The following is a 57,671-nucleotide window of genomic DNA, read 5'->3' as shown; positions in this document are numbered from 1 at the left end:
CGCACAGTCGGTGGCTCCCTTCAGGCTCACGTAGACGTAGCCCGCCGCCGGGTTCGCCACCGTGATCGACTCGGTGTTGCCCGCGTTGGTCGACCGCAGCGTCGCCGCGGCGGTGGTGGCCCAGGTGGTCGGGCTGTAGTAGAGGTCGCAGTTGCCCGTGCCACCGGTCGCGGTGATCCGCAGCTGGGTCGTGCCGGACGGGAGCAGCAGGTACATGTGGTGGTACCAGGAGCCCGTCGCGGACCGGTTGGACCGCTGGCAGTTCTTGCCGAGCGTCCGGAGGTCGCTGCCCGTGCACTCGGTGACCCCGCCGGTGCCACCCACGACCACCGACTTGGTGACCGTGCCGGTGGCGCCCGAGTTGTCGGTCACCGTGAGCCGGACCGTGTAGGTGCCCGCCGCGGTGTAGGTCTTGCTGGGCGCGGCGGTGGTGGCCGTCGTGCCGTCGCCGAACTCCCAGCGGCGCGCGGAGATCGTGCCGTCGGAGTCGGTGGAGCGGTCGGTGAAGGTCGCGGTCAGACCGCTGACCGTCGAGGTGAAGTCCGCGGTGGGCGGTCGGTTCGTCGGCGTGCCGCCACCGCAGGACCCGGCGGCGCAGGCGTCGAGCCAGGTGTACCAGTCGCTGTCGTAGCGGGTGCCGATCGTGGTCTTGAGCAGCGTCCGCGCCGCGGTCCAGTTGCCCGAGCGGTAGTGCCCGAGCACCGTGGCCATCTCCGACGGGTGCGACTGGAGCATGTACCGCACCGCGAGGTAGCCCCACCGGTAGATGCGAGTGGTGTCGTGGTCGTAGGTGGTATCGAACAAGGTGCTCAGCGGGTAGGTGCGCTTCGCCGCCTCAGTGGTCGCGGCGGTGTAGGGGACGTTGCGGTAGGAGTAGGAGATGTACTCCGCGAAGCCCTCGATCCACCAGATGGTCGGGGTGCTGATGCCCGCGGTGAAGTCGCCGAACATGTCGAAGCGGCCGTCGAGGTAGTGGGTGTACTCGTGGTTGAGGTTCCACACCTCGAACGACGGGCGCAGCCACTCGGCCTCGTAGGCGATGAACCGCGGCTGGTTGCCCGTCGCGGCGGGATCGCCCTCGAGGTACATGCCGCCGTTGTTGGTGTCGATGCCGAACATCGAGCCCGCGTAGGTCTGGTAGTCGGTGCTCGAGTCGAACACGACCACCTCGAGCGTGGTGTTGCGGTCGTTGGCCACCGGACCGGGATCGCTCACCGCGCGGTGGAAGTACGCGTCCTGGTTGGCCAGGCTCGTGCACGACGCCGACAGCTCGGCGGCCGTCATCGCCTGGGCGCGGATGCGCAGCGAGCCGCTGCACGTGTGGGTGATCGGCAGGATCGCGGCGGCCAGGCGCGCGGCGAGGTCGCAGACGCCGTAGTAGGAGCAGTTCGCCTTGTCGTAGAAGTCGGCCATCTCGGCCACGCCGACCCACAGCCGCCCGCTGGTGCCGGTGATCGTGCTGCGGTCGAGCAGTCCCTTGGCCAGCGGCCGGACCTTGGTGAGCAGGGGCTGGTGCTGCAGGAACCGGCCCAGCTCACGGCCCGCGTTGGCGACCAGGTAGGACCGGTCGGTGGCGAGCAGGTCGAGGTGCCCGAGCGCGAACCGGCTCAGCGTGTCGGTCACGCCGGGGTCGGCTTGCACGGCGGTGACGAACTCCGGGACCTGGTGGCCGCGGAAGAGCACGGTGTAGACGTTGTTGACCGCGGCGAGCATCGACGGCGACGAGTCGTAAGCGCTGGTGTAACCGGTGAGCAGGCGCTGCACGACGGAGAGGTAGCGCGCGTTCTCCTGGGAGCTGTCGATGAGGACCACGGCCTCGGACAGCGTCAGGCCGTTGGCCTCGCTGACGGTGAACGCACGCGAGTTGGCGAAGAACCCGTCGAGGGCCGAGCGGATCGCGGTGCGCAGCGACGCGCCGTAGGGCCCGACCACGTCGGGGTTGTACCACTGCACGAAGTACCCGGCGCGCAGGTAGAGCACGAGCTGGGCGGTGCCGGTGGAGTTGTCGCCGGGGTAGGCGGCGGCGTTGTCGCGCAGACCATAGGCGACCGAGCTCATCTGCGACTCGCGGAACGCGGCCGAGGCGGCCGAGCCGGTGAGCGAGAACAACGAGTTGACGCAGTCGACGGCGGCGGTCCGGATGTACTGAACCAGCGCGGATCCCGTGCGGCTGTAGAACTGCGCGGGGTCGCACGCGGCGACGGCGAGCCGGGCCGACGGTGCCTTGTCGGGCACGTCGTAGTCGCGGCGCAGCTCGTCCTTGGCCGAGGGCAGCGGCCCGCGGTCCTTGAGCGGGGTGGCGGTCTTGGCCGCGTGCCCGCCGTGCTCGGCCTGCTGGGTGACGGGCACCGGGGCGGGCGCGGGTGCGGCCTGCCCGGTGTTGGTGGGGATGACGACGGCCGCGGCGAGCGCGGCGGCGATCAAGGACAGCCTGAGCGGCCCGCGGCGCGGGCGGATTCTGGACAAGTGTGTTCTCCGCAGGATGGGGACCCGGGCGGTGCGCCCGGTGGGGACGGCAGGGACCACCGGAGTGGGAGGCTCCGGTCGCGCCCGACATGTGAGACGGTCGCCGCACGCGGAAGGCGTTGCCCGAGAGGGGTTTCGCGGAACGGCCGTCTGGCGATCAGTCGGGAGTGGACACTCGGCGGACGTTTTCTCCTTCCGGCGGTTGATATCGCCGTGTGCCGGTGCAGCCTCACACCGTCAGGGGGTCCCGGGTAATGACTTCGCTCTATAGTCTTTGCCTATGGATCTGGAGATTCGGCACCTGAGGGCGATCTGCGCGATCGCCGAGGCGGGCAGCCTGTCCCAGGCCGCCACCGCGCTCGGGGTCTCCCAGCCGTCGCTGACGCTGCTGCTGCAGCGGGTGGAGCGCTCGGTCGGCGGGCAGCTGTTCCAGCGCAGCCGCGCGGGCACCGCCCCGACCCCACTGGGCGAGCGGGTGCTGCGCCGGGCCCGGCTCCTGCTCACCGAACTGGACGCCTTCGGCGCGGACCTGGCCCACGTCGGCGGCGACCACGCGATCCGGGTGGGCACCGTGCACATGGAGTGCGTGGGCACCCTGGTCGAGCGGCTCGACGCCGGACTGCCGGAAGCCGAGATCACCCTCCAGGTCGAACCGTCGAGCACGATGCTGGCGCACTCCCTCGCGCACGGTCGCCTGGACGCGGCGGTGCTCGGGATGAGCGACGAGCAGGACGTGCCGCAGGCCAGGAACGTGGTCCACCGGACCCTGGTGCCGAAGGTCCCGGTGTTCGTCGCGATCTCGGCCGACCACCGACTGGCCCACGCCGACGAGGTGGACCTGGCCGACCTGGCCGAGGAGGCCTGGATCTGCCCACCGGGCGCCGACGACGGTTCCCTCACCGCACTGCGCGCGGCGTGCCGAAAAGCGGGCTTCCTACCCCGCGTGCGGTTCGAGGCACCCAGCGGGGGCGGCAGGCAGCTGATCGCGGGCGGACAGGCGGTGCAACTGGTCGAGCCGACGTCGATGGGCGGCCCCGGCCTGGCGATCAAGCCGCTGACCGGGGAACCAATGCTGATCCGCCTCGTCCTGGCCTGGCGCCGAGACCGGCTGGGCGAGGACGAGGTCGACCGCACCTACCGGGCGGCGGCCGGGGCCTACACCGAGCACGCGCTGCTCAGCCCGACCTTCCGGGACTGGTGGCGGGACCACCCGGAGGTCCACCCCAGACTGGGCTGACCCCGTCGGCTGGCCGCACGGCCACACCGCCGGATGCCAATCCTGGCGCAGCCCGGCACCCCACCCGGTCGGGTGCGGCAGGTGCGGCAGGTGCGGCAGGTGCGGCAGGTCCGATGCCACTCCGCCAGGCCCACTCGGCGCGGACCCTGTGGTCCGTCGCCGAGTGGGCACCGTCGATGCCGTGGCCGGGAGCCGGACACGCCCCGGCCGGCCGCGTCAGCCCGGGGTGGGCTGACCGGCCTCACCCGCCAAGTGTGCGCGCAGCACCTCGAGCGCTCGGTGCTGCACGACCCGCACGGCCATCGGGGACATGGACAGTTCGGTGGCGACCTCTTCGGCACTGCGACCGCGAGCGACGCGCAGCAGGAGGATCCGCCGTTGGAGTGGACTGAGCGCGGCCATCGGGTCGGCCGCGTCCCACCGGGGTCGAGGGATGACGACCCGTCGGTGGTGTGGGGTCTGGGACATCCGCATGATCAGTGGACGCACGAGCCGCCACACCATGACGGTTCCCACAGTGCGATTTTTCCCAACTGGCCAAGATTTTCCCAGTTCTGACCAAGTACACGCCATGGCAACCACTCTTCGCGCCAGTAGCATTACTCACCGTGAGAGCCAGCCCGGCACCGCCAACCCGAAGCAGAGAGAAATCGCCTCACTCCCCACCCACCCAGCCAGCACAGCAGAAAGACCGCCCCCACCTAACACTCACCCACCCTCAGCGGAAAAGGCCGACCCCGCTGGAACGCAACAAGATCCCGACCCCGCCAAACCGCAGCGGCATCCCACCCCCGCTGGTACCGCAGCGGATAGGCCGACCCCGCTGGCACGCAAGTGAATCCCGTCCCCCAGCAAACCGCAGCGGAAAGGCCGGCCCGCCGGTACGCACCAACAGGATCCCGACCCCACCAGCACCCAAGCGAATCCCGTCCCCCACCAAACCGCAGCGGTGAGGCCGACCCCGCTGGAAAGCGACACCCGCTACGGATGCTCGATCTAGTGGACTCGCTTCGTGTGGGGGGAGAGTGCCGCTAAACTTGCCGTGGGTGGGGATGCCCTTACCTGCCCTTTTCTCTCCACCGCGGTGCTCTAGGGGCCCCACACGAAGCGAGTTCACTAGATCGAGCCCCCGTCTTTTCCTCGGGCAGCCCAAGCGATGAGCCGCCGCCGAGGTCGACCGTGGGTCGGTGTGCGGCACATCCCACGAGCTGCCCGAGTAAGAGCGGGGCTCGATTGGCTGGACTGCCTTCGTGCGGGGCCCCTAGAGCACCGCGGTGGGGAAAAAGCGTGGGGTGAAGGGCATCCCCACCACACGGCAAGTTTAGCGGTACTCTCCCCCCACACGAAGGCAGTCCACCCAATCGAGCACAAACGTAACGGGTCTTGCGTACCAGCGGGCTCAGCATTTAGAGATTCAGAGATTTAGAGATAAAGACAAAAGCTTCTTTCTAATCCCAGCTGTCGCCCCATTCGACATCCCTTGCTGTGCGGTAGTTCTCTGGTGTGCGTTTGGTGACCATTCGGTCTGCCAGTCCGTCCTCCGCGCACAATCGGAGTGATACCAATCCCTTCCGTTTGACCGGGTGTCTTAGGACCCTTGCCGCCGCTCGTTCCGCCGGGAACTTCGTGGCCACCACGTAGGAGAACTTCTCGTCCTCGTAGTTGAGGGTCGCGGTCTTGAGTTTGCGGTGCAGTGCCGCGCGCCCCAGGCGCGCGCTGAAGTGGCACCAGTCCTGGCCTGCGGTGATGGGGCACGGTGCGTCGTGTGGGCACGGTGCCAGCACGTGCATTCCGGCCGCGATCAATTCAGCGCGGGCGGCCAGGACTCGCTCGTAGCCGGCAGGCGTGCCCGGTTCGATCACCACCAGGCACTCCGTGGTGTCGATCAGGGAGCGCAGGAGCGCGGTGCGGGTGTGCTCGGCGAGTTCGTTGAGCACGTAGGACAGCGTCACCACGTCCGAGGTGGGGACCTCGACCGCTCCTGCGACCAATGACCGGCCCCAGTTGGCCGAGCGCAGGACCGCCGAGGCTGAGTGGTCCGCGAGCTTTCGACCCAGGGCGAGTGCGCCCGCTGACCGGTCGAGGACGGTGACCGAGGTCAAGGATGGCCAGGTCTCGACCGCTGCCCACGCGGCCGCGCCGGTGCCGCCGCCGACGTCGACGAGTCGGGTGGGGGTGAAGTCCGGTGCCAGTGCGGCGACCCTGGCCAGTACCGAGGTGGTCGCGGCGTGGGTCGCGGGCATCCGGTAGGCCGCGTAGGCCGCCACGGTGATCTCGGCGTCCAGGACCTGCTCGGTCGGGTCGACGCCGGTGCGGTAGCGCTGGATGAGGCTCTGCACCGAGTCCGCCATCCGGCTCGCTGGGAAGCGGGCCACCTCGGCGTCGAGGGCGTCGGACAGGGTGGTCATGGCCGGTCATCATGCCGGACCACTCGACGCCGTCAGAGCGCCGCCCGCACTGCGCGGGCTCGGCGTCCCGGGCCGGTGGAATGTCCGCCCCCCGGCGACCTCGGTGGGGCGATGCCACCGCAGCCACGGCGACGGGTCGCGCATCGGCGCCGAGACCGCGCACACCCCACCCGCCGCGACCGAGACCGGTTACCTACCCCGCTCGCGTCGGGGGCCATCGGATCTGCTGGGTGATCTGGACGATCGCGTCCGCCAGGTCAGGTTGGCGCGATCTACGGTCTGCCGCGTGGTGGGCCGAGCGCGAGCGCGCCGCCGACGACCACGAGGCCGAGCCCTGGCAGCAGCACGGTGAGCAGTGGGAAACCAGTACCCGCCAGACGCATCGCCAGCAGGCCCGCGAGCAGGACGACCGCGCCGAGCAGCACCGGGACTCGCGGCAGGGATCGGACGGCGCACCTCACCAGGTCGGCGACTTCACGGAATCGGCTCCGACCCGTGCATCGACGCCTCCGCCGGCCTCGCTACGCGGCCGCGGGCGATCTCACTCGTTCGAGATCAGCGTGCCATTCCTGCCGGCCCTGAGTGATCATTTTCCACTCGTTGGTGGCCGATCATCCATCGAATGCCGCAGTGCCGCGACGGCCATCGCCCTGTCGTGCCCTCCCCCGCACCCGTCCGGGGCGGACTGTCCTTCGAGGGCCTCGCCATCCGCGTCCAGGTCGACGCCTCCGGACATGGAACCGGCGAGCCGCGCTCGGACAGGCGCGGCTCGCCGGCTACATGGTCAGGCCTTGACGGACAACTCCCCCGTGCCGTGGCAGGGGGGAGACCGTCAGGGGGCGTCGAGGTCGGCGCGGTCGATCTTGCGGTGGAAGCGCATGCCGGCCAGACCACCGAGGATCGAGCCGATGAGGGCGACCGCGAGCGCGAGGACCGCGCCGACGGTGATAGCGAGCGCGCCGTCGTTGGTGGGCAGTTGTGGGAGGCCGTCGATGTCGGTCAGGGCGTCGAACTGGACCCCGGCGACAGCGGCGAGGATCGCGACCACGACGGTGATGACGATCGTCCAGACCCAGACGGCGATTCCCTGCTTCATGCCGTGGAACCGGGCCATCCGACCGGCGACGTAGCCGCCGCAGTAGTAGGCGACCAGCAGGACGGCCGCGGCGGTGATGGCGCCCGCGAGACCCGTGCCCCGCGTCGTGTCGAGGCCCTGCCGAGCCTGCTCGGCGGTGGTCATGGACAGGCCCATCGCGCCCCCGACGGCGACGACGAGCGCGGAGAGCAGCACGGCGGTGCCGATCGCGGTGAGCCAGCCGAAGAACGCCGAACCCCACTTGATGCCGCCGAACCGGGCCTTCTGCCGGTTGAGGACAGTGCCGTGCGACTCCGGGCGCTGGTCCGGCTGGAACTGCTGGTCCGGCCCGGCGTGCTGGTCGGGCCGGAGGTGCTGGTCAGGCCGGGTGTGCTCGTCGAGCTGGGCGTGCCGGTCCAGCTGAGCGCTCTGCTCGGGCCGGATGTGCTGATCGGGCCGGGCGTGCTGGTTAGGCCGGAGGTGCTGGTCAGGCCGGGTGTACTCGTCGAGCGGGGCGTGCCGGTCCAGCTGAGCGCTCTGCTCGGGCCGGGCGTACTGATCGGACCGGGCGTGCTCGTCCAGCTGACCGCGCTGCTCGGGCCGGATGTGCTGGTCGGGCCGAGCGTGCTGGTCGGGCTGGGAGTCGACGGCCGCCGGACGCTGGTCGGGGTGGTTCCGCGCCCGCTGGTCCGGGTTGAGGCTCTGGACGTGCGATTCCGGCGCGGGGGCCGTGCCATCGCGGTGGGTGCCACCGCCGGGTCTGGTGCTCATGGGTGTTTCTCCTGTGGCGGTTCCGGGGACGAGCCGGAAATGAACGAGGATCGGCTGTGGGCGAGGCGCGGGGACTTGGGTCTCCGCACACCGCGGAAACTCATACGTGGGGACCAAATCGGTTCCAGCGCGGTACCCGTGAATGCGAGAACCGCCGTCGCACCGGGGGCTCGGGCGCTGGCGGGACGAGCGACGCTCCCGCGCACAGGGAGTACCCACACTGTGACAGGCCAAACAACACACCCGCCGGTCGAGAGGTCGGCGGTCCACCGTGCCAGCCGTGGTCGACCGCCCCGTCGCCAGGGTGAGCAGGAAAGCCTGCGAACAGGGAAACCCGCGCGCGACAGAATCTCGGAAAATCGATGGTTCTCCGGTCCGGTGCGCCGCTACCTGGAATGATCACCGCGGCACACCCACAGACAGTCAGCGCACCGCAGCGAGAATTCGCTGCGCCGAGGTGGAAATATGCGATCGCGACACAGAGCGCCACGAAATCGTGGCCCCGTCGACACGATTGAGAAAAGTACCGGAATTCGTTGCTGTTTGCTGGAGGGAACGGCGTGTCGCGCCTAGGGTGATGTCGGGCCCGTGGTCCAGCGCGAGTTCAGCCCTTCCACTGGAAACCCCCCACAGACAGGATTTTCCATGCGCACTCGCACCTTCCTCGGCGTGCTCGCCTGCAGCGCGATGGCCGTCGGGCTGGCCGCGGCACCCGCCGCCGCGGACCCCACCGACGACACGGTGGTGACCTTCGAACTGCTGGCGGGCACCCTCGACATCGTCGCGCCCCCCTCCGCGGACCTGGGCACCGGCGCGCCGGGCACGGTGATCAACGGGTCGCTCGGCACGGTGGCGGTCACCGACGGCCGCGCGGCGCCCGACGCGTCGTGGCTGGCCACGGTGACCTCGACCGACTTCACCGCCGGGGCGGCGACGCCGTCGGAGACCGTGCTGGCGTCCGAAGTGGACTACTGGTCCGGGCCCGCCACCGCGACCACCGGCAACGGCACGTTCACCCCCGCGCAGACAAACCTCGCGGGGGCCCAGGCGCTGGACAACGTCGCGCCGCTGACCGCGTTCACCCACACGGGGGGCACCGGCAACAACACCGCCGGGTGGAGCGCGTCCATCTCGGTGAACGTGCCGCTGGACAGCCAGGCCGGCGACTTCACGGGCACGGTCACGCACTCCGTTGCCTGAGCACCGGAGACTGCTCGCCTCGGCGGCGCTCGCGGTGGTGGTCCTGACCTCCCTCGGGACCACCGCCGCGGGCGCGGCGCGCCAGCCGGGGACCGCGGCCGCGGGGGGCATCGGGATCCAGCTGCTCGACGCCCCGGTGAACCGCCGCGACGACCCCCGGGCCCTGCGCTACATCGTGGACCACCTGCCACCGGGCACCCTGGTGGACCGGAAGGTCCTGGTGGCGAACAAGTCCGGCGACCGGCAGGCCATCGACCTCTACCCGGCGGCCGCGACGATCGAGGACGGGCGGTTCCGCTTCGGCGAGGGCCACGCGACCAACGAGCTGGCCGACTGGATCTCCCTCGACCACACCCGGGTGGACCTCGGGCCGGGCAAGTCCGCGACGCTGAAGGTGACCATCGCGGTGCCGCCCACCGCGCCGCCCGGCGAGCGGTACGCGGTGCTCTGGGCCTCGACCGCGGTCGACCCGGACAGCGGCACCGCCATCAAGCAGGTCCACCGCGTCGGGATCCGGCTCTACCTGGACATCGGTCCCGGCGGGGAGCCGGTCTCGTCCTTCGCCATCGGTGACCTCGTCCCGATGCGCGACGACGCGGGTGTCCCCTCGGTGGCCGTGCACGTGGCCAACACCGGTGGCCGCGCGCTGGACCTGACCGGCGCGGCCGTGCTGTCCAACGGCCCGGGGATGCTGACGGCCGGACCGTTCGCGGTGAGCACGGGCACGACCCTCGGCCCGGCGCAGTCGGGCACAGTCACGGTGCGGTTCCCCGAGCAGCTGCCCAACGGCCCCTGGACGATGCGCGTCGACCTGGCGAGCGGCACCGCCAAGGACAGCGCGACCGCGCTGATCACCTTCCCGGCGGCGGGCAGCGTCGGCGAGGCGGGCAGCCCGCTGACCAACCCGTGGCTCATCGCCTCCGTCGTGGCCCTGCTCCTGGCGGGCCTCTACCTGCTGCGCAGGCACGGGAAGAAGAAGTCCGCCGAGCGGGCGGGATCGATCGAACCGGCTCAGCCGGTCCTCAATGGATAGTCAGCACGCCGGGGCCACCCGGCGCGAGGCGCAGGAGGCGACATGACGGACAAGACGACCGGACGACGCGGGACCGCCGCCCGGGCCGCGGGGCTCGGCGTGGTGATCGCGGCTTTCCTGGTCCCACTGGCCTCGGCCGCCCACGCGGCCGCGCAGACCACCACCGCACCGTCCACAGCGGACAGTGACACCACCGACGTGAGCTTCCGCATCGTCCGGCCCGCGCAACCCACGCCCACGCCCACCCCGCTGCCGCAACCACTGCCGCAACCGCTGCCGCCCGCCGCCGCGAGCCCGGTCGTCCCGACCATCGCCGCCACCGGGCTCGACCTCCCGGTCCTCGCGGTGGTCGGCTCCGCCCTGGGGATGATCGCCCTCGGCGTCCTGATGGTCGCCCGGGCCGGGCGCCGGGCGAGGCCCACCCGCTGATCACCCGCGGGTGAGCCCCCCACGACGGAGATGGCTCGATCCGTTGTCCACGTTGCTTGTCCGGTGGGACCATGCTCGGACCTCAGGTCCGTCGAGCGTGGTCCCCGGCAGGTGGGGGCGGTGTCGGATCACCCGGGAAGTGCCCTGCCAAGCCACGATCGAGCCGGCCACCCGCGGCCCCGGGAGCGCTAGGCCACCGAGTGCGTCACGGTGCCGGTGTACCCGCCCGCTGTCGCGGAGAGCGGCACGGTCACCACCAGCGTCGGGTTCCAGGTCACTGAGGTGACCGCGGATCCCGAGCGCATGGTGAACGCCGTCCGGGCGAGTCCGAGGGACTGGGCCTGCGCCGCCGTGAGCTGCCCCGGGGTGAAGGTGCCCGAGCCCACCTCCGGGTCGGCGGCCCCCGACCAGTAGCCGGCGCTCGTGTTCGGGACGGGGGCCTGGCCGCCGCCGTCGCGGGTGAAGCCGCTCAGCGACACCGTGGCCGTCCACGAGGCGAGTCCGTCGGCGTCGACGGTCACCGGACCGAGCTTGCCGCTGAGGGTCTCCCCCGGGACACCGCTGCCGAGGTCCGCCGCGGGGTCCGCCGCGATCGAGAGCTGGCCGACGGTGGTGATCGCGGCGGTGTCCAGCGTGATCGCCGCGTCGCGGGCCAGCAGCCGGCCCAGGACGGTGACCCCCGCCGAGACGGTGATCGAGGTCGAGGCGAGGACGGTGCCCCGCAGCTGGGAGTCCGCCCCCAGCGTCGCCGAACTGCCCACCAGCCAGAACACGGAGCTCGCCCGCGCGCCGCCCACCAGCGCCACGCCGCTGCCCGCCGCGGTGACCAGGGTGGACTCGGCCTTGAACAGGAACACCGCGTTCGGGTCGCCCTGGGCGTCGAGGGTCAGCGTGCCGGTGATCCCGAACGTGCCGGGCGCGGAGTCGTACACACCGGGTGTCCTGGTCGTCCCACCGAGTTCGGCGGAGATGGTGGCGGTCACCGGGCGCGCCGCGGCGTCGCCGTAGGCGGCGGCCAGGTCGGTGTGGGCCTGCGCCGCGACGCCGTCGCCCGCGTGGATGGTGCCCGCCACCTGGCCGGGCGAGACACCGGTGATCGCGGTGCCCGGGCTCACGCCGAGGTCGCCGGTCACCGTGGTCGCACCGGTGTTGGTGACGGTGGTCGCGGCCAGCACGGCGAAGTTCGCGGCACTGGCCAGGGAGACCGCAGCCGTTTGGGCTCGCGCGGACGGCGCGTGGACCACCGCGGGCACGAGCGCCGCGGCGCACAAGGCGACGAGGGTCAGGGGAAGTCGAAGGGATGTCCAGCGGCGGGGCGCTGCCCCGGACTGGGTGAACTCCGGCTCAAGAGACAGGCTCACAACTCAGCCCTTCCGCGAGCCCGGTGCGTCCGCCGATGCGGTTGACCGGCGAAGTCTTCGCACCGAACAGAATGCGTCTCCAGGCTAGCCGCCGCGGTGCCCTTTCCGGGCCGTCCGGCCTTGCTCGATCGGGTGAACGCAGGCCCGCTGACGTGGGGATTGTGACTCGCCGCGACGAGGACGACCGTGCCGGGCCGCGGCGGATCGCCGGTGGCGGGCGCGGGCGCGACCTGTGTGCCGGGACAGGGCTCCCGCACCCGATCACACCCCGGGTGGTCTACCCCCGCGCGCGAGGGCGACCACCCGTGTGGACGCTCTCCCAGCTGACCACCGAGGACGCGATCACCCTCGACGTCCGCCCGGTCGAGGGCTACCGCGGCGAGGTCGAGCGCGCGTTCGCCGACCTGCGCGCACACACCGCCGCGGGCGGTGCCGCCACGCGCGGGTGTGGTCACCGTGGTCCGCAGTGCGATCGAGGACGGTTTCGCCGCTCCGGGCTCGGCGCCGGTCGTGCTCACCGAGACCGACCTCACCGGCGGTCGGCAAGGCATGTCCACAAAGGACATATCGACCAAGGTGCCGTCCCGGCGGCGCGACGCGGTCGACCCGCTGGCGCTCAAGACCGGCGACCACGTCGTGCACGAGCAGCACGGGTCCGACCATCCCGGCGCGCTGAGTCCACTGTGGATCATCCGTTGCGGTAGTGGGTGCGGCGGGCGCGAACAGCTCGACCGGCGCCTCGGTGGGACCGGTGGGTGGGGATGGCGGCCCCCAGGAAACTTGCCCCGATTCCTGGAGGCCACCCTGGCTCACCCGCGTCGCCGCGGGCGAACGACCACGACCAGCAGCGCGCCGGTGACCAGCAGGAGCAGTCCACCGCCGAGCAACCACCCCGGCAGCACGGTGCCGGTGGCCGCCAAGGACGCGTCGCCTGCCCCCTGGGCGTCGCCGGACCCGCCGAACCAGTCGCCGGGTCGGTCCGCGGGCACCCGGGTGCGCGCGGGCGGTGAGATCACCGGCGGACCGGTGGGCGGGGTGCCGAACGCGGTGGCCACGTTGCGCACCGAGCCCGCCGCGACATCGGCCGCGGTCACCACGTACACCGGGGCGTCGCAGGTCACCGTCCGCCCCGGTGCCAGCACCGTCACGGGGCAGACCACGCCCGCCAGCCGCGGGTCGTCGACACCGACCCCGGTCAGCACCACGGTGCCGGTGTTGGTCACCACGAACGAGTAGGCAATCCGCTCGCCCTCGTCGGCGAGCCCGTCGCCGTCCTGGTCGTGCAGCGCGGCCTTCTTCACCAGGGCGAGCGCGGGCCCGGGCTGGAGCGGGGTGTCGGTGTCACCCTCGCCCTCCTCCCCCGCCTCGTTGCCCTCGCCGCCACTGGAGGACTCCTCGGCCGCGGGGATGTCCCTGGTCACCGGCGGTGTCCGGACCGGCGGTCCGGTGCCCGGCGGCGTGCCGAAACCGGTGGCCACGTTGTGCACCACACCGGCGATCACGTCCGCTTCGGTCACCGTGTAGGGCAGTGCCGAACAGGTCACGGACGCACCAGGCGCGAGTACGGTCACCGGGCAGGTCACCGGGCCCGCGGTGAGGTCGTCCACACCGACGTCGACGAGGGTCACGTTGCCGGTGTTGGTCAGCACGAACGTGTAGTCGATGAGCTCGTCGACGTTGGCGAACCCGTCGGCGTTGGTGTCGCGCAGCACGGCGAGCTTGTCCAGGTCGAGCCCCGGGTCGGCCACCGGCACGTCGACCGTGGCAGGCGGGGTCACCACCGGCGGACCGGTCGGCGGGGTCCCGGTGCCGACCGCGATGTTGCGGACCACCCCGGCCGCGATGTCCGCGGCGGTCACCACGTACGGCGCCGCCACACATACGACGGAGGCACCCGGGGCGAGAACGGTCACCGGGCAGGTCACCGGGCCCGCCTTGGGATCGTCGACGCGGACCTGGGTCAGGGTCTGGTTGCCGGTGTTGGTCAGCCGGAACGAGTACTGGACCGTCTCGCCCGCGTCGGCGAGGTCGTTGCCGTTGAGGTCGGCCAGCTCGGCCGACTTGGTCAGGGCCAGGGCGGGCGCGGGCGCGGCCGTCGGGGTGGTGGTGGAGTCCGGCGGGGACACGACCGGCGGCCCGCCCGCGTCGCCGACCGCCCGCGCGACGGCGGTGTTGTCGATCTTGCCCGCGACGATGTCCGCCTCGGTCACGGTGTGCGCCCGGTCCGCCGAGCAGGTGGTGAACTCCTGCCGCCGCAGGCTGGTGGCCAGGCAGGTGACCGGGCCGGCCAGCGGGTCGTCGACCCGCACCTGGGCCAGTGCCGTGTTGCCGTTGTTGACCACCAGGAACGTCCACTGGACGGTCTCGCCGAGGTCGGCCAGACCGTTGCCGTTGCGGTCGTCGAGCGTGGCGGTCTTGTCCAGCGCCACGGCGGGCACCGCGGCGAACGTCGGGGTGTGCGCGGAGGCCTCGGGCGAGACCACCGCGGCCGCGTCGGGAGCGGTCGCGGTGGCCGTCGCCCGCTTGACGACCTCGGCGGCGGCGAGGTCGGCGGCGGTGGTGGTGTGGCCCGCGTCGGAGGTGCAGACGACGTGCTCACCCGGTGCCAGTGCGGTCCGCGGGCAGGTGACCCCGACGCCGCTCGCGTCGTGCACCACCAGCCCGGTGACCGCGACGTTGCCCGAGTTGGTGACGGTGAAGGTGTAGTCGACCACCTCGCCGAGGTCGGCCAACCCGTTGCCGTCGAGGTCGCCGAGCAGGTCGTCGACCACCACGGCCAGCACCGGCACGGGCACGAAGACCGGGATGTTGTCGCTCACCGGCGCCGACTCGACCCGGCCGCCGTCGGGGGCGGTGCCGATCGCGGTCGCGACGCCGATCAACGCTCCCGCCAGCACATCGGCCTGGCTGATGTAATACGGGTCGCGGACGCAGGTGGCGCTCTGCCCGATGGCCAGGACAGCCTGCTGGCAGCCCGACTGCGGGATCCCGCTGAGCAGGCCCTCGACCGACACGGCGGTGAGCGCGACGTTGCCGGTGTTGGTCACGGTGACGCTGAGCCGGACCGGTTCGCCCAGGTCGCCGATCCCGTTGCCGTTCTGGTCGACCAGTTCCATGGTCGAGACCAGCCGCAGCGCCGGGCGCGCCAGGAACACGGGCGTGTTCGTGGTCGTGGGCCGGGAGGTGATCACGGTGCCGTCCGGCGCCGTGCCCACCGCGCTCGCGGTGTGGGTGACCACCCCGTTCGCCCCGTCCGCCGCGGTCACGACGTACCTGGGCGCGTGGGAGCAGTCGACGGTCTCCGCGGGCGCCAGCTCAAGACCCGTCGGGCAGCCGCCCGCGCCCGCCGGGGACTGGCGCACCACGCCGATCGCGGTGAGCCGCACGTTGCCGGTGTTGGTGATGGTGAAGCGGAAATCGATGCTCTCGCCGACCTCGACCAGCCCGTCGCCGTTCTCGTCGGCGGCTGTCGCGGTGGTCACCAGGGAGATGCCGGGCCGGGACTGGAAGCTCGGCGTGGTCGCGGTGGAGGGCTCGGCGGTGACCACGGTGCCACCCGGTGCGACACCGGAGGCGGTGGCGGTGAGCACGATCGCGCCGTTGTCCACGTCCTGCGGCGTGATCACGTACCGCGGCGCGCGGACGCACTCGGCGGTGGCGTTGGGCGCCAGCGAACCCACCGCGGCACAAGGGTTGGCTGACGGGATCTGCGTCGTGGCGACGGTGATCGCGGTCAACGGCACGTTGCCGGTGTTGCTCACCGAGAACCGGTAGTCGATCTGCTCGCCCGCCTCGCCGAGGCCGTCGCCGTTCGCGTCGACCAGGATCGCGGTGGTGACCAGGGCGATGCCGGGCGCCGAGGCGAAGGTGGGCACGTTGGTGACCACGGTGGCCGAGCGCGCGACGGCGCTGTCCGGCGCGGAGGCCGTCGCGGTGCTGCTGGTCACGACCTGGCCCACACCGATGTCGGCGACGGTGATCACGTGGTCCGGGCCCGCGCAGGTCGTGCTCTCGCCGATCGAGAGCGTGGTGTCGGCGCAGAGCACCGCGCCCGCTCCGGTGTGCTGCACGGACAGGCCGAACACGGTCACGTTGCCGGTGTTGGTCACCTGGAAGGCGTAGCTGACCCGCTCGCCGATGTCGCCGAGCCCGTTGCCGTTGACGTCGTGCGGGTCCACGGTGACCACGAGGGCCAGGCTCGGGTCGGGGGCGGCGGTGGTGGTCACCGCGGTCGCGCTGTTGTTGCCCGGGTTCACGTCGGTGTCACCGGGTCCCGCGGCCACCGAGGCGGTGTTCACCAAGGGGAACACGAACGGGACCGGGGTGACCGCGCTGATCGCGAAGGACACCGAGTCACCGGGACCGAGCGGTCCGCCCGAGCAGCTGACGGTCCGACCCGCGACCGCGCACCCGGCGCCGGTGGCGCTCACGCCGGTCACCGACGCCGGGACGGTGTCGGTGACCACGAAGGAGGTCGCGGTGCCCGGACCGGCGTTGCCGACCCGGAGCAGCCAGGTGATCGTCGCACCGGGGCCCGCCGCCTCGGGGGCGAACTTGACCAGGTTGAGGTCGACACCCGCGCGCGGTCCCGCCAGGGGCGCGGGGGGCAGGGTCGGCGCGGGGGGTACGCCGGTCGTCGCACTGGTTGTCGGGGCGGCGCTGGTCGTCGGGCCGGTGCTGGTGGGGCCGGTGCTGGTGGGTGCCCCGCTCGTCGGGGCAGGACCCGTCGGGGCAGGCCCGGTCGGTTCGCTCGTCGGCGGCGTGGTGGGGGGTGTCGCGGTGGAGGGGACCTCGGTGGGCGGTTCTCCCGCGCTGGTCGACGGTGGCGTGGACACCGGCGGCGAGGCGTCGGGCGCGCTGGTCACCTCGGGCGTGCTGGGCGGTGCCGAGGTCGAGGCGGACTCGCCGGGGTCAGTCGGTTGCGCGGTGGCGGGGGCCGCCGCGGACAGTGCCACGAGGACGAACACCAGCAGCCCCGCCGCCCCGCGCGCGAAGCGGCGGGGCGTGACCCGTCTGGCGGAGTTCTCTTCCCGAGCGGACCAGATGCGCATTTTATCCACCTTGAGTTTGCCGCGCCGCGACCGTAAACCTGCAACGACCCATGACATTAAGGTGAAATTCTCCAGTGGCGCGAAAGCTCACTCGAACGTGAAAATATGGGTAATGGTCGAGGAATTCTCATTTCTGCCGCCCGGAAAGCCGCGAAAATATCGTTGACCAGTTCTGCACGCCCACCGCTACCACCCGCCCCGCCGCCCTCGCCCGCCCGATCGCAGCCGCCCCGAAGGCGGCGCCACCACGGGTAGTGTCGAAGTGATCATCCTGACCAACCGGGGCGAAGGTCTACCCGACCGGATTGAATAGTGGGCAGATCTCGATTCGGCGAGATCAACCGGCTTTACTGGACAGCACAGTCCGAACATACTGACCAGCACGAGTTTTCGTCGAAGAATTTTTATTTTTTCGCCGCTGCGGTACGCGCCCGCGACCCGTTTCACGCGACGTTCCGGCACCCCGGGGCCTGCGGTCGGCTGCCTGGCGAGAACGCAGAGGCAGAAAAGGGCGACACCATCATGGCGAAGATTCTGGTGGTCGACGACGAGCCCGACCTCAGGTTCATCCTCCGGCACTACTTCGAGCAGGCGGGACACCAGGTGCGGGAGGCGGGCCACGGGGCCGACGCCCTCGAGCGGGTGCGCGAGTCGGCACCGGACCTGGTGGTGACCGACCTGATGATGCCCGTGATGGACGGAGTCGACCTGATGCGACACCTGCGTGCCGACCCCGCCACGGCCGGGATCCCGGTCCTCGCCGCCACCGGCGACCCCCAGCTGGCCACCCTCGCCGACCTGACCGTCACCAAGCCCTACCGGCGCCAGGCGATCATCGCCGCCGCCGAGGCCCTGCTGACCCGGCCGAGGACCCGGTGAGCCCGCCGCTCTCGACCGGGGTGAGCGGCCTGGACGAGGTGCTCGGCGGTGGCATCCGGCCCGGGGCGATGATCGTGCTGGCCGGCGCGCCCGGGACCGGGAAGACGATCCTGGGCCAGCAGATCTGCTTCGCCAACGCGACCCTCGACCGGCACGCGGTCTACTACACGACGCTGTCCGAGCCGCACACCAAGGTGGTCGAGCACCTGGAGCCGTTCGCGTTCTACGCCGCCGACAGCCTCGGCCCCCTGGTCGAGTACCTGCACCTGGGCGAGCTGATCCGGCAGGACGACGCGGGCGGGCTGGCGGCGGTCGTCAGCGAGATCGTCCGCAAGGTGGCCCTCGAGCACCCCTCGGTCGTGGTGGTCGACAGCGCCAAGGTGCTGCGCGACTTCGCGGGCGAGCACGACCTGCGCGGCGCGCTCTACGACCTGACCAGCCGGTTGGCCCACTTCGACACCGCACTGGTGCTCATCGGCGAGTACAGCGGGCCGGACATGGACACCGGGATCGAGTTCGCCCTCGCCGACGGCACGGTGGAGCTCGCCTACGAGTTCCGCGAGCCCATCGACCGCCGGTGGCTGCGGGTGCGCAAGATGCGCGGCCGCAAGCACCTGGAGGGCAAGCACACCTTCCGCATCGGCGGCCGGGGGCTCGAGGTGTTCCCGCGCATCGAGACGGTCGACCTGCCCGGACCACTGGCGATCTCCGGCCGGATCGGCAGCGGGGTCACCGGCCTGGACCCGCTGATGGGCGGCGGGATCAGCGGGGGCGAGGCGACCGTGCTGGTCGGACCGCCCGGCGTGGGCAAGACGATCTTCTGCCTCGGCTTCGTCGCCGAGGGTCTCGCCCGGGGTGAGGAGTGCCTCTACATCACCTTCCAGGACACCGGCGACCAGCTGGCCCGGATGGCCGCCGGGTTCGGCTGGGACTTCACCGGGGCGGTCGCCCGGGGGCAGCTGACCATCCACCACATCCCGCTCGGCGAGCTGGACCTGGACCTGCTGGCCGCCCACGTCCGCGACTACCTCGCGACCGGTTCGATCCGCCGCGTCGTCATCGACAGCCTGGCCGAGATGGTCGACGCGGTCCGCGAGGCGGCCCGGTTCCCGGCCTACGCGCGCGGCATGATCGGGCTGATCCGGGGTGCGGGCGCCTCGGTGATCATCACCAGCGAGACCACGACGCTCGGTCCCCCCGAGGACAAGGCCGGGTCGGTCATGTTCCTCTTCCACAACCTGGTCCTGCTGCGCTACATCGAGTCGGGCTCCTCGTTCACGCGCGCGCTGAGCGTGCTCAAGATGCGCCGGAGCAAGCACGACACCCGGGTGCACGAGCTGGCCATCGGTCCGACCGGCATGGCCGTGGTCCGACCGCTCGACGACGTGACGGGGACGCTGGGGTGGACCGCCCTGCGCACGCAGCGGCCCGCCCACCCGGAGTGAGACCGCCACGGGCTCGGGTGCGCCTGCCCGTGGCGGTCACGCCCGACCGCGGTGGCGGACACCCGCCGGCGGCGCGGGCCGGTCAGGCGGGTGCTTGTCCCTGGACCGCCGCGAACCCGCGGAAGTGCCCGTTGAGCACCCGCCCGGCCATCGCTATCAGGTCGGCCTCGGAGAACGGCTTCGCCACCAGGGCCACGCCGGGTTCGAGCCTGCCCTGGGAGGCCAGGACGGGCCGGGCGTAACCGGACATGAAGATCACCTCGATCCCCGGCCTGATCAAGCGCATCCGCTCCGCGACCTCCTTGCCCAGCAGGTGCGGCATGACCACGTCGGTGACCAGCAGGTGGATCTCGCCCGGGTGGCGGGCGGCGATGTCGAGGGCCTCCGGGCCGTTCGCGGCGGTGATCACCGTGTAGCCGTTGCGGGTGAAGATCCGCCTGGTCACCTCGCGCAGGGCCGCCTCGTCCTCGACGACCAGGACGGTCTCGCCCTTGGGCGCCCGCTGGTAGGGCACCGGTTCGACGATCGGGGCCGCCGCCGCCGCGGTGGCGGGCAGCATGATGGTGAAGGTCGTCCCGGTGCCGGGCTCGGAGTAGATCCGGATGGTCCCGTCGGCCTGGGTGAGGATGCCGTAGACGGTGGCCAGGCCGAGGCCGGTCCCGCCGTTGTCGGACTTGGTGGTGAAGAACGGCTCGAAGGCGCGCTGGGCGACCTCGGCGGGCATCCCGGTGCCGCTGTCGCTGACGCGCAACCGCACATTGCGGCCCTGCCGCGCCTTCGACCCGCCCGCGATGGTCTCGGCGTCGACGGTGACGTTGCCGGTATCGATCGTCAACGTCCCGCCCTCGGGCATGGCGTCGCGGGCGTTGACCGCGAGGTTCACCAGCACCTGCTCCAACTGACCGGGATCGGCCAGCACCGGCCACAGGTCCGGGGCCAGCGTGGTGACGAGGTGGATGTGCTCGCCCAGGGTCTGGCGCAGCATCTCCTCCACCGTGGTGATCACGGTGTCGAGGTCGAGGACCTGCGGCCGGATGACGTCGCGCCGGGCGAAGACGAGCAGTTGGTGGGTGAGCCGCACGGCCCGTTCGGCGGCCTTCTCGATCTGGGTGAGGTCGGCGCTGGCCACCGCCAGGTGCCCGGCCGGGTCCGGGCCCGCGGCGGCGACCTCCTCGGCGACGAAGGCGACGTAGTTGACGATCACGGCGAGCAGGTTGTTGAAGTCGTGCGCGACCCCACCCGCGAGCTGACCGAGGCTCTCCAACCGCTGGGCCTGCGCCTGGGACCACTCCTTGCGCTCCTGGGTCTCGCGGTCGTCGCACCGCGCGGGGTCGGAGGTCGCCTCGGCCGGTTCCCCGGCGCCGCGGGGCGCCTCGGCCGGGTCCGGGTGGTGCTGTCCCCTTGTCTCCCACGACATCGAGGTGACACCGCCACCCATCGGGTGCTTCGTGGACTCCGCGACCGACGACACCCAGACCCTGGTCCCGTCCTTGCGGACCCGCTCGGTCTCGTGCCCCTCCGCGGGCCCACCCGCGCTGATCCGCCGCCGCAACGCCGCCTCCTTGACCCGGTCCGTCGGGAGGAAGAGCACATCGATGGGCGTACCGACCACTTCCTCGGCCCGGTAGCCGTACAGGAGCGCCGCGGCCGGGTTCCACCCGCTGACGACGCCCGCGCCCGTCATCTCGATGACCGCGCACGGGGCGGGTTCCCCGGCGGCCGGACCCGCCCGTCGCCGTGCGTTCCCCGTCGAATCGACCATGAGCCATCTCCAGACGTCACCATGCGGCACCCGCCGCCTTGAAGGACGGTCAGCGCACGTCGGTATCGGCGCGCGGGATCCGCGACAGCAGTTGGCCGGTCAGCTCGGCGCCGCGTTCGGCGGCCGTGAGGACCTTCTGCACATCCGCCGGGGCGTTGTCGAGGTGGGCGCAACCGTCGCGCTGGGCCGCGCTGATCTCCTCGGCGACGAAGGTCCCGAAACTGGTGATGACGGTCAGCAGGTTGTTGAGGTCGTGGGCGACCCTGCCCGCCAGCGCGTCCAGGCTCTCCGGCTCACCAAGGTGCGACTCGCCCACCACGGTCACCGCCCATCCGCCCCGGGGCGGATCACCTGCTGGTTCACAACCCCCGGTGCAACCCTACGTCCACCGGGGCAGGCGGAGGATCCCAGCGGACAAGTGGACACTAAAGAGTCGGACGCGGCGCCCGCGCTACCAGAGCGGTGTGCCGTGGACGATCTCGCCGCCCACCGCGGTCGCCCGCACCTCGATGTCGCCGATCGCCGCGGGGTCCACGGTGTGCGGGTCGGCGCCGAGCACGACCAGGTCGGCGAGCTTGCCCGCGGTGATGGAGCCGACGCTGTCCTCCACCAGGCACGCCCGCGCCGCCGCGGTGGTGAACGCGCGCAACGCCTCGGGCACCGTGATCGCCTCGGCCGGGCCGACGACGCGGCCGGTGCTGGTGCGCCGGGTGACCATGAACTGGATCGACCGCAGCGGCGCGCCATCGGTGACCGGTCGGTCGGAGCTGCCGACCAGCGGCACCCCGTGGTCGAGGAAGCCCTTGCCGCGGTAGAGCCAGTCCGCGCGGTCCGGGCCCATGACGTCGGCGTAGTCGTCGCCGAGGTAGTAGAGGAAGTTGGGCTGCACCACCGCGGACACGCCGAGTTCGGCGAAGCGCGGCAGCTGGTCCGGCCGCACCAGGCCCGCGTGCTCGATCCGGTGGCGCGTGCCGGAACGCGGGAAGTCCCTCTGCGCCAAGGTGAACGCGTCCAGCGCGAGGTCGACGGCCCGGTCGCCGATGGCGTGCACGGCCAGCTGCCAGCCGCCCCGGTGGGCGTCGACGACCACCGCGCGGAGCCGGTCCGGATCGTCGTAGAGCTGTCCACTGTGGTCGGATCCGGCGTAGGGCGCGGTCAGCGCGGCGGTGCGGGCCATCATGCCGCCGTCGGTGAAGACCTTGAGCGCGCCGACGCCGAGCCGGTCGCCGCCGAACCCGGTGTGCAGCCCCAGGTCCATCGCCCGGGGGAGGCCGTCGCCGGGGTGCGCGCCGAGGTCGCGCAGCATCGCGGCGGCGATCATCAGCCGCACCCGCACCGGCAACCGGGCGCGCTGGTAGGCGGCGAGCTCGACCGGGCTGTGGCTGACCAGCCCGCCGCCGATCCCGGCCTCGGCGACGGTGGTGACCCCCTCGGCCAGACAGGTCCGCGCGGCCCGGATGATCGCCGCTACGAGCTCGTCGAGCGAGTACGGCTGGCGCAGCGCGCGCACCGCCGCCATGCCGCCCTCGGCGAGGAAACCGTTGTCGTGCGACACATCCGGCGGCAACCCGACCAGCACCGAGGTGCTCACGACACACGCGTGGCCCGAGTCGTGCACCACGAACACCTTGCGCCCCGGCGCCACGCGGTCGAGCTCGGCGGCGGTGAGGTGCCTGCCCAGCGGGCGCTGGTCGTAGCCGACGACGTCAAGCCACTCCCCCACACCGACGTCGCCCGCCGCGGCCGCGATGGCCGCGAGCACGTCGTCAACGCGCGCGCAGGGCGCGACCGACGCCGAGCCCGCGCGCAGACCGGCCCACGCCAGGTGCACGTGCGCGTCGACGAACCCGGGGAGCACGGTCGCCCCGCCGAGGTCCACCTCGCGCCGGGCGGGCAACCCGGCGACCGCCTCGTCGACCCCGACGATCCGCCCACCCCAGATCCCGACCTGCCCGGCGACCGGGTGCGTGGGGTCCATGGTGTGGAAGGTGGCGTTGGTCAGCCGCAGGTCCAGCATGCGCCCAGCCTAACGACCTCGTGCCTGGTTGGGTGGGGCCGCGCGACGACGTGGACTGGTTGTGGCGGTTCACCGTGGCGTTGCGCGGTCGCTGTGCTGATGGTCGGACAGAGGTGCGGCGACGGCCCGGACGGTGTGGTCGGAGGTGTCGCGGCGCACGGGGTGGCGGGTGAGGGTGACAATCGTGGTCTTGACGGCGTTCCGCCTGCTCTTGCTCGAGACGAACCGGTCTCGGTCGACGGCGTTCGCCGCGGGACGACGCACCCGTACCCCGGTGGCGCCACGGGATCGCGTCCGACCCGGTGGCGCCCAGGTGGTCGACCACCTCGGCCAAGGTCCGCGGCCGCCGGGCAGTCGCCGACCCGGCATCCGCGCTCGGCCAGGATCGGACGGATCTCGCCGACCGCCCGTGTGACGGTGGACCGACCCACCCCCAACCACACGGGCGCGGAGTCGGCCCGGGCACAGGGGACCCGGGCCGACAGCGATCCAAGACCGGCCGAGAGCCGGCGGCAGCTCAGACTGACACGGCCGCGGGCTCCAGGCGGATGTCCACCGCGGACAGGGCGGTCTCCAACGCGGCGGGCAGGTCCGCGCGGTCGGCGACGCTCACCACGACCCAGCCGAGCTTGCGGCCCGCCTCGGTGAACGGCTGCACGATGTCGCCCGGCGCGGCGAAGACGTCGACGGCGTCCACCACCGGCAACGCGGCCACCTCGGCGAGGTCGCCCAGCGACACCAGCTCCGCGGGCACGTCCAGCGGCGAGGTCAGCACGTGCAGCCGGGCGACCCTGGAGTGCTCGGGCCGCACCGAGAACGGCTCGCCGACCGCCAGGTCGACCAGGGCCCGAACGCAGTCGACCCCGGCCATCGCCCTGGCCAGCTGCGGGAAGCCGTTGCCCGACATCCGCGCGCCCACCTCGAGGGTGTAGCGGGTGCCGTCCGGGGTGATGATCACGTCGAAGTTCGCCGGGCCGTCGGTCAGCCCCATCGCCAGGCAGAGCCGCAGGGCGTCGTCGAGCAGCGCGGCCTCGACGTCGGCGGGCAGGTCCGCGGGCGCGGTGTGGCCGGCGATCAGGAACCTCGGCCCGGGCGCGATGTTCTTCTCGGTGATCACCGAGAGCGCGAGCTCGCCCGCCCGCACGAACACGTTGACGGTGTAGTCCTCGCCCGCCAGGTACTCCTCGATGATCACCTGCCCGCGCGGCGAGGACGCCGCCGCGTTGGCCAGCGCGTGGTCCAAAGTGGACATCGAGTCCACGCGCAGCACGCCGCGGCACCCGGAGGCGTCGGTCGGCTTGACCACCAGCGGGAACCGCATCCCCCGCGCGGACTCGGTCAGGCTCACCAGGTCGTCGGACTGGGCCCACCGGTAGGTCGGCACGCCGACCGAGGCGGCCAGGTCGTGGAAGGCCGACTTGTCCATCGACACCGCCGCCGCGGTCGCCGGGTAGGTCCACGGTGTTCCGAAGTGGACGGACAGCTCGTGCCAGGACGCCAGGCAGGTGTCGGCCGCGGTGGAGACCACGCCCGCCACGTCCCGACCGTCCAAAGCGGACGCGATCGCCGGGGCATCCGTTGTGGACAGCAGGAGGAACTCGTCGGCCAGCGGGATCCCCGGCCGGTCCGACCGCATGTCCACCGCCACGGTGCGCAGCCCCCGGCGCCGCGCCTCGCGGTAGAGCACCACCTGTTCCTCGCCCGCGCCGAGGACGACCAGCACCGGCTCGCTCACGAGGCCACGCCCAGCCGCGCCACCGGCGGCGGCACGGCGGCCGCGCCGCCGTCGAGCCGGTCCTCGTCGGTGACCACGATGTTGGCCTCCCTGATGTAGTAGGCCCGCCGGGGCCGGACGTCGAGCATCCGCCGGTGCAGGTACCGGCCGACCAGCGCGGTCGAGGCCAGGCCCACCGCCGCGGCGAGCAGCGTCGCCACCAGCAGCGCGGTGGCCGACACCAGCCCGAAAGCGCCGAGCAGGCCCAGCAGCACGGCGAGCGCGGAGACCACGCCCGCCACCCCGTACATGATGTTCAGCGGTCGCCAGGAGAACCCGAAGAGCAGCTCGAAGGCGTCGCCCGCGAGCCTGCCGAACCGGAACTTCGACGTCCCCGCCTCGCGTTGGGCGTGCTCGACCGGCACCGTGGTGTAGCGGGCGCCGATCTGCGGCGCCTTGGCCACGAAGTGCGAGTTGCCGGTGGGCAGGTCGACGATCGTGCGCCCCACCGCGGTGCGCACCACCCGGAACGAGCTCGCGCCCTGCGGCACCTCGATGCCCAGCAGCCCGCGGGCCACCCGGTGCGTGCCCGCCGCGCCGACCCGGCGCAGCCAGGAGTCCTTGCGGTCGCGGCGGATGCCGAACACCACGTCGTAGCCCTCGGCGGCCTTGTGCAGCAGCGGCCAGGTCTGCTCGGCCGGGAACTGCAGGTCCGCGTCCAGCTGCACCGACCACGGCCGGGCCGCGTAGCGGAACCCCGCGGTCACCGCCGCGGCCAGGCCGAAGTTGCGGGCGAACGAGACATAGTGCACCCGGCTGTCCTTTTCGGACAGCGCGCGGATGCGGTCGAGGGTGTCGTCTGCGCTGCCGTCGTCGATGAACAGCAGCTCCAGCCCGTCGATCGAGCCCAGCGCCGCGCACACCGACCGGTAGGCCACCTCGACCTGCGCGCCCTCGTTGTAGCAGGGCAGGATCGCGGTCAGCCCGGTCTGCGCGCTCACATCAACCTGCTCGACCAGGTGCGCGGGGTGAGCTCGTTGACGATCTCCAGCTCCAGGTTGTAGTTGAACTCCCGGGGCCCGACCTCGTCGATCCAGGCCACCATCTCGGTCAGCCCCTCGCGCAGGCCCACCTCGGTCCGGTACCCGAGCAGCTCGCGCGCCTTGTCCGAGCTGCAGGTGGCGTGGTGGACCTCCAGCGGCCGGGCGGGCATGAAGATCGGGTCGCAGTCGACCCCGACGACCGCGCAGATCTCCTGCGCCAGCCGCAGCACGGTGACCTCGCCCTCGTCCGGGCCGACGTTGACGATCTCGCCGCTGATGTCGGGGTCGACGCCCAGCTTGGTCAGGCAGGACACCACGTCGGAGACGAAGCTGAAGCAGCGCGTCTGGCTGCCGTCGCCGTAGATGATCGGCTGCTTGCCGCGCAGCACCCGGTTGATCATGATCGCGGCCACGTTGCGGTACGGGTCGTCGTAGCGCTGCCGGGTGCCGATGATGTTGTGCGGGACGGCGATGTTGTACTGCATGCCGTGTACGTCGGAGATCGCGCGCACCTGCAGGTCCGCGGCGTACTTGGCGATGCCGTAGGGGGTCAGCGGCACCGGGGTCATGTCCTCGGTGAACGGCGGTACCAGCGCGCCGTAGCGCGACATCGACGAGCAGTGCACGAACCGGCCGACCTTGGCCCGCGCCGCCGCCGAGAGCATGGCGACGGTGGCGCTGGTGGTGTGCTCGTGCACCAGGTACGGGGAGAACACCGACAGCCCCTCGTAGGGCGCCGCGGCGCAGTGGTAAACCAGCTCCACCCCCTCGAACAGGTGTGGGAAGCCCAGGGCGTCCCGGCAGTCGAGCTCGTGGAAGTCGACACCCGACGGGATATTCTCCTTGAATCCGTCGATCATGTTGTCGATACCGCGAACGGAGTAACCGCGGCTGAGCAAATCGTCAGCCAGGTGACTGCCCAGAAAACCCGCAACCCCGGTTATCAGGACCGGTTTCCCCATCGCAGCGATCCCTTCATCGATCCCGGACCAGCGGTTGGTCACCGCTGGTCTGCCGCGCGCGCCCGGTGTGGGCGGTGCCGCGCCCGCGGTTCTCGTCACTGAGCGCCAAGTCCAGCGTGGAGCGCGCCAGGGCATGGCTGACCACCACCGGAGCGTGTCGGTGGTGCCCTCGAGTTCGGAGTTTCCCGCGAAGTAGCGCGGACTATAACAACGACAAAGGGGCCACAAAAGGGTTCTTCACAACCACAATCACCCAGTCTGCCGCGCCGGGAGCGCCACTAGTCCGGACGGAGGACAGTGCACTGGTCGTGAATGAGTAGCCACCGCCCGGACTCGGCCACGAACGTGAGTCCCATGACGAACCGGGACGGTTCGGCCCCCGGCTCGCCCACCACGGTCACCGTCACCACCCGGGTCGCGACGGTGTCGGTGACGGTCGTGCGCACGTGCTCGGCGGCGTAAGTCCAGTCACCGTCGGTGAACCACTCCCGGTGGAACCCGACGACCTCCTCGGCGCCGCGCATGATCCGTCCGGAGGGGACGATCACGGTCACGTCGGGGTGGACGGTCGCGGCGTAGGTCTCCAGGTCCCGCCCGATCACCGCGGCCAGGTGCGCGTCGATGGTCGACTCGGCGCCGGACTGCCAGTCCTGGACATCCACGGTGATCCTCCGGGAGAGTGTGGCTCCCCCGCGGGTGTCTCCCGCGGGGCGTGGCCGGGAGCGTAGCGGGGTGGGTGTGGATGCGGACGGACTTGATCGATCCGCTGCTGGAACCGGTTCCCGCGGCGTGGGACGAGCTGGCGGTCGGCACCGGGGCACCGGTCTTCTGGCACGCGGCCCCGCTCGTCGTGGCGGCCTGGACGGCGCAGACCCCGCCGGTCATGGCGGTGGTCACCGACGGCGCGCGACCGGTCGCGCTGTTCCACGGCCGGTTCCAGGGGCCTGCGGACTTCCGCCGCTTCCACCGCCCCGGGACGGTTCCCCCACTGGGCGTGCTGGAATGCAGGCTCGCCCCCGCGTCGGTGGCGGGCCACCGCTTCGCCGCGGACCTCGACGCCACCGCGCGCGCGGAGGCGGTGGCGGCGTTCGAGCGCGCGGTGCGGCAACGGTTCCGCGTGGTCGCCTTCTGTTACCGGCACGTGGAATCCGACGCCGTGGCCGCCGTCCGCGGGCGGGGCCGCCGAGTGCTCTCGGTGTCACCGGACACGGTCCTTACGACCGAATGGTCCAGTGTGGAGGACTACCTGAGGTCGCTGCCGCCGAAGTGGCGCTCCCAGCTGAAGAAGATCCGCGCCACCGTCGCCGCCGACCCCCGCGTCCACCGCGCGGTCGTCGACGAGGTGCCGGTGGCCCAGGCGGCCCGACTGGTCAACCTGGTCCGCTCCCGCCACCAGCGGCGCGGCCTCGTCCGGGCGCCGATCCCCGAGCAGTACTTCGCGCTGCTGAACGCCGACCCGGCCACCAGCTTCGCGACGTACTCCGACAGCCGGGGCCTGCTGGCGCTGTCCACCCTGCACGACAACGGCGACGACGTGCGGATGAGCTACTGGGGCAACCGCGACCGGACCGAGGGCGGGCTGCCCAACCTCTACTTCGACCACTACGTCGACGTCGTCGCCCACACCCTGGCCCTGGGGCGGCGGACGCTGTACCCGGGCAAGGGGATGACGCAGATCAAGCAGCGCTTCGGCGCCCGGGCCGAGCCCAACCACCTGGTGATCGGCCGATGACCCCGCCACCGACCGGTCCCCGCGCGGGTGCGGCGCCCGGGGTCCGGGCGCGTGCGGCGCTGGCCGCCGTGCGCGGCACTGTCCACAACGGCCTCCGAATGGCCGCGACGGCCCTGGGCCATTCGCCGGACCGCGACGCCCTGTCCGCCCCGTGCCCCCAGTGCGGCCGGGACGACACGACGGTCGTCTACCGCCTCAGCCGCCGGTCGGCCCGGTTCTGGTGCACAGCCTGCTCAGCCGTCGTGTCCACCCGCGACCTCGGCCTGCTGCGCCCCGCACCCGCCTCCCCGCCACCACCACCCGCTTCGACCGAGCCCGTGTCGGCCCCGCCGGCCTTGTTGGCCCCGCCGGTGTTGGCGTGGGCCAAGCGGGCCGCCGCCCGAGCCCTCACAACGGACCTCGACCGGGCGGCCTATTACCAACTGCACGCCCGCTTCGACCGAGCAGTGGCCACGGCCAGGTCCACGGGCCGGGTTCCGGAGGCGTTGGCGGGCTTGGACCTGGAGGTCTTGGCGACGCTGCCACCGGTGTCGACGGTGATCGGCAAGCTCCACGACCACTGCTACCGAACGGACCTCGTGGCGGCTGAACTGCTGGCTCCCACGCTCTTGGCTGCCGACTCCGGGCTGGGTCGCGGTGATCTCCTGGCAGCCAGCGATCGCCGGGGGCAGGTGGACGAGACTGGCCGCGGTTCGGGGGATGCCAATGTCCTCACCGACACCCCTTTGGTCACTGGCTCGGGCGCCACAAGCCCTGCAGACGGCGGCACGCTCACGAGCCCGGCGGCCACGGGAGCCGCCGACCGTCCCACGCTCAGCCGCACGGGAACCTCCCCTGCAACCCTCAACCCTGCGGCAGCCGTCGACCGTGACACCCTCAGCCCCGCCGATGCCGTCGACCGTGCCACGCTCAGCTCCACGGGCGCCGACGACCGTGCCGCGCTGAGCCCCGCGGGAACCGTCGAGCCTGCCACGCTCAGCCCTTTGTCCGCCGACCGTCCCACGCTCAGCCCCACGGGAATCCTCGACCCTGCCACGCTTAGCCCCACGGTAGCCGTCGACCGTCCCACGCTCAGCCCCACGGGCGCCGACAACCGGGACCCCCGCGGCCCCGCGGATCCCGCACCAGCCCCCTCAGCCGAGTCCATCGCCGCCGCGACCACGGCCCGGATCGACCACGCCCGCCGCTGGCTGGCAGGCCCCGGCCGCGATCAGTGCTGGCCGATCAGCAGGCACGCCCCCACCGACCGCCCCCCTGCCGACGCGGTCCGAGAAGCAGGCACCCGGTACCTCAGCGGCGCCCCCCTGACCCAGGACCAAGCCCGCCACCTCCGCACCGCCCTCTTCGCCACCGACGGCGGCCCAAAACCCCAGACACTGCTGTCCGTGTTCACGAACGAGGAGATCGCCACCGCCATCACCGTATACACTGAAAACGGAACACAACCGTTGCGCGACAAGGTCATCCAAACCCTGGACGCGTAACCACCGATCACCCTATCGAGCGACAGTTTCGCGGAACTTTGAACACCTGTTCGATCGTTCGCTTAAAGTGCAGTGTCCGACCGAGCGGCCCTCGACGTCCCCCAGCCCGCCCCACCCAACACCCCCGCCCCACGCAACACCGGGGTCCCACGCAACACCGGGGTCCCGTGCACCGGACACAGTGCCACCCGCTCCACCGCCCCCCGCACCACCACCCGCACCAACGTCGGCCGCCGCCTCCGCAACGCCGTCACCTCAAGCCCACCCACCCCCACCGCGACGAAGAACCGACGCCACAGCACGTGCCACTCCCCACAGGCGGGGACCCGCGCACCGAAGTAGCCCAGCCACCGGTCGAACAACACCGCCGGCCCAGCGTCGGGCACGAGGCCAGGCTGGACACCACCGGGACCGGCACCACCAGACCCGGACTCACCGCCCTGGCTGACCCCGCCTGCTTCCAGCCCGTCGCCGAACACGTCGACGAGCTCGACGCGCGGGATCACCGTGCCGCGGTGCCCGATGCGACCCGCGACCGCCATGGCTGCGGCGGGCGGAGTGATCAAGACCGTGTCGGGCTGGGCGGCGAAGGCCCGGGCTGAGGCGTCCAAAGCGTGGCCGGGGGGCAGGGCACGGGGTGTGGCCCCAACGGACAGTTCGGCGTGGGACGTGGCGCCAGCCTGCAGTTCGGCACCGCGTGGGGCGCCAACGGTCGGTTCGGCCCGGGGCGCGGCACCGGCTGAGGGCGCGGTGCTGGACGGGGGCGTCGCGCTGGCGGAGGACACAGCGGCGGGCGGGAACTGCGCGTTGGCGAGGGGCCCATCGCCGAGCGGGGTCGCTAGGGCGGCGCGAGATGCGGCGGGGGCGGGCGGATGACCGGGTGCGTCCACGGTGGACCCAAGCTCAGCCCCACGGGTCGAAGTGGGCTCGGCGCCGGTCGAGGCGGGCACTAAGCCGCTTTTCGGGGCCGAAGGTCCCTGCTGGGACGAGGGGACAGGCCCAGCTAACCGGACTGGCTCAGCAGGCACGGATGAGACGGGCGGCGAGGCTGGGACCGGAGATCCCAGCTGAGACGAAGGGCCAGGTCCGGCTGACAAATCCGGCGCAGCAGCTGCAGTTGGCACCGCCGACGGGCCAGGCCCAGCTATCCAGTCTGGCGCAGCAGGCGCAGCAGGCGGGGTCGGTAGGAGCGAGGGGGCCAGGGCGGCGGCGTACCGAGGGCCGAGGGGGCCGAGTCGGGTCCACGGGACCAGGGCGGTCCGCACTTCGACCACCCCGGACCGCCCCAGCCCCAGCAGTCGGAGGGCTTCGGCGAGGTCTGCCGGGGTTCCGGTCCACAACGTCGGTTCGCGGGCGGCCAGGTAGGGCCGGCTCAGTGGGCACAGTGCCCACAGCCTGTCCGCCAGGTCCGCGGCCGGGACCGGTGGCAGGCCGGTTCCTCGCGCGCGGTAGAACGGGACCTCGTGGACGGCTCGCCAGGCGACCGCTGCCGCTGTCCGTTCCCAGGCCATCTGGGAAAATCGTGTCATCGCTGCCCGTTCCGAGGGTGGTCCGAATGGCCCTGCCTCTTGCTCCGTGTTGCCGATCCCCCTTCCCCGCAAGGGATTCCTGCGTATTATGCCCATTCCGGAACATCTTCTTTGGAGTCAACGCATGGCGGACATCCAGACGGGCCTGCGCACGCACAGGACGTTCATCATCTTCACCTTCGCCGCGGTCGTGGCGGCGGCGGCCGTCTGGGTCGGTTTCCCACACCAGAAATCGATTCCGAACGTGTGGGTGCTGCTGGCCAAGCTCGTCCCCTTCGTCCTCGCGGTGGAGGCCATCGCGGCCATTCGGTTCAGTCTGGCCCTGCGGCACAAGCTCGCCAGGATAGTCGTCCCGCTCTGCTTCCTGGTGTACTTCACCTTCTTCGTCCCGCAGATCTTCTTCGCCGCGGCCAACGAGCGCAGCTTCTACTACCTGGTGCTCACGCTCACGCCGTTCATCATCCTGGCGCTGACGCTGTCGCACCGGCTCGGCGGGGGCACGCCGGGCGGGGCGCGCAGGCTGGGCTACGCCATGATCGTCCTGCAGCTCTCCGGCCTGGAGGACCTGGCGTTCCTGACGATCAACCCGCACACCGACCCGGCCTGGACGCCGATCCCCGAGGTGTGGACCTGGGCCGACCACATGACCGTCCGGCTGGGACACCCGGCGACCAAGTACGAGGCGTTCACCCTGATCGCCGTGCACGTGATCGTCGCGGTGCTCATCCTGTCGCTGCCGGACCGGTTCTGGCTGCGGATCGTCGGCAAGGGCAAAAAGGACACTCCGCCCGCGCAGGACACGACGACCGCGGACAGCACCGCGCGCACGGACGACGACAAGGCCGCGACGGGTACGGAGTCCGAGCGGGTCACGCCTGCCGGCCAGCACTGACGATGGCCGCGCCCCCGGTCACCCGCGGCGCGCCGCCCAGGCGGGCCGCGCTGCGGGTGATCGCGGGGCGCGGTGTGGCACGGGCCTGCATCCAACTGTCCCTGTTGGCACTGCTCCCGGTGTGGGGCGCGGACGACTTCGGCCGTTACGTCGCCGCGACCGGGACGTTCGCCTGGCTCCAGGTGCTGGTCCTGGGGGTGGAGAAGGCCGCGCTCACCGCGATCCCGCGCACCCCGGTCCTCGGTGCCCACGTTGTCCGCATGTTGCTGGTCCGCGCCACCGCGCCGTTCGTGGTGGCGATCGCGGCCACCGCCGCGCTCGCCCCGGTCGGCGGCCGCCCGGCCCTCTACGCCGCCGCGGCGGCGAACACCGCGGGGCTCGGTCTGCTCGCCGTCCTCGCCGCCATGCACCGGCTGGCCGACCGGCCCGGCCGCGACTCCGCGGGCTACGTCACCTACGCCGCCTGGGTGTTGGCCATGGGTGGTCTGGCCGTGGCGGGCGTGTTGCGCCCCTACGGCTACCTCCTCGCGCTCACCGCCGGTCTGGCCGTGGTCTGCGCGGCCATGGCGGCGTTGATCCCCCGCCACCGTCCACTCCGGTCCCGTCCGGGCATGGCCGGCCTGCTGAACCGGCGCGTGCTGCTGCTCGGGTTCTCCGATGTGGCCGACGCCGCGGGTGTTTCAGTGCTTTACATCGTCTTGGCCGCGACCGCGCCGCCCGCGGAGAGCGCCCTGGTCTACGTCCTGATCCTGATCTCCAGCGCCCTCGGCGCGTTCGGCGTGTTGGTGCTGCGCCTGATCCAGCCGGCGACCTCGCTGCGCTTGCGCGGCACGGCCGGTGGAAGCGGTCGCGCGCTGGCCCGGCGCATCGCGGGGTGGACGGCGATCGCGGGTGGCACGGTCGTGCTCGCCACGGTGATCGCCCGCACCGTGTCCGGTCCCGCGATCGGCGAGAGCCGCGTGCTGCTCGGCGCGCTGGTCTTGGTCGAGATGACCGCCTACTGCGCCGTGGTCTACGCGGTGTTCCTGTTGGAGAACACCAACGGCGCGGTACTCGCGCTGACGACCGCCGCCGCGCTCGCCGGCCTGACCACCACGGTCGGCTCGGCGTTGGTGGCGACGGCGACGCTCGGCGCGGTCGGGGCCTTCCTCGCCCTGGTGGTGGGACTGGCCACCAAGGCCACCACGCTCCACATTAGACTGTCCACAGAAGACAGGCGGGTCACCACGGGCGGATAGGCACGGCCAGCGCGGCCTGGTCGGTCTGCTCGGCCCCCAGCGACTGCTTCTCCGGCGACTTCCCCTTGCCCAGCTCGACACCGGTCTTGCCACCGGCGATGGCCCACTCGATCTGCTTGGCCAGGTGGTAGAAGTACAGGTACTTCGCACCGCCCTGCTCGAGCGGGCGCTGCGTCCAGGACCGGACGATCGGCACGGTCGGGTGGTCGAACACCATGCCGAAGGCGATCAGCTGCCCGTTCTCGCGGTCGAGGTAGCTGTAGGAGTGCACGTCCGGCTGGGCCAGCAGCTCGCGCAGGTAGGCGCTCAAGATCCGCACCCGCGGGATGAGCTTGCCGCCGTACTTGTCGTCGTTCCAGCGCATGGCCTCGATGACGCGCACCTCGTCGACCTCGGTGGTCGCGGTGTGCCGCACGATCTCCAGCCGTTCGTTCTCGGCGACCTTGCGGTAGATCGCCCGCATGTTGCTGCGCCGACTGCGGCTCAACGACATCAGCCACTCCTCGGTGCCGCCCCAGCGGTGCACCGGCAGTGTCCACACCGGTTCGGTGGGCCGCACGACGCGAGCGCGGCCGACGGTGGCGGCCTGCGCGGCAGTGACCTGGCGCAGCACGAGGGCCAGGCAGCCCGGACCGAGCTCGCGGCGCATCGCGCGGGCGTAGGCGGTGGTGAGCACGGTGATCGGCACACCGTCGGCGAGCCACCAGCCCGGCACGGCACCGGTTCCCGGCCCGCGCACGTGCACCGCGCCCAGCCACGGCCGGGATCCGGCGGCGTTGAAGGAATACCGGTGCAACGGCGCCCCGAGCCACGCGGCGTTGACCACGCCGACCGGCTCGTCGCCGTCGAGCAGCACGGTGATCAGCTGGATCGTGCGCGCTCCCCAGGCCTGCGCGGCGAGCACCCGCCAGTCCCAGTCCGCGCGCAGCCCGGCGGTGCGGCGCAATGCCTGCCAGTAGGCGGGTTCCGGGTCGGTGCGCGGGTCGAAGATCTCCGTCCTCATGGCACGATCACCGGGGAACCGTGCCGCGGGCAGGACGCGACGGCACCGCGGGCACCTTCGACCGGCACCACGTCGACCAAGCGCGGGGACTGCTGGCGCAGCAAGGTGAACGCGAGTCCCAGCGGTGTCGCCCGGGCGTAGACGCGCTGCCAGTCCAGGTGCCACTGACCGCAGTCGCGGCGGTCACCGAGGATGCCCAGGACGTCGTCGGCGATGAGCCCAGTGTCCACGTCGGCGAGTTCGTCGATGGCGACCAGGGGCACCTGCCGGACGTGCTCGGGGAGCGCGTTGGCCAGGCGTGCCAGGTCTTTCGGGGCGCCGACGGCGATCACGGAGGGGGCGGTGAAGTCCACAACGGACTCCTCGGACGGCTCCACCACGGCGCAGCGCACTCCTTCCGGGAGGTCCATCGGGGGCAGTGCGCCGACCATGACGACGAGGCTGCCCGCGGGCGGGCGCAGCACGGTTCCGAGTCCGCGCACCGGATCCACGTCGGCGCGGCCACCGGCGAGCGGCACCAGCTCGGGCAGCCGTCCGGCTATCCGCGCGACCGGCACGGCCCCGCCGTCGTCGCCGAACCGCCCACTGACCACGACCGGGTCCGTGCGACCGGACAGCGCCCACCGCTCCCGGTAGAACGGCACGGTCGCGAAGGACGACCGCACCACCCGCCGGTACCGCGCGCGCCAGCCCACCGATGTCCACACAACGAGGCAGTGTGCCACGCGGACGCCGCGAATCCGCCACACCTGGGAGGATTCGGCCGAGCGGACTAAGACCTGGTCTCAAAACTCGGCGTGTCGCCAGGTGAACCAACGGCCCGCCCCTGGCTCCGCACCGCCCGCCTGTGGGCCCGGCGCGACGGACCGGAAGTCCGTCAGAGAGACTGGGGGCCAGTGCCCGCCCTCTCGACCTGGAGCCTGTGATGCCGCAAGGGACCGTCCGTTGGTTCGACGCCGAACGGGGTTTCGGCTTCCTCGCGCCCGAGGACGGCTCGCCGGACGTGTTCGTGCACGCCTCCGAGATCGTCGAGGACGGCGGCGCGAGACTGCTCCGCGAGGGTCAGGCCGTCGTGTTCGAGGTCGGCGAGAACGACCGCGGGCCCCAAGCGCTGCGCGTTCGCGTCACCGCCGATGCGGTCACCGGCAGCGCCGTGGGCCTACTCGGCACCGTCAACTGGTACGAGCCGGGCAAGGGGTACGGCTTCGCGTCGCCGGACGGCGGCGGCGCCGACGTCTTCGTGCACAGCTCCGCCATCGTGACCGGCGGCGTGGTCACCGAGGGGCAGCGGGTGGCCTTCCTGGTCGTCGAAGGCGAGCGCGGCCCGCAGGCCGGGCACGTGATCCCGCTGGGAGCAGGGGCCGGCTCACCCGCTGCGGCTGGTGGCGCGGACGGTGCCGACGGCACGGTGGCCTGGTACGACGAGGACAAGGGCTTCGGTTTCATCAACCCCGACTCCGGCACCGGGGACGTCTTCGTTCACGCCCGAGCCCTGGCCGAGGGGCTGACGTGGCTCGCGGAGGGCGACCGCGTCGCCTACGAGGTGGCTAGTGGAGACAAGGGCCCGCAGGCCCGCGACGTGCACCTGGTCCGGGGCGCCGAGCCCGAGACGGCGCCGCAGGGGTCGGCACCTGCCGCTGCCGCTGGGCCGGCCGCGCGGGACGTGCCCGTACGAGGCGGCGAGGGCGTCGTCGCGCGCTACGACGGCGACCGCGGCTTCGGCTTCATCACCCCGGACGCAGGCGGCGACGATCTCTTCGCCCACGCGTCCGTGATCATGGGGTCGGAGCCGCTGCAGAAGGGTGACCGGGTCCGGTACACAGTGCGTCAGAGCGACCGGGGCCCGCAGGCCGATCGCGTCGAACGCCTCTGAAGAGGCGGCCCCACCGATGGCTGATCACTTCCCGACGAGAGTGCTCGTTCATCCCCGTCGATGGTGCCGGGCCGGCGGAGGTTGATCACGGTGCAGGCCAGCGTGAGTGGCGCCGGCGTGGTGCGTTCGGTCCGGTCGTAGCGCAGCCCGAGGCGTGTGAACCGCAGCAGCCAGGAGATGGCGCGTTCGACGACCCAGCGAACCCGGCCGAGGCGGGACTTGCCCTCAATCCCGCGCCGGGCGATACGGACCTTGATACCGCGGCGGGTCAGGTAGCGGCGGCAGCGGCGGTAGTCGTAGCCCTTGTCGGCGTGCAGCCTGTCCGGTCGGCATCGTGGCCGGCCCGCCCGACCGTGGTGGCCGCGCACGGTCGGGTTCGCGTCCAGCAGCGGCTCGAACAGCATGCTGTCGTGGGTGTTCGCCGCCGACAACATGATGTGCGGCGGTAGCCCGTTCGCGTCGCACAGAACGTGGTACTTGGAGCCGGCTTTACCCCGGTCAGTGGGGCTGCGGCCGGTCAGCTCGCCCCCCCCAGCAGCGGCGCGGCCGAGTTGGCCTTGCCGGGGGCGTTGCGGATGGCGTCCGGGCCGACGATGGCGCCCGCGCCGTAGCCGAGCACCAGGGTGAACAGGTAGAAGATCCCGATCAGCCCGATGGCCCAGACCACCGAGCGGCGGGCCTAGAGCCGGTCTTCGACCCGCCGCTGCCGCGTCGTCTTCGCCACGACTGCCCACGATCGACGACCAGGACCGGCAGGTTACGCAGTGACGCACCCTCAAGTCTTGAGACCAGGTCTAAGCCGTCGAGGCCGGATGGGACGGCGGTGCCAAGAGGACGGGGCGCACCGCGCGGCGGGGCAAGGGACGAGTCAGCCCGGTGCCCCGACGAGGCGGCACCGGGCTGGGCGCACTAGCCGACCGAGGCGACCTTCGAGGTGCCGCGCGCGGGCAGGACACGGGCCGCCGCCGTGCCCAGGCCACTGGGGCCGCGCAGGAGGCGGGTCGGGTTCTGCGGGGCGCCGGGGCTCTCCGGGAAGTGCTTGATCAGGTGCGGCTCGTCGTAGCGGAGGCATTTGTCGTGCCACTCGAGGATGCCCGAGAGCCAGTTCTTGAGCTCCTCGGCGTAGCCGGTGAGCGTCTCGCGGGCGGGGGCGTCGAGGTCGTAGTCCTCGAACAGCGCCGGCAGCCCGACGGCCACGACGTGCTCGAACTCCCGCATCCGGCCCTCCATCAGGTCACCGACGATGCGCATCGCGGTGTCGACGTCGGTGTCGAAGAAGTTCTGCACGACCAGGACCAGGTTGTGGATCTCCCCCTCGAACTGGATCTCCTTCTGGTAGGAGTACACGTCGTTGATCAGGCAGGCGTAGTCCATGGCGGCGTTCTCCATGGCCTGGATCGTGCGGTTGCGGTAGATCTCCGGCGGCACCGTGCGGCCGTGGCCGAGCCGGGACAGCGCCATGGTCAGGTCCGAGCCGAAGGTCTGCCTGCGCATCTCGATGTAGTCGACCGGGTCCGGGATGCGGTTCTGGTACTGGTTGGCCAGCTCCCACAGCCAGCTCTCGGCCATCACCTCGATCGCCGCGCGGAACGTGCGGCGCGCGTCGGCGGGCATCGGCGCCGTGGTGCGCTGCCACAGGTCCTGCAGGCCGCGTTCGAGGGCGTTGGCCGGGACCGGGGTGGGTTCGTCGTCGATCGGCATCAGCTGGGAGAACCGCTCGGTGAGCAGCTTGGCGCCGGTGAGGTCGCCGGTGCGGCCGAACACCAGCGGGTAGTAGTCGTCGCCGTAGGTGCCCCAGGTGAGCCAGCCGGAGGTGATGTCGAGCTGGTCGGCGGAGGCGTCCGGGTGGATGCCCGCCGCGCACAGCGGCAGGTCGTAGGCGCGCAGCTTCTCCTCGTCCCAGAGGCCCGGCAGCTCGTCGAGGATGCCGACCTGGCGCGACCAGTCGACGATCCGCTCGCGGGCGGCGTCGCGGTGCGGGTTCGTGCGCAGCGGGAACGGCATCCGCAGGTCGGGCTTGCGGACCGCGCCGACCTGCTCGAACGGGACGTGGGTGAACGAGCGGGACCGCTGCCGGTGGGTGGCGAGCAGCGACGGGATGATGCGCGCCGCCGAGGTGCCCAGGCCCAGCGGGCCGCCGAGCACGCCGGTGCCCGCGGCGCCGCCGCCGTTCATGTAGCGGCTGGAGCGCAGGTGCCACTCGTGGCCGCCGGACTGCCAGTCCTGCAGGCCCTTGACGTAGGCGAGCACCGCGGCCTGGCCCGCCGGGTCGAGGCCGTGCTCGGCGAACAGCGGCGGCAGCTCGGCGAACACGGTGTGCTCGAACTGGTGCAGCCGCGAGGTGAGCAGGTCGTTGACCGCCTCGGCGGCCTCCTGGGTGCCCACGTCGAGGAACTTCTCGAACACCAGCACGCCGTTGCTGAGCTCGCCCTCGTCGAGGACCTCGCGCTCGTAGGAGAACAGGTCGTTGCGCAGGTGCACCGCGTCGGAGAAGGTGTCGCGCAGCACGTGCAGCGGGCGGCTGGCCGAGATCACCGCGGGCACCTCGGCGCCCGCGGCGTGCTCGACCAGGTTCGCCGACCAGGGCGCGCCGCCGACCTTGCGGCGCATCTCGATGTACTCCAGCGGGTTGGCGAGCCTGCCCGCGTTGATGTTGGCCAGCTCCCAGAGCGACTCGTCGAGCAGGTTGCGGGTGCTCTCGACGAACCGGCGGCGCCAGTCGGCCGACATGGCCGGGGTGGTGCGCGCCCACAGGTCGGCCAGGCCCGCCTCGACCGGGTTGGTCGGGGTGTCGGTGATCACGCCGTCGACCGGCATGAACAGGCGCAGCCGGTCGAGGTAGGCGCGGGCGCCGGTGATGTCGCGGGTGCGCTTGAACAGCTCGAGGAAGTGGTCGTCGAAGTAGAAGACCCACACGTACCAGTCGGTGATCAGGTCCAGCTCGGGGCCGTCGCAGTCGGGGTGGGTGTAGGCGCACAGCAGCGCGTAGTCGTGCGCGTCGAGGTCCTGCTCGGTCCAGATGACGGTGCCGTGCTGCGCGACGTCGATCATCTCCAGGTCGCGCGCCCACGCCTTGCTGTGCGTGCGCGCGCCCTCCAGGTTCGGGTTCAGCCTGGCCGGGTAGGGCGTGTAGAACTCCGGCAGCTGGAAGGGCTGCATCGCGCGCACCGGTACCTCTCTGGGGCCCAGTGCCCCCCGACGACCTCATGGACGCCGAAAGGCAACCAGTGCGCGGCACCCCGGGCCAACCCCCAACGGGCGATTCCACCCGATCGGGCAGTCCATGATCGACAAGGGCCACTGACGGTGGCGGTCCGGGGCGTCGGTTTCGCTGGGTAGGCTCAATCGCCATGCCCTCCCAGACCACAGCGGACACCCGGGCGCGGTTCGCCGTGGCGGGGGTGTTCCTGACCAACGGGGCGCTCTTCGCCAACGTGGTGCCGCGCTTCCCGGAGATCAAGGCGAGTCTGGGGCTGGGCAACGCCGCGCTGGGCACGGCGTTGGCGGCGTTCCCGCTCGGCGCGCTGGTGGCGGGGCTGTTCGCGCCCGCGCTGATCAACCGGTTCCGCTCGTCGCGGGTGGCCGCGCTGGGCATCGTGGTGCTGGCGGTCGCGCTGGCGGCGGTGGCGCTGGCCGGAAACTGGCTCACGTTCGCCGCGGTGATGCTGGTGGCGGGCGCGCTGGACTCGGTGATCGACGTGGCGCAGAACACCCACGGGCTGCGGGTGCAGCGCCGCTACGGCCGATCCATTGTGAACTCGTTTCACGGTGTGTGGAGCATCGGCGCGGTCGCGGGTGGACTGATGGGTTCGGCGGCGGCCGGGCTGTCGGTGCCGTTGGGCTGGCACATGCTCGCCTCGTCCGCGCTGTTCAGCGTGGTGGCGCTGGTGTGCTACCGCTTCATGCTGCCCGGCGACGACGACACCGAGCGGGTCCAGGAGGAGGCGCCGGTCACGGTGGCGCGGCGCTTCCGTGGGCCCACCGTGCGGTTGCTGGTCGCCTTCGGCGTGCTGGCCGCGTGCGGGGCGCTGGTCGAGGACGCGGGTTCGTCGTGGGGCGCGGTGTACCTGTCGGGCTCGCTGGGCGCGGGGGCGGCGACGGCCGGGTTGGCGTTCGTCTCCCTGCAGGTGGCCATGACTGCGGGCAGGCTGCTCGGCGACCGGGTGATCGACCGGTACGGCCAACGCCCGGTCGTCCGCGCGGGTGGCGCGCTGACGGCGGTGGGCCTCGGGTTCGCCTTAGCGGTGCCCGCCGTGTGGACCACGCTGGTCGGCTTCGCGCTCGCCGGGCTGGGCGTGGCGACGTTGATCCCGGCGGCGATGCACAGCGCGGACGAGCTGCCGGGACTGCCGTCGGGGGTGGGGTTGACGGTGGTGAGCTGGATGCTGCGGATCGGCAGCCTGGCGTCGCCACCGCTGGTGGGGGTGGTCGCCGACGCGGTCAGCCTGCGGGTGGGCCTGCTCAGCGTGGTGGTCGCGGGACTCGTCGTGCTGGTACTGGGTCGCGTCATGGCCAACAACACCCACCACTCCCCCGCCCCGGATCCCGGCTAGTCCGATAGCACTGCCCCGGCATGAGACCCCGTTTCGCCTGAACCGGCCCCGTCCCCTCCAGGCGCTTTTCTACCTAAAGGTCACGCTCCCTCCCCCAAGTAGCGCACCGCCGCCATATCCAGCAACCAAACATTATCTTGATAGCTTATAGTGAGATGACTCTATAATTACTAGATTTTAATTACACATGGTATTGAACCGGTGCGCACCAGCCCGGGGTGGCACAGTGGCGGGGTGCGAGACGTCGTGATCGTCGGGGCTGGACCGGTCGGGCTGACCGCCGCGTTGTTGTTGCGGCGCAGGGGGTTCCGCGTCGTCGTCGCGGAACGGCACGAGGTGGCCTATCCGCTGCCGCGGGCGGTGCACCTGGACGGCGAAGTGCTGCGGGTGCTCCAGGACGCGGGCGTGGTGGGGCGGTTCCGCGCGGTCAGCCGAGCGATGCCGGGGCTGCGCCTGGTCGACGCCGAAACTCGTGCGCTCGCGGAGTTCCGGCGCGACGCGGTGGTGGGTCCCGGCGGGCACCCGGAGGCGTCCATGTTCGACCAACCCGCCCTGGAACGCCTGCTGCGCACCGAGATCGACGGCGACCTGCGCCTGGGCACGACCGTCACAGGGGTGTCCGGGCGCACCGTGCACACGACGTCCGGTCCGATCACCGCCGATGTCGTGCTGGCCTGCGACGGCGCCGACAGCGCGCTGCGCGAGCGGCTCGGGATCGGCACCCGCGAGCTCGGCAAGCCCGAGACGTGGCTGGTCGTCGACGTCGAGGCGCCCGCCCGGTTACCGGTGTGGGACGGCGTGCACCAGGTCTGCGACCCGGTCCGGGCCACCACGTTCATGCGGGTCACCGGCACGCGCTACCGGTGGGAGTTCCGGGTGGCCGACGGCGAGTCCCCCGACCCGCGGGCCCTGCTGCGCCCCTGGCTGGGCGAGGTCTCGTTCGACGACCTCGCGGTCCTGCGCGTCGCCACCTACACCTTCCGCGCTCGCACGGCGCGGCGTTGGCGCGCGGGCAACGTGTTCCTCCTCGGGGACGCCGCGCACGAGACGCCACCGTTCATCGGGCAGGGCCTGGGCGCGGGCCTGCGCGACGCGCACAACCTGGCCTGGAAGCTCGACCTGGTGGCGCGGGGCGCGCCGGACTGGCTGCTCGACACCTACCAGGCCGAGCGGCTCCCGCACGTCACCAGCACGATCCGCGGGGCGATGGCCGTCGGCTGGGCGCTGACCGGGGGCCGCGCCGCGCCGCTGCGCCGGTCGGTGGTGCGCGGCGCGGCGCGGGTGCCGGGGGTGTCCGCGGCGGCCCTGCGGATGTCCTCGCCGCGGTTGCGCCCCGGGCGGCTGGTCCTGCGGTCACCGCTGGCGGGGACCGTCTGCCCGCAGTGGCGCACCGCCGGGGGCTGGTCCGATGACCGGCTCGGCGCGCACCCGGTGGTGGTGGACCTGGACTCGCGGTTCGCCGGGTGGCTGCGCGGGGCCGGTGTTGTCGCGGCACTCATCCGTCCGGACCGGATCGTGCTGGGCACGGCCCGCGACGGGGCGGGCGCGGCTCGGCTCCACGACATCGCGGCCTGGCTGACCCGCCCGGCGTGACCCGCGACGACGCCGGGGCCCGCGTCAGGTGTCTTGGGACAGTGCGGCGTGGATCGACGGGCGCAGGTCGACCAGGGCGCCCAAGCCCGCGAGGGTGACCGTGCGGTGCGCGGGCGAGCCCTCGGGCGCGACCACCAGCAGTTCCAGACCGGCGTCCCGGGCGCGGCAGTGCGCGTTGACCAGGACGTCCACGCCCACCGCGCTGAGGAAGCGGACCGCGCCGAGGTCGACCACGACGACGGGCCCGGCGCGCTCCCCCACCGCGTCGGCCAAAGCCCGGTCGAACAGGTGGGCGCTGGACATGTCGACCTCACCCGAGACGGCCAGCACGGTGTGCCCGACCGACGCCGTTCGGGTGAAGGTCAGCAGTGGGCTCATCGCGAGGCCCCCCAGCACAGCCGCATGGCCGTCAAGTGTAGCCGCAGGCGGCGGGACCGGGTCCGGACGCGATCAGTCCACTGTGGACTGCCCGCCGAGGCAGAACTCGTTGCCCTCCGGATCGGCCAGGACGATGTGGTGGCCGGTGAACTCGGCGAGCCTGCTCGCCCCGGCCGCCACCAGCCGGTCGGCCTCGGCGGTGATCGCGGCCCAGCGCTGCTCCGGCGTGCCGCCCCGGGCGACGCGCAGGTCGATGTGCAGGCGGTTCTTGGCGGTCTTGGGTTCGGGGACCTCCAGCAGGCACAGTCGCGGGGCGACCCCGGTGGGGTCGTGCAGCCAGGCGCCGCCGCCGCCGTCCTCCTCGTCGTCGTCGAACTGGGCGAGCCACTCCTCGCGCGTGGCGAACGGCGCGGGCGGCGGTTCGTCGACGTAGCCCATCGCCAGCTTGTAGAACTCGGCCATGCGCCCGGCGTCGGCGCAGTCCATCGTCAGATCCACCTTGAACAGCACTGTACTGAACTCCCTTCGGGTTGCGCCGCCGAAGCTACGCCAGGGGTACGACAGTCACCCCGGAAGTCCGATGTAGACATACCAGCCTTGACTTATATAAGTGGCGCCCGGCATAGTGGCGCCGTGCACGCGTTCGACGTCTTGGGCGACCCGGTGCGGCGCCGGATCCTGGAGCTGCTGGCCGACGGCGAGCAGCCCGCGGGGGCGGTCACCGAGGTCGTGCGGGCCGAGTTCGGCATCTCCCAGCCCGCGGTGTCGCAGCACCTGCGGGTGTTGCGGGAGAACGGCTTCACGGCCGTGCGCGCGCAGGGCACCCGCAGGCTGTACTCGGTCGACGGGGCGGCGCTGCGCGCGGTGGACGACTGGCTCGCCCAGTTCCGCCGGTTCTGGGACCAGCGCCTCGACGCGCTGGCCACCGAGCTCGCCCGCGGCCGACGCGAGCGCAGGACGACCCGGACCACCGAGAAGGACACCCCATGATCGACATCGTCACCCAGCTCGCGGCCACCATCCGGCGGGTGGCCGCCGAGACCGACAGCGACACCGTCGCGGTGCGGCTGAGCCGCCGCTACGACGCCGACCCGGCGGAGGTGTGGGACGCGCTCACCGACCCCGAGCGGCTGCGCCGCTGGTTCCTGCCGATCAGCGGCGACCTGCGCGCGGGCGGCACCTTCGAGCTGGAGGGCAACGCGAGCGGCGACATCCTCGACTGCGAGCCGCCAACGCGGCTGCGGGTGACGTTCGGCGGTCCGACGAGCATCGTCGAGGTCACGCTGACCGCGGCGGGCGCGGAGACCGTGCTGGACCTGCTCCACACGGTGCCGTTGGCGATGGCGGGCAGCGCGGCGGGCTCGCTGTACGTCGGCCCGGGCTGGGACGGCGCGCTGCTCGGCCTTGCCCTGTACTTCGCCGGCGAGGTGGCCGACGACCCGGTGGCGGCGGCGAACTCGCTGGAGGCCCAGGAGTTCAGCCGCGGCTCGATCGACGCCTGGACCGCGGTGACCGAGGGAGCGGCCTCGACCGAGGAGATCACCGCCGCCCGGGGTGCCGCGCTGGCCCAGTTCTGCCCTGACCTGCCGCAGTCGTAGGAACGCGCTCCGACACCTGTCGTCCCCCATCCGGGTCAGCCGGTCCGACGATCGGGCGAATGGTGCATAACCCGAAACTATGAGCCTTTGGGATGGGCGCGCGGGCCGGGGCTCCGGCATTGTCATAGACACCCTGCAACACTCCGATCGGAGCGCGGACGGCCCCTGCACAAGCGGGCCGACGGCTCCGGGCCCCGGGCCACCCGAATGGTGGGTCGGCCACGGGTACGGGCCGGACACGCGACCTACGCCCTGCGTGTCCGGCCTCGCCGGGTCTTACGTCTTCCACTGTGGCCCTTGACGTTCAGGCCACCCGGGCACTACCCGCCCACCTGCGTCCCCTACCACCGCGGTGCACCCCGAACCACCGGCGTGCCCCCGCGCGCGGCGGGTCAGGCGATAACCAGGTCGACCCAGGTGGAGCGCCAGTCGGACTGCTCCAGGTAGCGGCGCAGCTCGGCGAACCCGCTGAGCCAGCCCAGCCAGCCGTTGTAGGGCGGGTTGTCGCCGAAACCGCTCTGCACGAAGGTGAGCCGGGTCCGACCGTCGGACTCCGCCAGCTCCCAGGACGCCACCCCGTACCCCGGCCCGAAGTCCAGGCTGAACGCCCGCCCCGGCTCCGCCACCGCCACCCGGGCGGGCGACGGGTTGTTCTCGAACCCGCCCATGGCCCACCGGCCACCGACGTGCGGCTCGATGCCCACCTGGTAGCCGAACCAGGCCGCGAACTCGTCCTGGTCGGTCAGGGCCTGGTACACCCGGTCCGCCGACGCCGCGATGTCGATCGTCGCCGACAGGTCCGACCCGGTCAGGTCAACGCGCGGGGTCAGCGCGCGACCCTCGATGTGCTCCACGAGGTTGGCCAGCGCCAACCCCCAGAACGTCCCCACCAGCGCCAACGCCCCCTCTTCGGTCGTCGCGGCCGCCGGCCAGCCGACGAAGTGGCTCTGGGTCAACGTCAACGACGTCTCCTCCCCCACCGCCGCCAGCTCGAAGCTCACCGTGGTCGTCTCCCCGGCCAGGTCCCAGGTGAAGGTCAACGGCTCCCACGACACCAACCGCTGGTGCGGCGCGTCGCCCTCCGGGATGGACACCCCCCAGAACTCGAACCGGTCGGCACCCGCCTCGACGTGCTCGGCCAGCCAACCGCGCAACTCCACCGGATCGGTCAACGCGGCACGCACCCGGTCGACCGGGGCGGCGATCCGGGCCTTGAGGACCAAGGGCTCACTCATCAGGGTTCTCCTTCGGATAACAGGCCACGACCAGCGCGAAGGGATCCCCCACCGCACCGCCGTAGCGGGTGAACAGGTCTTGCAGAGTGGTCTGGAGCTCGGCGAAGAACTCGGCCCGACGCTCGGGCGGCAACCGGATCGCCCCGGACACCCCCACCGACGGCAACTCGGACGCGGCCCGGTCAAGCGCGGCGACATCCGCCTGCACCTGCTCGGCGAGGTCCACCAGATACCCCAACACGAGCTCCTCCCCGCGCGGGGTGACCCGGCCGACCAACCGGGGCGAGACCCAGTAAGACCGAGCGGCCGCCTGGTAGACGCCCTCGGTGAGCGCGCGGACCTTCCGCTCGGCCACCAGCACGACCAACCCGACCTCAACCAGCTTCTTCACGTGGTAGTAGACCCGCTGCGGGGTCTGACCAAGGCTGCCTGCGACCTCCGAGCAGGTACGCGGCTCAGCCAACAACCGCAACACCTCAACCCGCGCCGGCTTGAGCAGTGCCTCGGCCTGCTCCATCTGCTCCAAGTACAAGACATCTCTCATGGCAAAAACAACCTTGTACGTAAAAACAGATTTTGTCAACACCCCATCCGCACCCCCCACCCCATAGCTCCCCCCGCAGCCCGCCCACCACCACACCTGCCCCACCCACCTACCAACCACAGCGCAGCGCAGCGCAGACCCCACCCCCACCAGACCGCAGCGGAGAGGCCGACCCCGCTGGTACCGCCGGCCCCGCTACGGATGCTCGATCTAGTGGACTCGCTTCGTGTGGGGGGAGAGCACCGCTAAACTCGCCGTGTGGTGGGAATGCCCTTCACCCGCCCTTCTTTCCCACCGCGGTGCTTTAGGGGCCCCACACGAAGCGAGTTCACTAGATCGAGCCATGCTCGAAACCCGGGCAACGAAGACGGCAGCGCTCAAGCAAGTCCTAGATCGAGCCCCCGCTCGCAACCCCGGCAACGAAGACGGCAACACAAAGACGAGCAAGACCCAGCCGGGATCACACACCGACCCGCCACCCCCCTGTGGCAAGATTCCAGCGCGTGACCACGCTACGGATCGCCGTGCCCAACAAGGGGTCGCTCAGCCTCCCCTCCGAACAGCTCCTCTCCGCTGCCGGGTACCGGGTCCATCGCGGCAACCGCGAGCTGATGATCGACGACACCCGCAACGACGTGCGCTTCTTCTTCCTGCGCCCGCGCGACATCGCCCTCTACGTCGGCTCCGGCACCCTGGACGCGGGCATCACCGGCCGTGATCTGCTCATCGACGCCGACACCGGTGCCGAGGAGGTCCTCCCGCTCGGTTACTCCGCGTCGACCTTCCGGTTCGCCGCGCGCCCCGGCGTGATGGCCGACGTGCGCGACCTCGACGGTCGCCGGGTGGCCACCAGCTACCCCGGTCTGGTGGCGAAGCACCTGGCCGAGCACGGCGTCACGGCCAACCTCGTCCGCCTCGACGGTGCGGTGGAGACCTCCGTGCAGCTGGGCATCGCCGACGCGGTGGCCGACGTGGTGGAGACCGGCACCAGCCTGCGCAACTCGGGTCTGGAGGTGTTCGGGGAGCCGATCCTGCGCTCGGAGGCGGTGTTGATCCACGCCCCGCGCGAGGCTCTCGACGAGGAGGCGCTGACCGCGATAGACCGGGTGCACCGGCGGCTCAAGGGCGTGCTGATCGCCCGGCAGTACGTGATGATCGACTACGACTGCCCGGTGGCGATCCAGGAGGCCGCGTGCGCGCTGACACCGGGCATCGAGGCGCCGACGGTCTCGCCGCTGGCCCGGGAGGGCTGGGTGGCCGTGCGCTCCCTGGTGCTGCGCGACCGGGCGCCGTTCGTGATGGACGAGCTGTGGGAGGTCGGCGCGCGGGCGATCCTGGTGACGCCGCTGGAGTCCAGCCGGATCTGAGCCCGACGGCTCGGGTGGGCGGGCCGCCCACCCGAGCCGGGGTCAGGGCCGGGGGCCGATCTCGGTGCCCTCGGCGTCGTGCACCGTGATGGCGCCGGCCGGGCACATGTCCGCGACGTCGAGGACGGCCTCGTCCGGGGCCAGCTGGTCGACCGCGGCCTCGGCGGCTGGTCCGTCGAGCCGGAAGACGCCCGGCTTGGCGCCCGCGCAGATGCCCGATCCCATGCACAGCCCGCTGTCGACGTGCACGGTCCAGGTCGGGGCGGTCACCACGCCACCGGCATGCTGCGCGGCCCGCGCACCAGCATCTGGGTCTTCCACACCGGTTCCGACGCCTCGCGCAGGCCGTCGAGCGTGACCAGCGCGCGCAGCGCCTCTTGCAGCTCCAGCCGGGCAAGCGGGGCGCCGAGGCAGTGGTGCACACCGTGGCCGAAGCCCAGGTGGGAGGTCTCCTCGCGGTCGAAGCGGAGCGTGTCGGCGGCGGGGAAGCGGGCGTCGTCGTGGTTGGCTGACCCGATCGCGGCGAGCACCGGTTCGCCCGCGCGGACCAGCACCTCGCCCACCTGGACGTCCTCGGTGGCGTAGCGGGCGAAGGCCGACCCGGCGCCGAGCGGGATGAACCGCAGCAGCTCCTCGACCGCGGCCGGGATCAGGCCGGGGTCGGCGCGCAGCTGGGCGAGCCGGTCGGGGTTGGCCAGCAGGACGTGCGCGAAGTTCGGGATCTGGGTCGCGGTGGTCTCGTGCCCGGCGACCAGCACCGCCACGCACAGCTCGACCAGCTCGGTCTCGGAGAGCCGGTCCTCGTCCTCGGCGCGCGCGGCGATCAGCGCGCTCATCAGGTCGTCGGCGGGTTCGGCGCGGCGCAGCGCCACCAGGCCCGCGATGTAGGCGCGCAGTTCGGAGTCGTTGCGCTGGTACTCCTCGAGGGTGAGCGAGGAGGTGGACAGCAGCGCGTCGCTCCAGGCGCGGAACAGGTGGCGGTCCTCGGCCGGGACGCCGAGCAGCTCGCAGATGACCTGCACGGGCAGTGGCAGGGCGAACGCGTCGACCAGGTCGGCGGGCGCGCCCGCGGCGACCATGTCGCGCAGCAGGCCCTCGGCGAGTTCGCGGACCCGGGGGCGCAGCTTCTCCACCCGACGCACGGTGAACGCGCTGGCGATCAGCACCCGCAGCCGGGTGTGGTCGGGCGGGTCCATCGCCAGGATGCCGCCCGCGCGCTGGTAGGACTGGGTGCGCGGCTCGTCGCTGGTGGTGGCCAGCGCGCGGCTGAAGCGGCGGTCGCCGAGCACGAAGCGGGCGTCCTCGTAGCGGGTGGCCAGCCAGGCGGGTTCACCGAAGGGCATCTGGACCCGGATCATGCCGGGCGTCTCGCGGGCCGCCCGGTAGGCGGGGTCCAGGTCGAGGCCCTCCTGCTTGTTGAACGGGTACTGGCGGGTTCGCTCGTCGGCCGCGGTCATCTGATCCCCTCGTCGCGCTGGGCACCAACCTTGATCCAAACGTACGTCCGTTCACGCCGGACCGTCAACGACCAGTCGCGGACGGTGAGGGCCGGGGTGGTGCGGCAGGATGGGCGGGTGAAGTGGACCCGTGCCGTGCACCACGTGCAGAGCCTCGCCGAGACCTGCGCCGAGATGGCGACCCGGCCCGCGTCGATCTTCCCGCTGCGGGTGTCGGCGCTGTGGGTGGCGGGCGAGGTCCTCGGGAAGGCCGCCGACCTGGACGAGATCCCGGTGGCCCTGGTGGTCGACCTGCCCGAGGTGCCGTGGCGCACCGAGCCGTCCGGCGCGCGGCACTGGGCGGCGGCGGCCCGCCTCCCGCAGACGCCGGTCACGCCGTACTGGCGGTCGGCGCGCGCACCGGTGTGGAACCACGTGCTGCACCGGCCCGCGCTGGTGTGGTCGGCGGCGGGCGGCGTCGAGGAGATGTCACTCACAGCGATCGCCGCAGGTGATGGTGAGTCCGTTCGGGTGGCCGAGCCGAGCGCGGAGGAGCTGCGCGCGCGGCTGGCCGACGAGCTGGCGGTGAGCCTGCGCGGCCTCCGGGACCGGAACGCCGAGTACACCGACCGGCGCTGGCGCCCAGGTAAGTTGGAACCGGTGGCGGACGCCCTGTGGCAGGCGAGCACCGGCTACCTGGACCTGCTCCAGGTCACCTGAGATCACTCTATCGGTGTATTGCGAACCGGCAACTGTCCGGCGATTCCAGGTGTGAGCCCCGCGCGGAATGGCTACACCTGGCTAGTCAAGACAGCCTGAGGGAAGCAGGACACCGTGCCGGAGAACGACCCGAACCCGATCTACACCGCGCTGCTCGAGGAGCACGGCGTGAGTCCCGTTCCGGAGCTGGAGGACGCGGTCAAGTAGCAGGCGGCAGCCGGGCCGCGCGGTCGCCCTCAGCGCCGTCGGAGCAGGGCGACGGCTGAGCGCACGGCCGGGCGGGCGAACAGCTCCTCGACGGTGACCGGTAGCGGGAGCCGCCAGTTGGGGTACTGGTCGACCGTGCCGGGCAGGTTCGGCTGCCGCACCTCACCCACCAGGTCGTAGGGCGAGGCGAAGACCAGGGCACACGGCGTCTTGGCCAGCATGGCGTGCAGGGCCAGGACGATCTCGTCGACGGTCGGGTCCGGGCCCAGCAACCCCTCGTCGGTGAGCATCCGCAGGATCGCCGTACGTTCCTTCGCCGCGTTGCGGTACTCGGCATCGGCGTCCGTGAGCAGACCCCGCTCCGCACGCGCGCGCACGTGCTCGTCGGCGAAGAAGCCGGGCGCTGTGGGCAGGTCGTGGGTCGAGATGCTGGCTGCCGCCTGCGCCGGATAGCGGTCGGGGGGCAGCGGTTCACCGTCCTTGTCGCGCTGGAACCAGGCGACCGCGCAGCTGAGCACACCACGTTCTTGGAGCGTGTCGGTGACGTAGTCCGGCACAGTGCCCAAGTCCTCACCGATCACGGCAGCGCCCGCGCGGTGGGCCTCCAGGGCGAGCACGCCGAGCATGGCCTCGGCGTCGTAGTGCACGTAGGTACCCCGGTCGGCCGTCTCGCCCGGCGGGATCCACCAGAGCCGCCACAGTCCCGCGACGTGGTCGACCCGGATGCCGTCGCCATGCGCGAGCACCGCACGGATCATGTCGCGGAAGGGCAGGTAGCCGTGCTCGGCCAACCGCCCGGGGTGGAACGGCGGCAGCACCCAGTCCTGGCCGAGCGGGCTGAACGCGTCCGGCGGCGCCCCCACGGTGACCTGCGAGGCCAGCACATCCTGCAGCGACCACGCGTCAGCACCGCCCGGGTCGACCCCGACCGGGAGATCGTGGATCACACCGACCGCCAGATCAGCCGCCGCCGCTCGGACCGCACCGAGCTGCTCGGCGCTGCGAAGCTGGAGCCAGGCGTGGAACGCGACCCTCGACGCCAGCTCCCGACGCGCGGCAGCCACCTGTGGACCGGAGGGGTGACGGAGGTCGAGCGGCCACGAACGCCAATCCGGCCCGTGGACCTCGGCGAGCGCACTGAAGGTGGCGAAGTCCAGCAGCGCCGGATCGAGCGCGGCGAGATCGGGCAACTGTGGCCCGAGCAGGTCGAACGCGGCAGTCTTGGCCCGCCACACCGCGTCGTGGTCGATCTGCGCACCGAGCTCCGGCCGCAGGTCCAGCACCCGCCGCCGGACGTCGGCGTCAGCCGCTCGGAACTCGGCGGTCTCGGCGACAGCCAGGTGCAACGGGTTCAGGAACCGACGACTGGACGGCGAGTACGGCGATTTCCGCACCGGATGTGTCAGTGCCCCGGCCGCGACCGGACTGACCAGCACCGCACCGGTCTCATCGCGAGCGGCAGCGGTGACGAACGCACGCAGGTCGGCGTAGTCGCCGATCCCCCAGGAATCCGGGCTGTGCAGGGCGTAGAGCTGAGTCATCCACCCCCACGTGCGCGGCACCGTCGGCACCTGCACCGGCGCCACGGCCAAGGACGTCTCCCGCTCCCCCACCCGGAGCCGGTGCCAGCCGAGCGGGAGATCGGGCAGCACGCCGTCGACAGCGACCACACCACCGTCCTCCAGCACCACCTCCCCACGACCGACCTCGACCCGCGCCCCCTGCCGAACAACACTGGGCACGGCGGCCACGGGCACAGACTCGGCACCCAACTGCGCCAAGATCGCCGAGACCACCGCCGGATCCACCTCGACCTGTCGCCGCTCACCGTTCTCGTACGACACGGCAACACCGTGCGCGGCAGCCAACGCGGCCAATCGGTCGTCCACAGGGACCCTTTCGCCGGGAGTGTTCCGACGATCATTCAACCGGACCCACCCCGCTCCCGCCGAGAGCACGGGGTGAACCTCTAGTGGATCTTCGCATCGTGGGACCGATCAGCGGGGACACGTGCGAACCGACCCCGCTGACAGGCGACAAAGCCCACCTCCGCCGGAAGGCAAGCCACCCCGGCCCTGGAAAGTGCAAGTCTCGCCACACCCGACCGACAACCCCACCCAACCACCCGCCCACCACGAGACCGCAACTGAAGACCCCTCCCCCGCTAGAACCCAAGTGAATCCCGTCCACCAGCAAACCGCAGCGGACAGGCCGATCCCACTGACACCCAAGAGAATCCCATCCCCCAGCAAACCGCAGCGGATAGGCCGACCCCGCTGGAAAGCAACGCCCGTTACGGATGCTCGATCTAGTGGACTCGCTTCGTGTGGGGGGAGAGTGCCGCTAAACTTACCGTGGGTGGGGATGCCCTTACCCTGCCCTTTTCTCTCCACCGCGGTGCTCTAGGGGCCCCACACGAAGCGAGTTCACTAGATCGAGCCCCTCATCTTTTCCTCGGGCAACCCCAGCGATGAGCCACCATGCAGGTCGACCGTAGGTCGGCGTGCGGCACACCCCACGAGCTACCCAAGTAAGAGCGGGGCTCGATTGGGTGGACTGCCTTCGCGCGGGGCCCCTAGGCGACCGCGTGGGGAAAAAGCGTGGGGAGAAGGGCATCCCCACCACTGAGGCAAGTTTAGCGGTCGCCTCCCCCCACACGAAGGCAGTCCACCCAATCGAGCACAAACGTAACGGGCGTTGCGTACCAGCGGGCTCGGTATGTAGAAATTAGGGATTAGAGATAAGGGATAGAGATAAAGATGGAGATAAAGCAGGTCCAGAGCGCGGGTTGGAGCGGCTAGAGGTTTTCCGCGGCTCTGGCAGTGCCTTGGAGCATCAAGGCGAAGACGATGTCGTGTGCTGGTTTCTGGGCGTACCAGTAGAGCTTGCCCGCCAATCCGCTCGGTTCGAACAGCACCGTCTGCTCGTACCGGCACTCTTCCGGTCGGTCCCCCGGTACCGCGCGCAGTTCCAGCCAGGCCGTTCCCGGTAGGCGCATGTCGGCTCGTAGTAGGAGCACGTGGTCGGTGTCGTCGCGCTTGACCACGCTCCAGGTGTCGACCACGTCTCCCGCGTTCAGGTGGTCTGGCCTGCCCTTGTGCAGGCCGACTCCGCCGAGTGCGTGGTCCAGTGCTCCGCGCAGGGTCCAGACGCCGGGGATGGTGTGCCAGCCGTGGGGGCCGCCGATGTTGGTGATCTCGCGCCAGAGCGCGTCGGTGGTGGCGCGGACGGTGGTGGCCTTGTGGTCGCGCAGGAGGCCGGTGGTGGGTGGGCCTTGGGGGTCGGGGATGCCGAGGGCCTCCCGCAGGGCGCGGTCGACACTGGTGGCACCGCCGGGGGGTGGCGGCAGTACAGCGTCGGGGACCAGGTCGTGGCGGAGGGAGTCGAGCAGCGCGCGGACGAGTGGGGCGGACAGTGGGCTCAGCGCGCTGGCGGCCAGGGCGGCGGGTCCCGCGGGCAGGACGGCTACCGGGATCGGGAGGCGCCACGGGAGTCCGGAGAGGCGGGCGCAGCGCTGGATCAGTTGCAGGTAGGTCATGGTGTCCGGGCCCGCGATGTCGGCGACGGCGTTGACCGGGGCGCCCTTGGCGGCGTCCACCAGGTAGTGCAGGACGTCGCGGACGGCGATGGGTCTGCTGCGGTTGTCCAGGTAGGCCGGGCGCAGCACGAACGGGGCGCTGCGGGCGGCCCGGTTGAGCAGTTCGAAGCTGGCTGAACCGGCGCCGATGACCATGGACGCCTGCAGCACCAGGGCCGGGGTGGGGGCGTTGAGGAAGATGTCGCCGACCGAGGCGCGGGAGGCGAGGTGGTCGGAGACGTCGTCGTCGTGGGGGCGGGGGCCGCCGAGGTAGACGAGTTGGCGGATGTGCGCGTCGGCGGCCGCGGTGGCGACCGCGTGCGCGATGCGGTCGTCGGTGCTGACGAAGTCCGGGCCGGACATGGAGTGCACGAGGTGGTACGCGGTGTCCACTTCGGACATGGCGGTGGCCAGCGCGGTCGGGTCGCCCGCGTCGGCCTCGACGATGTCGACGCCGGGGCGGACGCCGTCCGCGGCGCGGACCAGGACGCGGACCTCGTGCCCGGCCTCGACCAGCGCGTCGACCAGGCGGGTGCCGATGTAGCCGCGAGCGCCGATGACCAGGCAGTTGGGCACGGGGTGATCCCCTCGTCGCGGGAAGCTGACCCGCCCACTATCGCAGCGAAGCACCGCCACGGCCGGTCAGACCGGGGTACGCGCGGCTGGGCCTGGGGTCAGGCCGAGCCCTCGCGGGGCCGGAGCACGGTGGCCGGGTCGGTGTCAGGGGTGGCCAACCAGCGCTGGAAACCCTCCGGGTCGCGGCGTTCCAGTTCATCGAGGCAGCGGGCGCGCTCGCGCAGGATGGCCGCCGCCTGCTGCGGGGTGTCGGCCGCGCGCAGCGCCTCGAGGCTCGACGCCCAGCGCGCGCACAGCAGGGGAGTGCTCATGAGCCGGTTGCCGAACAGCGGTACCGCGGTGGCCGCGAACCAGGCGAGCAGCGCGAAGGCGACCCACTCGACGAGCAGGCACAGCCCGGCGATGCCGACCAGCGCGGTCAGGTAGGCCGCGATGGTCGGCAGCCTGCCGGGGGCCCGGCCGCGTTCGGCGAGCACCGCCGCGGTGGCCAGTCCGAGGCAGGTCGCCGTCACGGTGAGGAACACGAGGGTCCACGACCGCAACAACAGCACCCCCGCCGCGATCGACACGAAAGTGAGCAGGCACGCCAGCGCGCACCAGGCAAGTTGGCCGAATCTGCGCAGCATGGGTCCTCCTCGAAGGTCACCGCCCACTTTCGGGCTACCACCGCTGGGGGTCCGCCAACCGCGCCCGCCCTGCGATCTTCGGGCGAAGCGCCCGCGAGGTCGTTGCCCGGCGGCAAAGGTGCTCTATGCTTCGGGGACTTTCTCCGCGACCTCCCGGAACCGAGGCCGACATGGCTCCTCGCCCCTGGCCACCCGCTTTCCCGGCACCGCGACTCCCCGGCGCGCCCAGCACCACGGTCGTCTCCCGGGTCGGCAGGTGGGCCGTGTTGGCCGAGGTGCGCGGCGAGGTCGACCTGCTGAGCGCGCCCGCCACCCGGACCGCGCTGCGGGCCGCGCTGGACAGCCCGGACCTGCTGGTGCTGGTCGTCGATCTGTCCAAAGTGGATTTCCTGGCGGCGGCGGGGCTGACCGTGCTGGTGGAGCTGCGCGACCTGGCCCGGGTGCGGGCGGTGGACCTGCGGCTGGTCGCCACCACCCGCGCGGTGCTGCGCCCGCTGGAGGTCACCGGCCTGCGGGACACCTTCCGGCTGCACGTGGACACCAGCGGTCCACTGGCCCCGCACGTGGTCACCTCGCCCTGACTCAGCGCTCCCCCGCGGCGGCCAGGTCGCGGTAGGGCGTGCGGTAGCCGTCGCGCAGCAGCGAGACCACGTGCCGGCGCGAGCGGAACGCGACCAGCACGGCCAGCACGATGTACACCACCGACAGCGCCACGACCTCCACGCCCTTGACCGACTCGGGCAGCACGGTGGCCAGCACGAACTGGGCGACGAACATGCCCAGCAGCACCAGCGCGCCGCGCACCGTGATCGACAGGCTCAGCAGCAGGCTCACCGCGAACAGCGACTGCGCGGCGGTGAGCAGCAGCTCCTCGCGCTGCGCGGCGTCGATGGGCAGCCCGGACGCGGACCCGGCGGCGACGGCGAACACGATCGGCAGCGTGCCGACCAGCAGCGTCCACTGGTTGACCTTGGAGGACACCAGGGTGGCCAGCGCGTCGGTGGTCTTGAGCCGCCACGCGTAGAGGCAGGCGACCAGCAGCTCGGGGGCCTCCGAGGCCAGCGGGGCCACCCACTGCACCAGGAAGAACTGGCTGATGCCGATGTCGGTGCCGGTCTCCACCAGCGCGTGCGCGAAGTTCTCGGCCACCAGCAGGATCACCGCGGCGGCGAAGGCGAACAGCCCGGCGCACACCAGCCGCCTGCGCACCTTGGGCTGGTCGCCGAGCAGCGCCGAGACGCCCTCCAGGTCGGGGTCGCCCGCGGGCGCCTTGGCGACCCGGATCGCGTAGAGGACGAAGATGCCGACCAGCACGGCGGCGTCGACGAAGGTGATGCTGTGCCGCAGCGGGAGGGTGAGCGAGTACAGGGTCGCGACCGCCAGGAACGCCAGCGGGACGGCGTCGGTGCGCAGCAGCGACACCTCGGTCTCGGAGGGCTTGCGCGCCTTGCGGTGGTCGGCGCCCTCCTCGCGGAGCCGGTCGCGGTGCACCCGCCACGCGGCCAGCAGCACGACCGCGGCCCACCCGACGCCGACCAGGATCCGGTTGGCGCCGGTCATGTTGGCCAGCGCCAGCCCGCAGCTGGACTGGGTCCCGGGGGCGGCGTCCGGGGGCAGGCAGGACGGTCCGTGCTCGGCGAAGGCGCGGCCGCCCTCGGAGGCGAAGACGAAGTCGACGGCGTACTCGGGCAGCACCGCGATCAGGGCCAGCACCGAGATGGCCAGGCCCGGGGAGATGTCGAGCTGGATCGCCTCGGCGACCCAGGACAGCACGAAAGCGGCCCCGATGACGGCGATGCCGAACAGGGCCGCGTCCAGCGGTGGGCTGATGTGGGTGCCGGTCGCCCCCAGGTAGACCCCGGGGGCGGTGCACAGCGCGCTGGCGACAAGGGGAACCGCGGCCCGCCGGGAGGCGGACCGCGGTCGCTCGCTCAGCGGGGCCCCGGCTCGACCACGCCGCCGGGCTGGGCGCGCACGCGCCGCCCCTGGACCGGGACCTGCTCACCGGGCGGCACGGCGGCCCCGCCGGGCTGGGCAGGTGCCGAGTCCAGGCCCGGCTCGGCGCCGGGGGCCCGGGACAACCGGGTCTCGCTGGTGCCGTTGGCGCGGTCCATGGCCTCGATGTCGAACGCGCCCCCGGGCGGGGTGGGCTCGTCGATCGGGCCCGCGTGGTCCTGGCGGTGCTCGGCGCGCTGCTTGGTGAGGTTCTCGGCGTCGAGGCGGTCGCGCATGCGGGTGAGGACCTTGATGGCGAGCCCGTGCGCCACGGCGAGGAGCAGGAGCACGATGCCCAGCCTGCGCACGATCGCCATCAGCACGGTGTCGCCACCGAAGTCGATCGCGGAGAACAGCGCCACGACGCCGAGCACGGCGAAGTGGAACAGCACCGAGACCAGCCGGGCCATCGAGCGGGCCGACTCCACCTCGCCGTAGGAGTCCGACAGGTACCGCAGCCCGCTGCGGTAGATGATCTGGCCGTCGACCAGGACCAGGGCTATGCCCAGGACCAAGAACAAGACGTAGGTGCTGTCATCCACGAGGGCCCCTTCCGAACACGGCAGGTCACCCCTCACATACCCCCGGCGACGGCGGGCAAAACGGCGGGGCGGACGGCTCAGCGCAGCCAGCGCGGCGCCTTCGACCCGCGCAACCGCTTC

General features: G+C 71.9%; 50 protein-coding genes and 2 pseudogenes (2 of these 52 only partly in view). 19 read left to right on the top strand and 33 right to left on the bottom strand.

Annotated elements, in window-relative coordinates; genetic code table 11:
• Positions 1-2,466, bottom strand: the 5' portion of a protein-coding gene (locus QSK30_RS12420) for a collagenase (protein ID WP_285502403.1). The gene continues 27 nt to the left of window position 1, outside the view; only the first 2,466 of its 2,493 coding nucleotides appear in the window; the start codon lies at positions 2,464-2,466; the stop codon falls past the left edge of the window.
• Positions 2,467-2,746: 280 nt separating this feature from the next.
• Between QSK30_RS12420 and QSK30_RS12415 the strand changes: the two genes are divergently transcribed.
• A complete protein-coding gene (locus QSK30_RS12415; RefSeq protein WP_285502401.1) occupies positions 2,747-3,703 on the top strand; it encodes a LysR family transcriptional regulator in 957 nt (318 codons plus the stop codon).
• A 216-nt stretch (positions 3,704-3,919) separates the two neighbouring features.
• Here the strand turns inward: QSK30_RS12415 and QSK30_RS37155 are convergent, their stop codons facing one another.
• The 4 genes from QSK30_RS37155 to QSK30_RS12395 form a co-directional block, all read right to left on the bottom strand.
• Positions 3,920-4,219: a sigma factor-like helix-turn-helix DNA-binding protein gene (locus QSK30_RS37155; RefSeq protein ID WP_285502400.1), complete on the bottom strand. Its 300-nt coding sequence runs from the start codon at positions 4,217-4,219 to the stop codon at positions 3,920-3,922.
• 932 nt (positions 4,220-5,151) lie between these two features.
• Positions 5,152-6,111, bottom strand: a complete 960-nt coding sequence (locus QSK30_RS12405) for a small ribosomal subunit Rsm22 family protein (RefSeq protein ID WP_285502399.1) — start codon at positions 6,109-6,111, stop codon at positions 5,152-5,154.
• Positions 6,112-6,383: 272 nt separating this feature from the next.
• Positions 6,384-6,572 carry a hypothetical protein gene (locus QSK30_RS12400; protein ID WP_285502398.1) on the bottom strand — a complete coding sequence of 63 codons (189 nt, stop codon included), beginning with the start codon at positions 6,570-6,572 and terminating at the stop codon, positions 6,384-6,386.
• Positions 6,573-6,943: 371 nt separating this feature from the next.
• On the bottom strand, positions 6,944-7,957 hold the full coding sequence (locus tag QSK30_RS12395; RefSeq protein WP_285502397.1) for a hypothetical protein: 1,014 nt from the start codon (positions 7,955-7,957) through the stop codon (positions 6,944-6,946).
• A 645-nt stretch (positions 7,958-8,602) separates the two neighbouring features.
• Here QSK30_RS12395 and QSK30_RS12390 point away from each other — a divergent pair.
• From QSK30_RS12390 to QSK30_RS12380, 3 genes are read left to right on the top strand one after another with little or no spacing between them, the layout of a single operon-like run.
• The gene (locus QSK30_RS12390; protein WP_285502395.1) at positions 8,603-9,157 is read left to right on the top strand and encodes a hypothetical protein; all 555 of its coding nucleotides are present in this window, start codon (positions 8,603-8,605) and stop codon (positions 9,155-9,157) included.
• Positions 9,150-10,190, top strand: a complete 1,041-nt coding sequence (locus tag QSK30_RS12385) for a hypothetical protein (RefSeq protein ID WP_285502394.1) — start codon at positions 9,150-9,152, stop codon at positions 10,188-10,190. The genes QSK30_RS12390 and QSK30_RS12385 overlap by 8 nt, the downstream gene beginning before the upstream one ends.
• A 42-nt stretch (positions 10,191-10,232) precedes the next feature.
• A complete protein-coding gene (locus QSK30_RS12380) occupies positions 10,233-10,619 on the top strand; it encodes a hypothetical protein (protein WP_285502392.1) in 387 nt (128 codons plus the stop codon).
• A gap of 188 nt (positions 10,620-10,807) precedes the next feature.
• Here the strand turns inward: QSK30_RS12380 and QSK30_RS12375 are convergent, their stop codons facing one another.
• Positions 10,808-11,980: an ice-binding family protein gene (locus tag QSK30_RS12375; RefSeq protein WP_285502390.1), complete on the bottom strand. Its 1,173-nt coding sequence runs from the start codon at positions 11,978-11,980 to the stop codon at positions 10,808-10,810.
• A 308-nt stretch (positions 11,981-12,288) separates the two neighbouring features.
• Between QSK30_RS12375 and QSK30_RS12370 the strand changes: the two are divergent.
• Positions 12,289-12,634 (top strand): annotated as a pseudogene (locus tag QSK30_RS12370) (hypothetical protein); the annotation flags it as partial.
• A 155-nt stretch (positions 12,635-12,789) separates the two neighbouring features.
• On the opposite strand, the gene QSK30_RS12365 reads toward QSK30_RS12370, so the two are convergent.
• Positions 12,790-17,031, bottom strand: a complete 4,242-nt coding sequence (locus QSK30_RS12365; RefSeq protein ID WP_285502388.1) for a CLIPPER-2 domain-containing protein — start codon at positions 17,029-17,031, stop codon at positions 12,790-12,792.
• Between the two features lie 522 nt (positions 17,032-17,553).
• On the opposite strand from QSK30_RS12365, the gene QSK30_RS12360 reads away from it, so the two are divergent.
• Positions 17,554-17,910, top strand: coding sequence for a response regulator (locus QSK30_RS12360; protein WP_285502386.1), 357 nt, complete (start codon positions 17,554-17,556; stop codon positions 17,908-17,910).
• The gene (locus QSK30_RS12355) at positions 17,907-19,355 is read left to right on the top strand and encodes a DUF7125 family protein (RefSeq protein ID WP_285502383.1); all 1,449 of its coding nucleotides are present in this window, start codon (positions 17,907-17,909) and stop codon (positions 19,353-19,355) included. Before QSK30_RS12360 ends, QSK30_RS12355 begins: the two co-directional genes overlap by 4 nt.
• Positions 19,356-19,437: 82 nt before the next feature.
• Here the strand turns inward: QSK30_RS12355 and QSK30_RS12350 are convergent, their stop codons facing one another.
• The 8 genes from QSK30_RS12350 to QSK30_RS12315 form a co-directional block, all read right to left on the bottom strand.
• Entirely contained in the window at positions 19,438-21,117 is a 1,680-nt protein-coding gene (locus tag QSK30_RS12350; RefSeq protein WP_285502380.1) for an ATP-binding protein, read from the bottom strand.
• 49 nt (positions 21,118-21,166) lie between these two features.
• Positions 21,167-21,442 carry a hypothetical protein gene (locus QSK30_RS12345; protein WP_285502379.1) on the bottom strand — a complete coding sequence of 92 codons (276 nt, stop codon included), beginning with the start codon at positions 21,440-21,442 and terminating at the stop codon, positions 21,167-21,169.
• Between the two features lie 126 nt (positions 21,443-21,568).
• Positions 21,569-23,134 (bottom strand): amidohydrolase, encoded by a 1,566-nt coding sequence (locus QSK30_RS12340; protein ID WP_285502378.1) that lies wholly within the window; start codon positions 23,132-23,134, stop codon positions 21,569-21,571.
• A gap of 517 nt (positions 23,135-23,651) precedes the next feature.
• Positions 23,652-24,869, bottom strand: a complete 1,218-nt coding sequence (locus QSK30_RS12335) for an ATP-grasp domain-containing protein (RefSeq protein ID WP_285502377.1) — start codon at positions 24,867-24,869, stop codon at positions 23,652-23,654.
• On the bottom strand, positions 24,866-25,849 hold the full coding sequence (locus QSK30_RS12330; RefSeq protein WP_285502376.1) for a glycosyltransferase family 2 protein: 984 nt from the start codon (positions 25,847-25,849) through the stop codon (positions 24,866-24,868). The genes QSK30_RS12335 and QSK30_RS12330 overlap by 4 nt, the downstream gene beginning before the upstream one ends.
• Positions 25,846-26,853, bottom strand: a complete 1,008-nt coding sequence (locus QSK30_RS12325; protein WP_285502374.1) for an NAD-dependent epimerase/dehydratase family protein — start codon at positions 26,851-26,853, stop codon at positions 25,846-25,848. Before QSK30_RS12325 ends, QSK30_RS12330 begins: the two co-directional genes overlap by 4 nt.
• A gap of 13 nt (positions 26,854-26,866) precedes the next feature.
• The gene (locus tag QSK30_RS12320; protein WP_285502373.1) at positions 26,867-26,998 is read right to left on the bottom strand and encodes a hypothetical protein; all 132 of its coding nucleotides are present in this window, start codon (positions 26,996-26,998) and stop codon (positions 26,867-26,869) included.
• Positions 26,999-27,131: 133 nt separating this feature from the next.
• Positions 27,132-27,515, bottom strand: a complete 384-nt coding sequence (locus QSK30_RS12315) for a nuclear transport factor 2 family protein (protein ID WP_285502371.1) — start codon at positions 27,513-27,515, stop codon at positions 27,132-27,134.
• A gap of 80 nt (positions 27,516-27,595) precedes the next feature.
• Between QSK30_RS12315 and QSK30_RS12310 the strand changes: the two genes are divergently transcribed.
• Both QSK30_RS12310 and QSK30_RS12305 read left to right on the top strand, forming a co-directional pair.
• Positions 27,596-28,585: a GNAT family N-acetyltransferase gene (locus tag QSK30_RS12310; protein WP_285502369.1), complete on the top strand. Its 990-nt coding sequence runs from the start codon at positions 27,596-27,598 to the stop codon at positions 28,583-28,585.
• Positions 28,582-30,069 carry a hypothetical protein gene (locus QSK30_RS12305; RefSeq protein WP_285502367.1) on the top strand — a complete coding sequence of 496 codons (1,488 nt, stop codon included), beginning with the start codon at positions 28,582-28,584 and terminating at the stop codon, positions 30,067-30,069. Before QSK30_RS12310 ends, QSK30_RS12305 begins: the two co-directional genes overlap by 4 nt.
• Before the next feature lie 62 nt (positions 30,070-30,131).
• On the opposite strand, the gene QSK30_RS12300 is transcribed toward QSK30_RS12305, so the two are convergent.
• Positions 30,132-30,680, bottom strand: a complete 549-nt coding sequence (locus QSK30_RS12300; RefSeq protein WP_285502365.1) for a hypothetical protein — start codon at positions 30,678-30,680, stop codon at positions 30,132-30,134.
• A gap of 1,042 nt (positions 30,681-31,722) precedes the next feature.
• On the opposite strand from QSK30_RS12300, the gene QSK30_RS12295 reads away from it, so the two are divergent.
• A complete protein-coding gene (locus QSK30_RS12295) occupies positions 31,723-32,490 on the top strand; it encodes a hypothetical protein (RefSeq protein ID WP_285502363.1) in 768 nt (255 codons plus the stop codon).
• Between the two features lie 2 nt (positions 32,491-32,492).
• Positions 32,493-33,728 carry a hypothetical protein gene (locus tag QSK30_RS12290; RefSeq protein ID WP_285502361.1) on the top strand — a complete coding sequence of 412 codons (1,236 nt, stop codon included), beginning with the start codon at positions 32,493-32,495 and terminating at the stop codon, positions 33,726-33,728.
• Here QSK30_RS12290 and QSK30_RS12285 read toward each other — a convergent pair.
• Together QSK30_RS12285 and QSK30_RS12280 are read right to left on the bottom strand one after the other, a co-directional pair.
• The gene (locus QSK30_RS12285) at positions 33,712-34,731 is read right to left on the bottom strand and encodes a GNAT family N-acetyltransferase (protein WP_285502360.1); all 1,020 of its coding nucleotides are present in this window, start codon (positions 34,729-34,731) and stop codon (positions 33,712-33,714) included. The two genes, QSK30_RS12290 and QSK30_RS12285, sit on opposite strands and share 17 nt — an antisense overlap.
• Positions 34,728-35,438 carry a hypothetical protein gene (locus tag QSK30_RS12280; protein ID WP_285502358.1) on the bottom strand — a complete coding sequence of 237 codons (711 nt, stop codon included), beginning with the start codon at positions 35,436-35,438 and terminating at the stop codon, positions 34,728-34,730. The genes QSK30_RS12285 and QSK30_RS12280 overlap by 4 nt, the downstream gene beginning before the upstream one ends.
• A gap of 218 nt (positions 35,439-35,656) precedes the next feature.
• Here QSK30_RS12280 and QSK30_RS37150 point away from each other — a divergent pair, with 218 nt between their 5' ends.
• Complete coding sequence (locus QSK30_RS37150; protein WP_502871831.1) at positions 35,657-36,604, top strand: cold-shock protein; 948 nt, start codon at positions 35,657-35,659, stop codon at positions 36,602-36,604.
• 74 nt (positions 36,605-36,678) lie between these two features.
• Here the strand turns inward: QSK30_RS37150 and QSK30_RS12255 are convergent.
• From QSK30_RS12255 to QSK30_RS12245, 3 genes and pseudogenes are all read right to left on the bottom strand, one after another.
• Positions 36,679-37,143: pseudogene (locus QSK30_RS12255) on the bottom strand (IS5 family transposase); the annotation flags it as partial.
• Positions 37,122-37,271, bottom strand: a complete 150-nt coding sequence (locus QSK30_RS12250; protein WP_285502519.1) for a hypothetical protein — start codon at positions 37,269-37,271, stop codon at positions 37,122-37,124. The pseudogene QSK30_RS12255 and the gene QSK30_RS12250, both read right to left, overlap by 22 nt.
• A gap of 242 nt (positions 37,272-37,513) precedes the next feature.
• Positions 37,514-39,763, bottom strand: coding sequence for a family 2 encapsulin nanocompartment cargo protein terpene cyclase (locus QSK30_RS12245; protein ID WP_285502515.1), 2,250 nt, complete (start codon positions 39,761-39,763; stop codon positions 37,514-37,516).
• A 191-nt stretch (positions 39,764-39,954) separates the two neighbouring features.
• Between QSK30_RS12245 and QSK30_RS12240 the strand changes: the two genes are divergently transcribed.
• Together QSK30_RS12240 and QSK30_RS12235 are read left to right on the top strand one after the other, a co-directional pair.
• Positions 39,955-41,157, top strand: a complete 1,203-nt coding sequence (locus QSK30_RS12240) for an MFS transporter (protein ID WP_285502357.1) — start codon at positions 39,955-39,957, stop codon at positions 41,155-41,157.
• 234 nt (positions 41,158-41,391) lie between these two features.
• Positions 41,392-42,750 carry a bifunctional 3-(3-hydroxy-phenyl)propionate/3-hydroxycinnamic acid hydroxylase gene (locus QSK30_RS12235; RefSeq protein ID WP_285502356.1) on the top strand — a complete coding sequence of 453 codons (1,359 nt, stop codon included), beginning with the start codon at positions 41,392-41,394 and terminating at the stop codon, positions 42,748-42,750.
• 24 nt (positions 42,751-42,774) lie between these two features.
• On the opposite strand, the gene QSK30_RS12230 is transcribed toward QSK30_RS12235, so the two are convergent.
• Complete coding sequence (locus tag QSK30_RS12230) at positions 42,775-43,128, bottom strand: STAS domain-containing protein (RefSeq protein ID WP_285502354.1); 354 nt, start codon at positions 43,126-43,128, stop codon at positions 42,775-42,777.
• A gap of 72 nt (positions 43,129-43,200) precedes the next feature.
• Entirely contained in the window at positions 43,201-43,626 is a 426-nt protein-coding gene (locus QSK30_RS12225; RefSeq protein ID WP_285502352.1) for a VOC family protein, read from the bottom strand.
• Positions 43,627-43,761: 135 nt separating this feature from the next.
• Here QSK30_RS12225 and QSK30_RS12220 point away from each other — a divergent pair, with 135 nt between their 5' ends.
• Positions 43,762-44,118 (top strand): ArsR/SmtB family transcription factor, encoded by a 357-nt coding sequence (locus tag QSK30_RS12220; protein WP_285502350.1) that lies wholly within the window; start codon positions 43,762-43,764, stop codon positions 44,116-44,118.
• Positions 44,115-44,726, top strand: a complete 612-nt coding sequence (locus QSK30_RS12215) for an SRPBCC family protein (protein ID WP_285502349.1) — start codon at positions 44,115-44,117, stop codon at positions 44,724-44,726. The genes QSK30_RS12220 and QSK30_RS12215 overlap by 4 nt, the downstream gene beginning before the upstream one ends.
• A gap of 392 nt (positions 44,727-45,118) precedes the next feature.
• On the opposite strand, the gene QSK30_RS12210 is transcribed toward QSK30_RS12215, so the two are convergent.
• Together QSK30_RS12210 and QSK30_RS12205 are read right to left on the bottom strand one after the other, a co-directional pair.
• Entirely contained in the window at positions 45,119-45,961 is an 843-nt protein-coding gene (locus tag QSK30_RS12210; protein WP_285502347.1) for an SRPBCC family protein, read from the bottom strand.
• Positions 45,954-46,505, bottom strand: a complete 552-nt coding sequence (locus tag QSK30_RS12205; protein WP_285502346.1) for a winged helix-turn-helix domain-containing protein — start codon at positions 46,503-46,505, stop codon at positions 45,954-45,956. Before QSK30_RS12205 ends, QSK30_RS12210 begins: the two co-directional genes overlap by 8 nt.
• Before the next feature lie 503 nt (positions 46,506-47,008).
• Here QSK30_RS12205 and hisG point away from each other — a divergent pair.
• A complete protein-coding gene (gene hisG, locus QSK30_RS12200; protein ID WP_285502344.1) occupies positions 47,009-47,872 on the top strand; it encodes an ATP phosphoribosyltransferase in 864 nt (287 codons plus the stop codon).
• A 42-nt stretch (positions 47,873-47,914) separates the two neighbouring features.
• On the opposite strand, the gene QSK30_RS12195 is transcribed toward hisG, so the two are convergent.
• Together QSK30_RS12195 and QSK30_RS12190 are read right to left on the bottom strand one after the other, a co-directional pair.
• Positions 47,915-48,142, bottom strand: a complete 228-nt coding sequence (locus QSK30_RS12195; RefSeq protein ID WP_285502342.1) for a ferredoxin — start codon at positions 48,140-48,142, stop codon at positions 47,915-47,917.
• Positions 48,139-49,329 (bottom strand): cytochrome P450, encoded by a 1,191-nt coding sequence (locus tag QSK30_RS12190; protein WP_285502339.1) that lies wholly within the window; start codon positions 49,327-49,329, stop codon positions 48,139-48,141. The genes QSK30_RS12195 and QSK30_RS12190 overlap by 4 nt, the downstream gene beginning before the upstream one ends.
• Positions 49,330-49,446: 117 nt before the next feature.
• On the opposite strand from QSK30_RS12190, the gene QSK30_RS12185 reads away from it, so the two are divergent.
• Positions 49,447-50,028, top strand: coding sequence for a DUF7711 family protein (locus tag QSK30_RS12185; RefSeq protein WP_285502337.1), 582 nt, complete (start codon positions 49,447-49,449; stop codon positions 50,026-50,028).
• A 236-nt stretch (positions 50,029-50,264) separates the two neighbouring features.
• Here QSK30_RS12185 and malQ read toward each other — a convergent pair whose 3' ends face one another.
• The 3 genes from malQ to QSK30_RS12170 form a co-directional block, all read right to left on the bottom strand.
• Entirely contained in the window at positions 50,265-52,124 is a 1,860-nt protein-coding gene (gene malQ, locus QSK30_RS12180; protein WP_285502336.1) for a 4-alpha-glucanotransferase, read from the bottom strand.
• Between the two features lie 908 nt (positions 52,125-53,032).
• Complete coding sequence (locus tag QSK30_RS12175) at positions 53,033-54,388, bottom strand: DUF2867 domain-containing protein (RefSeq protein ID WP_285502335.1); 1,356 nt, start codon at positions 54,386-54,388, stop codon at positions 53,033-53,035.
• Positions 54,389-54,486: 98 nt separating this feature from the next.
• Entirely contained in the window at positions 54,487-55,014 is a 528-nt protein-coding gene (locus tag QSK30_RS12170) for a hypothetical protein (RefSeq protein ID WP_285502333.1), read from the bottom strand.
• Positions 55,015-55,184: 170 nt separating this feature from the next.
• On the opposite strand from QSK30_RS12170, the gene QSK30_RS12165 reads away from it, so the two are divergent.
• Positions 55,185-55,595 carry an anti-sigma factor antagonist gene (locus tag QSK30_RS12165; RefSeq protein WP_285502331.1) on the top strand — a complete coding sequence of 137 codons (411 nt, stop codon included), beginning with the start codon at positions 55,185-55,187 and terminating at the stop codon, positions 55,593-55,595.
• Position 55,596: 1 nt separating this feature from the next.
• On the opposite strand, the gene QSK30_RS12160 is transcribed toward QSK30_RS12165, so the two are convergent.
• The 3 genes from QSK30_RS12160 to QSK30_RS12150 all read right to left on the bottom strand — a co-directional run.
• Positions 55,597-56,949, bottom strand: a complete 1,353-nt coding sequence (locus QSK30_RS12160) for a calcium:cation antiporter family protein (RefSeq protein WP_502871832.1) — start codon at positions 56,947-56,949, stop codon at positions 55,597-55,599.
• Positions 56,946-57,551 (bottom strand): hypothetical protein, encoded by a 606-nt coding sequence (locus tag QSK30_RS12155; protein ID WP_285502329.1) that lies wholly within the window; start codon positions 57,549-57,551, stop codon positions 56,946-56,948. The genes QSK30_RS12160 and QSK30_RS12155 overlap by 4 nt, the downstream gene beginning before the upstream one ends.
• Before the next feature lie 77 nt (positions 57,552-57,628).
• Positions 57,629-57,671 carry the 3' portion of a CYTH and CHAD domain-containing protein gene (locus QSK30_RS12150; protein WP_285502328.1) on the bottom strand. The gene runs 1,454 nt beyond the window's last position, so the window shows 43 of its 1,497 coding nt (coding positions 1,455-1,497); the start codon falls outside the window, past its right edge — the gene reads right to left on this strand; it ends in the stop codon at positions 57,629-57,631.

Source organism: Actinokineospora sp. NBRC 105648, assembly GCF_030269645.1.
Classification (GTDB): Bacteria; Actinomycetota; Actinomycetes; order Mycobacteriales; family Pseudonocardiaceae; genus Actinokineospora.
Note: the sequence above shows the minus strand (reverse complement) of the source record. Positions and strands in the feature narration are given on the sequence as shown.

Coding starts and splice junctions, on each gene's coding strand:
- QSK30_RS12415 (WP_285502401.1), top strand. CDS start 2,747: ATGGATCTGGAGATTCGGCACCTGAGGGCGATCTGCGCGATCGCCGAG.
- QSK30_RS12405 (WP_285502399.1), bottom strand. CDS start 6,111: ATGACCACCCTGTCCGACGCCCTCGACGCCGAGGTGGCCCGCTTCCCA.
- QSK30_RS12395 (WP_285502397.1), bottom strand. CDS start 7,957: ATGAGCACCAGACCCGGCGGTGGCACCCACCGCGATGGCACGGCCCCC.
- QSK30_RS12390 (WP_285502395.1), top strand. CDS start 8,603: ATGCGCACTCGCACCTTCCTCGGCGTGCTCGCCTGCAGCGCGATGGCC.
- QSK30_RS12380 (WP_285502392.1), top strand. CDS start 10,233: ATGACGGACAAGACGACCGGACGACGCGGGACCGCCGCCCGGGCCGCG.
- QSK30_RS12365 (WP_285502388.1), bottom strand. CDS start 17,031: ATGCGCATCTGGTCCGCTCGGGAAGAGAACTCCGCCAGACGGGTCACG.
- QSK30_RS12360 (WP_285502386.1), top strand. CDS start 17,554: ATGGCGAAGATTCTGGTGGTCGACGACGAGCCCGACCTCAGGTTCATC.
- QSK30_RS12350 (WP_285502380.1), bottom strand. CDS start 21,117: ATGGTCGATTCGACGGGGAACGCACGGCGACGGGCGGGTCCGGCCGCC.
- QSK30_RS12340 (WP_285502378.1), bottom strand. CDS start 23,134: ATGCTGGACCTGCGGCTGACCAACGCCACCTTCCACACCATGGACCCC.
- QSK30_RS12325 (WP_285502374.1), bottom strand. CDS start 26,853: ATGGGGAAACCGGTCCTGATAACCGGGGTTGCGGGTTTTCTGGGCAGT.
- QSK30_RS12310 (WP_285502369.1), top strand. CDS start 27,596: ATGCGGACGGACTTGATCGATCCGCTGCTGGAACCGGTTCCCGCGGCG.
- QSK30_RS12305 (WP_285502367.1), top strand. CDS start 28,582: ATGACCCCGCCACCGACCGGTCCCCGCGCGGGTGCGGCGCCCGGGGTC.
- QSK30_RS12295 (WP_285502363.1), top strand. CDS start 31,723: ATGGCGGACATCCAGACGGGCCTGCGCACGCACAGGACGTTCATCATC.
- QSK30_RS12290 (WP_285502361.1), top strand. CDS start 32,493: ATGGCCGCGCCCCCGGTCACCCGCGGCGCGCCGCCCAGGCGGGCCGCG.
- QSK30_RS12285 (WP_285502360.1), bottom strand. CDS start 34,731: ATGAGGACGGAGATCTTCGACCCGCGCACCGACCCGGAACCCGCCTAC.
- QSK30_RS37150 (WP_502871831.1), top strand. CDS start 35,657: ATGCCGCAAGGGACCGTCCGTTGGTTCGACGCCGAACGGGGTTTCGGC.
- QSK30_RS12245 (WP_285502515.1), bottom strand. CDS start 39,763: ATGCAGCCCTTCCAGCTGCCGGAGTTCTACACGCCCTACCCGGCCAGG.
- QSK30_RS12240 (WP_285502357.1), top strand. CDS start 39,955: ATGCCCTCCCAGACCACAGCGGACACCCGGGCGCGGTTCGCCGTGGCG.
- QSK30_RS12230 (WP_285502354.1), bottom strand. CDS start 43,128: ATGAGCCCACTGCTGACCTTCACCCGAACGGCGTCGGTCGGGCACACC.
- QSK30_RS12215 (WP_285502349.1), top strand. CDS start 44,115: ATGATCGACATCGTCACCCAGCTCGCGGCCACCATCCGGCGGGTGGCC.
- QSK30_RS12210 (WP_285502347.1), bottom strand. CDS start 45,961: ATGAGTGAGCCCTTGGTCCTCAAGGCCCGGATCGCCGCCCCGGTCGAC.
- QSK30_RS12205 (WP_285502346.1), bottom strand. CDS start 46,505: ATGAGAGATGTCTTGTACTTGGAGCAGATGGAGCAGGCCGAGGCACTG.
- QSK30_RS12190 (WP_285502339.1), bottom strand. CDS start 49,329: ATGACCGCGGCCGACGAGCGAACCCGCCAGTACCCGTTCAACAAGCAG.
- QSK30_RS12170 (WP_285502333.1), bottom strand. CDS start 55,014: ATGCTGCGCAGATTCGGCCAACTTGCCTGGTGCGCGCTGGCGTGCCTG.
- QSK30_RS12165 (WP_285502331.1), top strand. CDS start 55,185: ATGGCTCCTCGCCCCTGGCCACCCGCTTTCCCGGCACCGCGACTCCCC.